The sequence below is a fragment of the Fodinibius sp. GM108 genome (genome assembly GCF_058386985.1).
The window spans coordinates 115,344-173,014 of sequence record NZ_JBYEIR010000001.1 but is presented as its reverse complement, the minus strand read 5'-3'; the positions used below and the strand labels follow the sequence as shown (position 1 = coordinate 173,014).

52 protein-coding genes and 1 riboswitch (2 of these 53 cut by a window edge) are annotated in these 57,671 nt (G+C 42.2%); of the genes, 25 read left to right on the top strand and 27 right to left on the bottom strand.

Features of this window, described 5'->3' with window-relative positions; translation table 11 throughout:
- The 7 genes from ACT3ID_RS00815 to ACT3ID_RS00785 all read right to left on the bottom strand — a co-directional run.
- Window positions 1-988, bottom strand: the 5' portion of a protein-coding gene (locus ACT3ID_RS00815) for a response regulator (RefSeq protein WP_491540080.1). The gene continues 932 nt to the left of window position 1, outside the view; the window shows 988 of its 1,920 coding nt (coding positions 1-988); its start codon is at window positions 986-988; its stop codon lies beyond the left edge, outside the window.
- A 310-nt stretch (window positions 989-1,298) separates the two neighbouring features.
- Window positions 1,299-4,421, bottom strand: coding sequence for a PAS domain S-box protein (locus ACT3ID_RS00810; RefSeq protein WP_491540079.1), 3,123 nt, complete (start codon window positions 4,419-4,421; stop codon window positions 1,299-1,301).
- Window positions 4,422-4,639: 218 nt separating this feature from the next.
- A complete protein-coding gene (locus tag ACT3ID_RS00805) occupies window positions 4,640-4,957 on the bottom strand; it encodes a sensor histidine kinase (protein ID WP_491540078.1) in 318 nt (105 codons plus the stop codon).
- Between the two features lie 59 nt (window positions 4,958-5,016).
- Window positions 5,017-5,274, bottom strand: a complete 258-nt coding sequence (locus ACT3ID_RS00800) for a sensor histidine kinase (protein WP_491540077.1) — start codon at window positions 5,272-5,274, stop codon at window positions 5,017-5,019.
- A gap of 728 nt (window positions 5,275-6,002) precedes the next feature.
- Window positions 6,003-6,305, bottom strand: a complete 303-nt coding sequence (locus ACT3ID_RS00795) for a P-II family nitrogen regulator (protein WP_491540076.1) — start codon at window positions 6,303-6,305, stop codon at window positions 6,003-6,005.
- A 49-nt stretch (window positions 6,306-6,354) separates the two neighbouring features.
- A complete protein-coding gene (locus ACT3ID_RS00790; protein ID WP_491540075.1) occupies window positions 6,355-7,317 on the bottom strand; it encodes a sodium-dependent bicarbonate transport family permease in 963 nt (320 codons plus the stop codon).
- A gap of 62 nt (window positions 7,318-7,379) precedes the next feature.
- Complete coding sequence (locus ACT3ID_RS00785) at window positions 7,380-7,760, bottom strand: hypothetical protein (RefSeq protein ID WP_491540074.1); 381 nt, start codon at window positions 7,758-7,760, stop codon at window positions 7,380-7,382.
- Window positions 7,761-7,825: 65 nt separating this feature from the next.
- Here ACT3ID_RS00785 and ACT3ID_RS00780 point away from each other — a divergent pair, with 65 nt between their 5' ends.
- The 4 genes from ACT3ID_RS00780 (at window position 7,826) to ACT3ID_RS00765 (ending at window position 13,169) form a co-directional block, all read left to right on the top strand.
- Complete coding sequence (locus ACT3ID_RS00780) at window positions 7,826-8,728, top strand: LysR family transcriptional regulator (protein WP_491540073.1); 903 nt, start codon at window positions 7,826-7,828, stop codon at window positions 8,726-8,728.
- Window positions 8,729-8,939: 211 nt separating this feature from the next.
- Entirely contained in the window at window positions 8,940-10,208 is a 1,269-nt protein-coding gene (locus ACT3ID_RS00775) for a chemotaxis protein CheB (protein ID WP_491540072.1), read from the top strand.
- On the top strand, window positions 10,187-13,018 hold the full coding sequence (locus tag ACT3ID_RS00770; RefSeq protein WP_491540071.1) for a PAS domain-containing protein: 2,832 nt from the start codon (window positions 10,187-10,189) through the stop codon (window positions 13,016-13,018). Before ACT3ID_RS00775 ends, ACT3ID_RS00770 begins: the two co-directional genes overlap by 22 nt.
- Window positions 13,019-13,025: 7 nt before the next feature.
- Window positions 13,026-13,169: a hypothetical protein gene (locus ACT3ID_RS00765; protein WP_491540070.1), complete on the top strand. Its 144-nt coding sequence runs from the start codon at window positions 13,026-13,028 to the stop codon at window positions 13,167-13,169.
- Here ACT3ID_RS00765 and ACT3ID_RS00760 read toward each other — a convergent pair.
- Complete coding sequence (locus ACT3ID_RS00760) at window positions 13,155-13,289, bottom strand: hypothetical protein (RefSeq protein WP_491540069.1); 135 nt, start codon at window positions 13,287-13,289, stop codon at window positions 13,155-13,157. The genes ACT3ID_RS00765 and ACT3ID_RS00760 overlap by 15 nt on opposite strands.
- Window positions 13,290-13,447: 158 nt before the next feature.
- Between ACT3ID_RS00760 and ACT3ID_RS00755 the strand changes: the two genes are divergently transcribed.
- From ACT3ID_RS00755 to ACT3ID_RS00740, 4 genes are all read left to right on the top strand, one after another.
- Window positions 13,448-13,594: a hypothetical protein gene (locus ACT3ID_RS00755; protein ID WP_491540068.1), complete on the top strand. Its 147-nt coding sequence runs from the start codon at window positions 13,448-13,450 to the stop codon at window positions 13,592-13,594.
- 56 nt (window positions 13,595-13,650) lie between these two features.
- Window positions 13,651-14,112: a MerR family transcriptional regulator gene (locus tag ACT3ID_RS00750; RefSeq protein WP_491540067.1), complete on the top strand. Its 462-nt coding sequence runs from the start codon at window positions 13,651-13,653 to the stop codon at window positions 14,110-14,112.
- Window positions 14,109-14,333: a GDCCVxC domain-containing (seleno)protein gene (locus ACT3ID_RS00745; RefSeq protein WP_491540066.1), complete on the top strand. Its 225-nt coding sequence runs from the start codon at window positions 14,109-14,111 to the stop codon at window positions 14,331-14,333. Before ACT3ID_RS00750 ends, ACT3ID_RS00745 begins: the two co-directional genes overlap by 4 nt.
- A 67-nt stretch (window positions 14,334-14,400) precedes the next feature.
- The gene (locus tag ACT3ID_RS00740; RefSeq protein WP_491540065.1) at window positions 14,401-15,780 is read left to right on the top strand and encodes an FAD-containing oxidoreductase; all 1,380 of its coding nucleotides are present in this window, start codon (window positions 14,401-14,403) and stop codon (window positions 15,778-15,780) included.
- Window positions 15,781-16,028: 248 nt separating this feature from the next.
- Here ACT3ID_RS00740 and ACT3ID_RS00735 read toward each other — a convergent pair whose 3' ends face one another.
- The gene (locus ACT3ID_RS00735) at window positions 16,029-17,144 is read right to left on the bottom strand and encodes a DUF3179 domain-containing protein (protein WP_491540064.1); all 1,116 of its coding nucleotides are present in this window, start codon (window positions 17,142-17,144) and stop codon (window positions 16,029-16,031) included.
- Window positions 17,145-17,193: 49 nt separating this feature from the next.
- Here ACT3ID_RS00735 and ACT3ID_RS00730 point away from each other — a divergent pair, with 49 nt between their 5' ends.
- Both ACT3ID_RS00730 and ACT3ID_RS00725 read left to right on the top strand, forming a co-directional pair.
- The gene (locus ACT3ID_RS00730; protein ID WP_491540063.1) at window positions 17,194-17,847 is read left to right on the top strand and encodes an RNA polymerase sigma factor; all 654 of its coding nucleotides are present in this window, start codon (window positions 17,194-17,196) and stop codon (window positions 17,845-17,847) included.
- A gap of 105 nt (window positions 17,848-17,952) precedes the next feature.
- Entirely contained in the window at window positions 17,953-18,144 is a 192-nt protein-coding gene (locus ACT3ID_RS00725) for a hypothetical protein (protein WP_491540062.1), read from the top strand.
- 231 nt (window positions 18,145-18,375) lie between these two features.
- On the opposite strand, the gene ACT3ID_RS00720 is transcribed toward ACT3ID_RS00725, so the two are convergent.
- Window positions 18,376-18,663: a hypothetical protein gene (locus tag ACT3ID_RS00720; RefSeq protein ID WP_491540061.1), complete on the bottom strand. Its 288-nt coding sequence runs from the start codon at window positions 18,661-18,663 to the stop codon at window positions 18,376-18,378.
- Window positions 18,664-18,845: 182 nt separating this feature from the next.
- Between ACT3ID_RS00720 and ACT3ID_RS00715 the strand changes: the two genes are divergently transcribed.
- The gene (locus ACT3ID_RS00715; RefSeq protein ID WP_491540060.1) at window positions 18,846-19,985 is read left to right on the top strand and encodes a DUF3179 domain-containing protein; all 1,140 of its coding nucleotides are present in this window, start codon (window positions 18,846-18,848) and stop codon (window positions 19,983-19,985) included.
- A 54-nt stretch (window positions 19,986-20,039) separates the two neighbouring features.
- Here the strand turns inward: ACT3ID_RS00715 and ACT3ID_RS00710 are convergent, their stop codons facing one another.
- On the bottom strand, window positions 20,040-20,708 hold the full coding sequence (locus tag ACT3ID_RS00710; RefSeq protein ID WP_491540059.1) for a cytochrome c biogenesis CcdA family protein: 669 nt from the start codon (window positions 20,706-20,708) through the stop codon (window positions 20,040-20,042).
- 1 nt (window position 20,709) lies between these two features.
- Complete coding sequence (locus tag ACT3ID_RS00705; RefSeq protein WP_491540058.1) at window positions 20,710-21,243, bottom strand: peroxiredoxin family protein; 534 nt, start codon at window positions 21,241-21,243, stop codon at window positions 20,710-20,712.
- Between the two features lie 175 nt (window positions 21,244-21,418).
- Between ACT3ID_RS00705 and ACT3ID_RS00700 the strand changes: the two genes are divergently transcribed.
- The 6 genes from ACT3ID_RS00700 (at window position 21,419) to ACT3ID_RS00675 (ending at window position 26,098) form a co-directional block, all read left to right on the top strand.
- Window positions 21,419-21,775 (top strand): DsrE family protein, encoded by a 357-nt coding sequence (locus ACT3ID_RS00700; protein WP_491540057.1) that lies wholly within the window; start codon window positions 21,419-21,421, stop codon window positions 21,773-21,775.
- Between the two features lie 388 nt (window positions 21,776-22,163).
- Entirely contained in the window at window positions 22,164-23,120 is a 957-nt protein-coding gene (locus tag ACT3ID_RS00695) for a hypothetical protein (RefSeq protein ID WP_491540056.1), read from the top strand.
- A gap of 17 nt (window positions 23,121-23,137) precedes the next feature.
- The gene (locus tag ACT3ID_RS00690; RefSeq protein WP_491540055.1) at window positions 23,138-24,232 is read left to right on the top strand and encodes a DUF3179 domain-containing protein; all 1,095 of its coding nucleotides are present in this window, start codon (window positions 23,138-23,140) and stop codon (window positions 24,230-24,232) included.
- A 35-nt stretch (window positions 24,233-24,267) separates the two neighbouring features.
- On the top strand, window positions 24,268-24,834 hold the full coding sequence (locus tag ACT3ID_RS00685; RefSeq protein ID WP_491540054.1) for a peroxidase-related enzyme: 567 nt from the start codon (window positions 24,268-24,270) through the stop codon (window positions 24,832-24,834).
- A 19-nt stretch (window positions 24,835-24,853) separates the two neighbouring features.
- A complete protein-coding gene (locus tag ACT3ID_RS00680; protein ID WP_491540053.1) occupies window positions 24,854-25,315 on the top strand; it encodes a DUF302 domain-containing protein in 462 nt (153 codons plus the stop codon).
- 27 nt (window positions 25,316-25,342) lie between these two features.
- The gene (locus ACT3ID_RS00675; RefSeq protein ID WP_491540052.1) at window positions 25,343-26,098 is read left to right on the top strand and encodes a flavodoxin family protein; all 756 of its coding nucleotides are present in this window, start codon (window positions 25,343-25,345) and stop codon (window positions 26,096-26,098) included.
- Window positions 26,099-26,131: 33 nt separating this feature from the next.
- Here ACT3ID_RS00675 and ACT3ID_RS00670 read toward each other — a convergent pair whose 3' ends face one another.
- From ACT3ID_RS00670 to ACT3ID_RS00650, 5 genes are all read right to left on the bottom strand, one after another.
- On the bottom strand, window positions 26,132-26,368 hold the full coding sequence (locus ACT3ID_RS00670) for an SEC-C metal-binding domain-containing protein (RefSeq protein ID WP_491540051.1): 237 nt from the start codon (window positions 26,366-26,368) through the stop codon (window positions 26,132-26,134).
- Window positions 26,369-26,563: 195 nt separating this feature from the next.
- On the bottom strand, window positions 26,564-26,986 hold the full coding sequence (locus tag ACT3ID_RS00665) for a DoxX family protein (RefSeq protein WP_491540050.1): 423 nt from the start codon (window positions 26,984-26,986) through the stop codon (window positions 26,564-26,566).
- A 412-nt stretch (window positions 26,987-27,398) separates the two neighbouring features.
- Window positions 27,399-27,890, bottom strand: a complete 492-nt coding sequence (locus ACT3ID_RS00660; protein WP_491540049.1) for an MgtC/SapB family protein — start codon at window positions 27,888-27,890, stop codon at window positions 27,399-27,401.
- A 156-nt stretch (window positions 27,891-28,046) separates the two neighbouring features.
- Window positions 28,047-28,241 (bottom strand): hypothetical protein, encoded by a 195-nt coding sequence (locus tag ACT3ID_RS00655; protein WP_491540048.1) that lies wholly within the window; start codon window positions 28,239-28,241, stop codon window positions 28,047-28,049.
- Between the two features lie 207 nt (window positions 28,242-28,448).
- Window positions 28,449-29,240, bottom strand: coding sequence for an SDR family NAD(P)-dependent oxidoreductase (locus ACT3ID_RS00650; RefSeq protein WP_491540047.1), 792 nt, complete (start codon window positions 29,238-29,240; stop codon window positions 28,449-28,451).
- 634 nt (window positions 29,241-29,874) lie between these two features.
- Between ACT3ID_RS00650 and ACT3ID_RS00645 the strand changes: the two genes are divergently transcribed.
- From ACT3ID_RS00645 to ACT3ID_RS00635, 3 genes are all read left to right on the top strand, one after another.
- Window positions 29,875-31,740, top strand: a complete 1,866-nt coding sequence (locus ACT3ID_RS00645) for a PAS domain S-box protein (RefSeq protein ID WP_491540046.1) — start codon at window positions 29,875-29,877, stop codon at window positions 31,738-31,740.
- 284 nt (window positions 31,741-32,024) lie between these two features.
- On the top strand, window positions 32,025-33,116 hold the full coding sequence (locus tag ACT3ID_RS00640; RefSeq protein WP_491540045.1) for an ATP-binding protein: 1,092 nt from the start codon (window positions 32,025-32,027) through the stop codon (window positions 33,114-33,116).
- A gap of 422 nt (window positions 33,117-33,538) precedes the next feature.
- A complete protein-coding gene (locus tag ACT3ID_RS00635; protein ID WP_491540044.1) occupies window positions 33,539-34,357 on the top strand; it encodes a DUF4382 domain-containing protein in 819 nt (272 codons plus the stop codon).
- Between the two features lie 217 nt (window positions 34,358-34,574).
- Here ACT3ID_RS00635 and ACT3ID_RS00630 read toward each other — a convergent pair whose 3' ends face one another.
- The 10 genes from ACT3ID_RS00630 to ACT3ID_RS00585 all read right to left on the bottom strand — a co-directional run bounded on the left by ACT3ID_RS00630 (window position 34,575) and on the right by ACT3ID_RS00585 (window position 53,096).
- Window positions 34,575-35,774 (bottom strand): PepSY-associated TM helix domain-containing protein, encoded by a 1,200-nt coding sequence (locus tag ACT3ID_RS00630; protein ID WP_491540043.1) that lies wholly within the window; start codon window positions 35,772-35,774, stop codon window positions 34,575-34,577.
- Between the two features lie 6 nt (window positions 35,775-35,780).
- Entirely contained in the window at window positions 35,781-36,998 is a 1,218-nt protein-coding gene (locus tag ACT3ID_RS00625) for a DUF4374 domain-containing protein (protein ID WP_491540042.1), read from the bottom strand.
- A gap of 29 nt (window positions 36,999-37,027) precedes the next feature.
- Window positions 37,028-39,388: a TonB-dependent receptor gene (locus ACT3ID_RS00620; RefSeq protein ID WP_491540041.1), complete on the bottom strand. Its 2,361-nt coding sequence runs from the start codon at window positions 39,386-39,388 to the stop codon at window positions 37,028-37,030.
- Window positions 39,389-39,772: 384 nt separating this feature from the next.
- A complete protein-coding gene (locus ACT3ID_RS00615) occupies window positions 39,773-42,187 on the bottom strand; it encodes a ribonucleoside-diphosphate reductase subunit alpha (RefSeq protein WP_491540040.1) in 2,415 nt (804 codons plus the stop codon).
- A gap of 111 nt (window positions 42,188-42,298) precedes the next feature.
- The gene (locus ACT3ID_RS00610; RefSeq protein ID WP_491540039.1) at window positions 42,299-43,285 is read right to left on the bottom strand and encodes a ribonucleotide-diphosphate reductase subunit beta; all 987 of its coding nucleotides are present in this window, start codon (window positions 43,283-43,285) and stop codon (window positions 42,299-42,301) included.
- 308 nt (window positions 43,286-43,593) lie between these two features.
- Complete coding sequence (gene metE / locus ACT3ID_RS00605) at window positions 43,594-45,945, bottom strand: 5-methyltetrahydropteroyltriglutamate--homocysteine S-methyltransferase (RefSeq protein WP_491540038.1); 2,352 nt, start codon at window positions 45,943-45,945, stop codon at window positions 43,594-43,596.
- A gap of 132 nt (window positions 45,946-46,077) precedes the next feature.
- Window positions 46,078-46,292: riboswitch (cobalamin riboswitch) on the bottom strand.
- 119 nt (window positions 46,293-46,411) lie between these two features.
- A complete protein-coding gene (locus ACT3ID_RS00600) occupies window positions 46,412-47,008 on the bottom strand; it encodes a MarC family protein (RefSeq protein ID WP_491540037.1) in 597 nt (198 codons plus the stop codon).
- 246 nt (window positions 47,009-47,254) lie between these two features.
- A complete protein-coding gene (locus ACT3ID_RS00595) occupies window positions 47,255-48,583 on the bottom strand; it encodes a Gfo/Idh/MocA family protein (RefSeq protein WP_491540036.1) in 1,329 nt (442 codons plus the stop codon).
- Window positions 48,584-48,632: 49 nt separating this feature from the next.
- A complete protein-coding gene (locus ACT3ID_RS00590) occupies window positions 48,633-50,165 on the bottom strand; it encodes a RagB/SusD family nutrient uptake outer membrane protein (RefSeq protein ID WP_491540035.1) in 1,533 nt (510 codons plus the stop codon).
- A gap of 15 nt (window positions 50,166-50,180) precedes the next feature.
- Window positions 50,181-53,096, bottom strand: a complete 2,916-nt coding sequence (locus ACT3ID_RS00585; protein WP_491540034.1) for a SusC/RagA family TonB-linked outer membrane protein — start codon at window positions 53,094-53,096, stop codon at window positions 50,181-50,183.
- Between the two features lie 210 nt (window positions 53,097-53,306).
- On the opposite strand from ACT3ID_RS00585, the gene ACT3ID_RS00580 reads away from it, so the two are divergent.
- The 5 genes in view from ACT3ID_RS00580 to ACT3ID_RS00560 are tightly spaced (at most 3 nt apart) and all read left to right on the top strand, a layout consistent with a single transcriptional unit that may run on beyond the window.
- Window positions 53,307-54,491 carry an SIS domain-containing protein gene (locus ACT3ID_RS00580; protein WP_491540033.1) on the top strand — a complete coding sequence of 395 codons (1,185 nt, stop codon included), beginning with the start codon at window positions 53,307-53,309 and terminating at the stop codon, window positions 54,489-54,491.
- Window positions 54,491-55,417 (top strand): 1-phosphofructokinase family hexose kinase, encoded by a 927-nt coding sequence (locus ACT3ID_RS00575; RefSeq protein WP_491540032.1) that lies wholly within the window; start codon window positions 54,491-54,493, stop codon window positions 55,415-55,417. Before ACT3ID_RS00580 ends, ACT3ID_RS00575 begins: the two co-directional genes overlap by 1 nt.
- Window positions 55,418-55,419: 2 nt before the next feature.
- Complete coding sequence (locus ACT3ID_RS00570; protein WP_491540031.1) at window positions 55,420-56,400, top strand: carbohydrate kinase family protein; 981 nt, start codon at window positions 55,420-55,422, stop codon at window positions 56,398-56,400.
- Window positions 56,384-57,205: a class II fructose-bisphosphate aldolase gene (locus tag ACT3ID_RS00565; protein WP_491540030.1), complete on the top strand. Its 822-nt coding sequence runs from the start codon at window positions 56,384-56,386 to the stop codon at window positions 57,203-57,205. Before ACT3ID_RS00570 ends, ACT3ID_RS00565 begins: the two co-directional genes overlap by 17 nt.
- Before the next feature lie 3 nt (window positions 57,206-57,208).
- A protein-coding gene (locus ACT3ID_RS00560) for an amidohydrolase family protein (protein ID WP_491540029.1) crosses the window boundary here: on the top strand, window positions 57,209-57,671 show its 5' end (the start). It continues 530 nt past the right edge of the window; the window shows 463 of its 993 coding nt (coding positions 1-463); it begins with the start codon at window positions 57,209-57,211; the stop codon falls past the right edge of the window.

Below are 57,671 nucleotides of genomic sequence, written 5' to 3'. Positions count from 1 at the left end.
TATCGGGCAAAGATTCCTGCTGTACCTGAGCAACTTTCATCTTTCCCATCGCAAGAATCTGACCCAGATTATCATGTAGATCAGAAGCCAGGCGCTGTCGTTCCTGTTCTTCGGCTCTACTCAGTTCGGCCACCAGCGAGCGCAGCTGATTTTGATAAGACACCAGTGACTTTGTCCGTTCCTTTACCTGCTTTTCCAGGATTTCATTCACTTTTTTCAGTTTCTCTTGCGCCCGCTTGCGTTCAGTAACATTATTGAATAGAACAGCAACTTTTTGTTCTTTCGGATCACCAACAGCAAATGCAGAGGTCTCAAACCACTTTTCTAAATATTCAGAATACGTTTCAAAATGTTGAGATTCACCTGTTAACAGAACCTGGGCACAAACTTTAATCCAATTTCTCTTAGGATCTTCAAATATTTCACTTCCTTTCTTCCCCTCTGCATCCTTTAATCCCGTATGCTTTTCAAAGGAAGGGTTTATTTCCTCATATTGAAAATCTACTACTTCATTACTAGCGTCTAATTCCAGTTTAACGATACAAAACCCTTCATCCATCGTCTCAAAAAGAGTCCGGTACTTCTGTTCACTCCTGCGAAGTGCCTGCTGGGCTTTCCATCGCTCCGTAATATCCTGGACAACGAGCAATCCGGAGTCAACCACTCCCTTGTCATTCTTGATAGGAAGCGTTTGTGCAAATAGTTTTCGATCGTGGAATTCAGCTTCAAATGATGTTTTTTTTCCCTCAAGTGTTGCCTGGAAATGAGGTATAACTTCTTCAACTATATCTTGAGGATATATATCGGTAATCTTTTTCCCTATTCGTTCTTTCGGATCAAGCCCAACAGCACTAACCAGCTCTCCTCCAACAGCAGTGTATCGTAAATCTTCATTGAATAATCCTACGGCTCCATTGGGGAAATTCTCGACAAGCGTACGATACTTTTCCTCGCTTTCGCGCAGGGCTTGCTCAGTTACTTTTTCCATAATTCAGAGAATTGATTTTTACTTCTTTGATCGAAAATGCCTTACCTAAATTCCAAATATCATAAAGTGATAAGAAGTTATACTTGCTACAACTATTTACAAGAGGCCAATTATTAACTAGTGTTACAAACTTCCGAAGGAAATTTACAATTCAATAATTCTAAAACGCTAATTCCTCACAATGTTTCAAAAAACTTTACCTTTAATCAGATAAGCCGAGGCTCCAGCATTTCCAGATTTTTATAATCTTATGCACATTCGGAATTTCAACTGGTCATTCATACCAAGCATCTTTATATCCATCAAACTCTTAAGTCCCATTTACACTCGATGACTCTGCACGAATCGTTGTAATTAAAGATTCAAAAGCTTCATTCTTAGTGAGATAAGCTGAAGCACCAGCCCCTTGCATGCTGTTTATGACTTCCTCGCTTTCATGAAGGGAAAGTCCAATGATCCGGACATGTGGTAATTCATCCTTTATTTTTTTAGTGGCTTCAATCCCATCCATCACCGGCATATTCACATCCATTACAATAATATCAGGTTCCGTTTCCCGGGCTAATTCCACAGCCTCTTGTCCTTGAGAAGCTTCACCTACAATCAGTATGTCTTCTTGTTTTTCTATCATTTGACGCAATCCCCGACGTACCATATCGTGATCATCAACAAGTAAAACTTTAACTTCTTTCTGTACTTGCTCCTCTTGCGACTCAAAAGCGAGCAGAGGATCCTGATGATATCTTGTTTCATCCGGTATCGCTTCCTCTTTAAGTGGCACATAAAGTACAGCCCTTGTACCTTCACCTGGAACAGAATGAAGTTCAAAGACACCTCCATGCCAGTCCATTCGTTCTTTAATGTTAAAAAGCCCAAACTTCCCTTCTTCTGTAGGAATCAGCCAGTCTTCCTTTACTTCAAAACCTTTACCCATGTCTTCAACGGTAACCTTGACTCGATTTTTCTGGCGCAAGATTTCTATTCGTGCTTCATTGACCCCTGCATGCTTTATTACATTTTGAAATAGTTCTCGTACAGACTGATAGAGAATTATTCGTAGCTCCTCATCAACCGGCTTAGACTCCCCATCGTCATCAATAGTAATATCCAGCCCCTGTTTCTCCAACTTTTTAGCTGTCCAATGCAAAACTTCCGTAACATCTTCTTTATTTAACACGGGCGGCGGCTTTAGTTCCACCATTAAGTTTTGATTGTAACTTAAGGCATCATCTACCACACCTTTCAATTCTTCTAACTCAGATGAAGATTGATCAGAAAAGTGTCCATCTCTTAACCCTTCAACTTTCATTTTAGCAAAGGCCAGCATTTGACCCAACTTATCATGCAGTTCGGCGGCCAACCGGCGTCGCTCACGTTCTTCTGCTTTGTTTAGCTGCGATGCAAGCCTGCGCAGTTGATCGCGATAGGAACGCAGTTTTTTTGTTCGCTCATCTACTCGCTGCTCCAGCGTAGCATTAATTTCTTCCAGTTCTTTTTGAGCTTCTTTTCGATCGGTAATATCTATTACAAATTCGACGGCCTCGTTTTCATCAATCCGACGCGGAGCAAAGAGTCCCCACCAGCGAGTCCCATCCTTGCGGATATACTGCTTTTCATAAGGCTTTGTATGCCCTTTTGTTTTCACATCTTCGACTGCATCGTCTGATACTGTATGAAACTCTGCTGGTGTTAACTCCCTCCATGATTTACCTACAATTTCCTCACGGGAAAAACCGCTCATTTCCAAGAAAGCATCATTCGCTTCCTTAACTGTCAAATCCTCTCCACTCCAAAAAATGACACCGACCGTTTCAATATCCAGTGCTGCTTTTAAGCGATTTCTACTCTTGCGCAGTTGCTGCTCGGCATGTTTGCGTTTGGTAATATCCTCGGCGATCCCGATGATACGGGTTATTTGACTGTCTTCATCATAAACCTTGGATCCGTGTGAATGGAGCCACCGGACCTCTCCATCCGGTCGAACAATGCGATATATATCATCAAACTCATCTTGCGGTCCGGTATAACGTCTTTCAATACGTTTCCGGTCTTCAGGATGTACTGAATCAAGAAAAGACAGAGTATTATCATATAATTTTTGCCGCTCTATACCCCATACCTCTTCAAAAGCGGGATTAATATAGATAAACTCCTCTCCATCTTCCGACATCATCCAGATAATGTCATTAATATTTTCAGCCATCATTCGGAACCGTGCCTCACTCTCTCGCAACTCTTTCTGTACCTGCCAGCGCTCTGTTATATCCTGAACGACCAGCATCCCGGATAGAATTTTCCCCTGGTCATCTCTGATAGGGAGCGTATGACCTAACAGATGGCGGTTATGAAAATCGATATCAAACGTATTGCTCTCACCTTGGAATACTGCTTTAAAACGAGGTCTTAATTCTTCTATAATCTCTTCAGGATAGAGGTCAGTAATTTTATTACCTATCCGATCCTCCTGCTGGACTCCTACTTCGCTCAAAAGTTGTCCACCCACTGCCGTATATCGAAGATCTTTATTAAATAGTGCAACGGCGCCTTTAGGAAAATTATCTATAAGCGTTCGATAGCGATTTTCCATTTCTTGCAGCTTGCGCTGCCAGCGCTTTTGGTCGGTTACATCCCGGGTAAAACAGCGGGTGTGAACAAAATCACCGTTTTTCCGGTAAACATTCGAGCTAAGAGATATCTCTAGCGCAGACCCATCTTTGTGGATCATTTGGGCTTCATAATTATGTATCTCTTCTCCCTCTTTTAATCTTTGGAGGACCTCTGTTATCCGTTCTTCATTTACAAAAAACTCGGTAATATTGTGGCCGACAAATCCTTGCCGGGAATAACCCAGCATGTCCAGCTCCGTTTGGTTGACATTCAGGATTGTTCCATCAGCTGCCAGCCAGTGAATCCCGATCGGAGCATTAGCAAAAAAGTTGTGTAACTCCTGCTCGCTGTAAATAAGTGGGTTCTGCTTTTTACTATCCCTTTTACTAATCTTGGCAATAATAAAAACACCTTCTACCGATCCGCTATCATTATAGACAGGACTAAACGATAAATTTATTTTTTGTTCATCCTTATCAGATAAAATAAAATTTTGCTCTGACTCTTTTATTTCTCCCTCTGTTAAAACCTCTATAAAATAAGGTTCAAGATCTTCCCAACGATCTCTAAAAGCCTCACGAGCAGGAAGTCCCAAAGAAGCTGTATTCTCTTCGAAAATATTTTTCCAGCTCTCATTAAAGAAAAGTGTGAAGTCACTTCCCCAGCATATGCAAGAAGGAGACTCAGAAGCTAAACAGAAATGCAAAGCGGCGTGCAAGCTCTGCGGCCACTCTTCTATTGCACCCAATGGGGATTTCGACCAATCCTTTCCATATATTAATCTTCCCATTTCACTTTGGGTCCACTGCGCCTGTTGATATACCATATGCATTTTCTTTGCTATGCCCTAATGCGTACAAAGCACCTAAAGCACAGGTATTGGAGTTTTTTTAGTCTAACCAGTTCTCTTTCTACTAAACTAAGGTTAGATATCTATTATTATACAGTTAGGTATTCAAATAAGTTTCTTTCATTAAAAAACTGTTATTTGCATATTCATAACAGGGAGATATTTAGAGAAAAAAGGGCTCTTCTGAATTCCCTTTATATAAGATTACTAGAATTTAGAGCACTACTCGATCCTTTTATATCAGCCTTTTCAAAAGCAATAGTTACTTCTGTTCCATTATTGCTTTTGATCTCAAGTTCTGCCCCAAGTTGTTGAACTAAAGTGTTAATAATGGTATAACCGAAGGTAGAAGTATTATCAGGTTTAAAGTCAGGTGGTAACCCGAAACCATCATCTTTTAGCACCAATTTGATACTACTATTCTCCTTTGTTACAGCCAATTTAATTTTTCCTTTTTTTGATTCCTCGAACCCATGTTCAAAAGAATTGCTGACAAGCTCATTGATAATCATTGCGCATGGGACCGCCTGATTTACGTTTAAGGCAATATTATCACAGCTAAGGCTGAATGTTATCCGGTTTTCAGGGTCATGCAGACTTTAATTGTATCAACTAATTCCCGCATATAATTTTCCACATTAATTTCTGAGAGGGATTGAGATTGATACAGCTGCTCGTGAATGAGGGCCATCGTTTGAATCCGCATCTCACTATCTGATAGTATGTGCTGAAGCTTTTCATCCTCGGTATTAAACTTTTGTAACTGCAATAAACTTGAAATAACCGCTAAATTATTTTTAACACGGTGATGAACTTCTTGCAGCGGCAAAACAATTCCCTAACATCAGGAAACTGGTTTCTAATACATCATTAAAATTGTATTCATATTTATTTAATGTAAGATGCAATGATTTATCTTGATTAGACCACTTCCTAATTAGGAAATCATCTTCTAATTTTAGACTTTTTGTATTATTTAATTCCAAACTAGGAAGAAGACAATATGCTTTACAATATCTTGTATTATTCTTTCTCTCTTTAAGATAAAAATCTTGTTCTCAATAAAGCTATCTAGATTGCTACTCTTTACTTCCCATTCCTTATTTATGCTTCCTTCGTATACATAATTCTTTATTTTTTCTTTTTTTAAAGAATCTAATAAAGGCCTTTGAACTAGATCGCTAAAATATGTCTCTCCCAAGCCTTTCTGTTTGGATCAGGACCAGAAAATGTTTTTTTCATCGCATTCTTATTCCAAATATAATCAGTGCCCTATGGGTAGTCCCATTTATCCTCAGTCAGCCAAGCTGTCTTGCGGGGAAACTATTTTATTTTAGAAAAAGATTGTCAAAATAAAAAAGGAGCGCCATCAGACGTCACCTTTCTTTTTCTAAAATCCCGACCTATGGTTCCAATCCGCCAATCGGGTAAAAGTGATTTTGATTCTGCCATCATCTCTTTGCCATATTTTACCCACAAATAGGCATTAGTCATAAATTCCTGGGCTGTGAATCTTTTTTGCTAAAGAACCATCTTGAGCCTAAACCTAACTTTCAATTAAATGTATTTCTCTCCTCGTACTACTTCCGCATCTTGTACGTAGACAATAACCGCGTAATGCTCAAAGAAGTTTTCGGCAATGTATTCTACAATGGCATCGGCTACTTTTTTGCTGACCAGGCTTTGAATCCGCGTATCAGGTCCTTCCCATTCGCTGGCCCGAACCCCTCGTGATCCTTTGCCTGTTGCCTGTGTCAGCGTGTATCCTTTGGCTCCCAGCTCTTGGACTTTGCGTAGCAGTCGATCTTCCAGGATTCGTTCTGTAACGATCGTTACAAGCTTAAGAGTTGTCGTTTGCATAACGATGGTGATTTAGAAAATGATTGTTAATAATTCATAAAATATGCTTTTAAAAAAGCCATTCTGCAAAAGCATAATAGAGTGGTATGCCAAGGGTAATATTAAAGGGGAAGGTTATACCCAAAGAAGCCGTCAGATAGAATGTTGGATTTGCCTCAGGTAGTGCGATACGAACGGCAGCGGGCGCAGCAATATAGGATGCGCTTGATACCATCGCACCAAGAACAGCACTACCTGCCAGTGAAAGTCCCACTATTCCCCCAAGCCAGACTGCAAGGAGACCATGGAAAATAGGGACTAAAATGCCAAAGCCGATCAAGAACCCTCCCACTTCTCGCAGATCCTCTAATCGCCGGGCCGTTATAACTCCCATCTCAAGCAGGAATAGTCCTAATGCTCCTTTAAAACCTGCCTCAAAGAATGGGGAAATAGGCTCAAATCCCGCTGTACCGGATACCCATCCTATTATTAAGCCTCCCGCCAGCAATAAAATACTTCGGCCAGCAAGTACTTCGTGAAGCGCTTCTTGCCAGGATCCTGCTCGTTTTTCACGCGTGAAAGCAATCATCAGACCTACCACTATCGCCGGTACCTCTAGTATAGCTACAAGTGCAGGCATAAATCCTTCCGAGACTCTTCCAGTCATAGTGCCAAATGCTATTGCCACAATAAATGTTACCGCTGACACTGAACCATAGTGAGCTGCAATAGCCGAAGCGTTAATCCGGTCAAAATGTCCTAGTCTACGTAATACATTATATGCTATTATAGGTGTGAGTATCCCCAAGAATAATGTAATCAGCGCCGGACCAACAAATTCGCTGAGAGGCGTCTGGTTCAATTCCACCCCTCCCTTCAAACCGATTGCCAACAGCAAATAAATTGCGAGCCCATTGTAAAGTGGCTCTGGCAGCTTCAGGTCACTGCGAACCAGTGAGGCGATCACTCCCAAAACAAACATGAGAATGATAGGAGAGAGCAGGTTAGAGGCCAGCGTTATAATGTGCTCCATAATGTCTTATTACTAATAGTTAAATTAATTGGATGGGTTAGGTGAAAAGCAGGTTAATAGAGCTACGCTTTTTTAGCAGTTACTTTGACTTCTGCTTTTATTTCAAAAGATAAATTCTCATCGTCAATGTCATTGAGCATATTTAGAATATCTTTCCGTATTTTATCCAGTTCTTTTTTCCTTTTTTCAGATTGCTCATTTTTAGACCCTTTAGTTTCCCATAAGTGCATACAGTTAATAGCATGGAATCGTACCGTCCCAGCCACTAAACACATTAATAATTCCTTTGCCTCTTCAAACGAATATGCCTCATTAACCAGTAAGAATTTATCCTTGGACTTAATAGATTGAGCTGTCATGTCTAAATATTTTTCAAGTTTACTACTTAGGTTCTGCCCTGGTAGAGGTTTGTCTCCACCAAGGGAATTTTTAAAACGGCCCATGATACAGATATTGATTTATAAGTGATAATTAATACTTTTAATACAAAGCATAAACAATAGTTTATATGAATTTTACCCTGCATCAGCTTCAAGTATTTGGGAAGGTCGCTACACTCCGAAGTATGACAAAAGCAGCGAAAGAATTGCATATGACCCAGCCGGCCGTATCTATTCAAATAAAACAGCTGCAAGAAACAATGGATATACCCTTGATTGAGGTAGTAGGCCGACAGGTATATCTAACAGAGGCGGGACGGCATCTTTACCAAATGCAGCAAACTATTCAGAATGAAATTGATTCGTTTTCTGCCCTTGTTTCTCAGCTCAAAGGTGGACTAGAGGGGAATCTTACTATATCAGCCGCCTCTACCGCCAAATACTTTTTACCGTATCTGCTGGGTGAATTCCAACAAAGATATCCCAAAATTCAGGTCTCGCTAAAGGTTACGAACAGAGATGAGGTGCTGGGACATCTTAAAGAGAATGAATATGATCTGGCAATACTGACACAATTACCTGATGATAAATCAGTAAATGCGATTCCGTTTTTGAAGAATCCCTTGGTTATGTGTGGTGCTCCCGACCATCCACTTAGAGACACAATCGACATAAATATACAACAGCTTAAAAATCAGCCTTTTGTATATCGTGAACCAGGTTCTGGGACGCGCATGGTTTTAGAACGTTACCTTGCCGAAAATAATATTTCCGTAAATCCTGTTATGGAACTAGGTACAAATGAAGCGGTGAAACAGGCTATCATGGGGGGTATAGGCATCTCTCTTATATCGAAGCTAAGTCTGAAAAACGAGCTCAAACTCAATAAAATTTCGATTCTTGAGGTTCAAAAACTTCCTATCCTAACTCACTGGCATGCACTTTATAAAAAGGAGAAAAGCCTGTCACCTGTTGTTAAGAACTTTTTACTATTTCTGCAGGAAAAAGGCCTCGACCAGCTGCTTCCATAAGCTAGTTATAACAAATCATATTCTTTAGAAGTTTTTATCGAAAAAAATCGATTGCATCCCGCCTTTCTTTTTCTACTGCGGTGTAGTCCGATGTTTTTTCCATAGTTCCTTTTTTCTATTATGATTAAACAATCAGGTTACAATATCACTAATAAGAAACGTTTACTCTATCTAAAAAGTTAAGCTCAAAGTTCAACGTAAGTAGTTAAAGATGACGAATGCATCTGGTGATCGTAACATTACTCTAACCGTAGGCATAGGAGCTTCAGCCGGCGGACTAGAAGCTCTTAAAACCTTTTTCAATTCTTTATCAGAAGATCCGGGTATGGCTTTTATCGTTATTGTCCATCTTTCCCCGGATCATGAAAGCAGTATGGCAGAACTGCTGCAAGCGAAGACTTCGTTGAAGGTCATGCAGGTAAATGAAAAGACAGAGATAGAAGAAAATTGCGTATATGTCATCCCTCCCAATAAAATCCTCACTGTTGGTGACAACCATCTTGAGTTGTCGGATCCTGATAACGGCCGCTCGCAGGTTATAGATCAATTCTATCGCTCACTAGGCAATGTAAAGGGTGATCGGGCTCTTTGTATCACGCTGTCGGGTTCGGGAAGTGACGGGGCCACGGGCATGAAGTCCATCAAAGAAAATGGCGGTCTTACCATTGTCCAGGACCCCGCGGAAGCAGAATACGGTGATATGCCCCAAAATGCTATCGATACGGGTATGGCCGATAAGATTCTGTCGATACAGGAAATGCCGCAGGCGTTGATGGATTATAAAAGAAGTCTGAACACAGTTCGGGTTGCGGACACGCCTGAAGAGCTAACCGAAAGTGAACAGGAAGTTCTCGCGGAACTATTTGAGAAGGTCCAAAAAGAAACCGAGCACGATTTCAGCCATTATAAACAAACCACCATGCTGCGGCGCATAAAGCGTCGGATGCATGTTCACAGTGTTACCTCGCTTGACGAATATCTTGCCGTATTGAATAAGGATGAAAACGAGACACAGGAGTTATTTAAAGATCTTCTTATCAGCGTTACCAACTTTTTTCGGGATCCGGAGGCGTTTGAAGCGTTGGGAGAGAAAGTGATACCCCAACTTTTCGAAGGTAAAAATCAGGATGATGATCTTCGGATTTGGGTACCGGGTTGTGCCACCGGCGAAGAAGCCTATTCTATTGCTATGCTGTTGCATAAATACGCCCGGAATATCAGCGCCTCTCCCTCCATCCAGGTATTTGCTACCGATATTGACCAGCAGGCGCTCGATGTTGCCCGAAAGGGACGATATCCTGAATCTATTGCCGGAGATCTTACGGAACAGCATCTTCAGCGTTATTTTATGAAGCATGGGTATGAATATGTGGTAAAGGAAGAACTTCGCAATTTAATTCTATTCTCAAAACATGACCTGCTAAGAAATCCTCCTTTTTTGAACCTGGATCTGATTTCGTGTCGCAACCTGTTAATCTAGACCGAAATCTGCAAAGCGAGGTATTTAATCTTTTTCACTATGCGCTGAAGCCAACGGGCATCTTATTTCTGGGAAATTCCGACTCTAATCTGCAGGCTGCCGAGCAATTTTCGCCTATTGATAAAGAACATCGGATTTACCAGAAGAACTCCGGAAGTAAATCAACGGTTCATCTTCCCAGTTTTCCTTTAAAATTCAGCCCCAGTAAACCTTCCGGCTCTCGTTCATGGAAATTGCCTTCGAAAGCAAAATCCAGCTTTGAACAGTTGCACCAGCGGCTTATGACCCGCCGGTATGCACCGCCCAGCGTGATTATCAATGATAATGAAGAAGTATTGCATGCCACAAAAGGGATTGGCAGGTATACGGGTTATTCAGAGGGAGAGCCGAGCCGCAAGGTTTTGGATATCGTAATTTCGGATTTGCGCCAGCCGTTGCGCAGTATCCTGTATCGGATCAAAAGGGATGAAATTGATCTTCCGGTTCAAAAGCATGTATGGGTCAAAATAAACAAGCGGTCTCAACTTATTGCGTTACATGTGGATAGGATCAGGGAAAAAGATTTTCCCGACGACTTGATCCACATTGTATTCCAAAAAAAGAGAGATGGCGACGGCTCCGGTGATGATATAGCAGAAAAAACAGATTTTTCTGAGGAAAAAACAGAAATTATCGAGGAACTGGAAACCGAACTCAAACAAACGAAGGAGCAGCTGGAATTAACAATCGAGGATTATGAGACTTCTAACGAAGAGCTTAGATCGTCAAATGAAGAGCTGCAGTCGATGAATGAAGAGTTGCAATCCACGACCGAAGAACTGGAGACCAGCAAAGAAGAGTTGCAGTCCGTCAATGAAGAGCTAAAAACCGTTAATCAGGAGCTGGAATCAAAGATTGATGATCTTAGCCAGGCTAACAGCGATCTGAAAAATCTGATGGAAGCCACAGAAATGGCCATCATCTTTGTGGATCGTAGCTTCTGCCTCAAACGGTTTACATCAAAAGCTACTGATATTTTTAATCTGACGCCTTCGGATTTAGGGAGACCGCTCGAACACTTTACCCATCAGTTGAAGTATGATTCGATCATAGCTGATATTGAGAATGTGCTCAATGATCTGGAAAAGACGCGGAAAGAGGTCACTGATAAAAAAGGTAATGCTTATATCATGCGTCTTCGTCCCTATCAAACCGTAGACGGAAAAGTCAACGGTGTGGTTATAACTTTCGTAGATGTTACAGAGCTCAAAGAGACCGAAGAAGCTCTTCGGAGAAATAAAGAAAAATATCAAACGCTCGTAAAGAACTATCCCAATGGAGCCGTTGCTCTTTTTGACAGCGATCTGCGATATACAGCTATTGGTGGGCAACTGTTCGATACGGACGAAACTGATCCGGAGGATCATATCGGAAGTAAGATCACAGATATCTATCCTGATGAGCTTATCAATGAAATTAAGTCGCATTTTCTTGCTGCCCTCAATGGAGAAGCGAGGAAATTCGAAATCGAACACCAGAACCGTCACCTGTTAGCCCAAACGCTCCCCATTGAGAATGGAACCGGGGAAGTTACCTCCGGCATGCTTGTATTATTAGATATTACAGAACGTAAACAGGTCCAGAAAGAGCTGGAACAAATGAACAAAACACTTGAAAAGAGGGTGGAGGAAAAAACTCAGTCGTTGTTAAGCTATCAGGACAAATTGAGGTCGCTTGCGTTTCAGCTGAGCCAAACAGAGGCAAAACAGCGCGAAGAGCTGGCTACCGAGCTTCACGACAATCTGGGTCAGCTGCTTGCATTGGGTAAAATGAAGGTTACCGAGTTACAGCAGGGGAAATCCGATGAAGAGAATGCTACGGCTGCAGATGAGTTGAAGCAAATAATGAATGATGCCATCCGGTATACCCGGGAACTTACTTCAGATTTAAAACCGCCGTCCTCGATTAAAAATGATATTCGAGCAAATTTGGACTGGCTTGTTGAAAAATTCGAAAAACATAATCTCACCGTAACCATTGATGACGACAAGCAACCAAAGCCGCTGAAGGACGAGGTGAGGTTAACGGTTATTCAAAGTGTAAGAGAACTGCTCTTTAACATCCTCAAACATACCTCGGAGAAAAAAGCTGCGATTCGTCTTGGGCGAAGCAAGAATCAGTTGCAGCTAACCGTGGAAGACGAGGGAGAGGGGTTTGACCCGGAGGAAAAGGAGTTGGCATCTGCAAAAGAGGAAAAATTTGGACTATTTAATATTCAGGAGCGAATTGACCTGCTGGGGGGACAGGTGGATATTGCGTCGAAAAAAGGCCACGGCACAAAAGTAACATTATTTGTCCCCTTGTCGGAAGATCACCGCGACATTGAAAAGACGAAGCAAATAGAAGAAGATGGCCGATCAGAAGTAACAGACCCCGGCCGGGGAAAAAGCGGGGAAAAGACGAAAATTTTACTGGTGGATGATCACAAGATGTTTCGCAAGGGACTTTGTAAGATTATCGGTGAAGAAGACGATTTGGAAGTGATTGGGGAGGCTGGAGACGGAAAGGAAGCTGTACGTATGTGCCGTGACAGTTCACCGGATGTTATTTTGATGGATGTGAACATGCCGGAGATGGATGGCATTGAGGCTACACGCAGAATTTCTTCTGATATGCCGAATGTATGTATTATCGGAGTCTCTCTACACGACAGTAATGAAATAGAGCAGGATATGCGCGAGGCGGGGGCTTCGGCTTTCCTTACAAAGACCGAGGCCTATGAGTCGCTGGTTATGACCATCCGGGCGGAAGTTCCTGCTGCGTCTAAATAATTTTTACTTGGCAGTATCTGATATTGCCGATGATGGTACCGGTTTCTCTGATGGTGCAAAAAAGAGAGCAGGAATGGGCATTAATATTATGCACCACCGAATTGGCGGCACGTTGAAAGTAAAAAGCTCTGCAATTCTATCCCCGACCTGATGGTCCGCGATTCCATATCACCGTAAAAAAATCCTGACCGGCAAAACGATGCAGGTCTGCTTCTTGGTCGGCCAAGATAATGTGGCTTTCTAATTTGGTATCACGATAAGTTTTAATCATCTGCTATCTCGGAATTAGTTATCTATTTTTCCTATAGATAGCAATACGCGGAATAATCTTACCTATGTAAAACACTTTAAATTTAATATTTGACTCTCGACCATACTACAGGCCTTATATTGTAAATCATCATTCTTTTTAAATAAGGAGGAGTAATTATGCCATTACAAAAAGGAGAAGTTTATCGATGTCCCGACGAAACTTGTGGATGTGAAGTTACCGTGACCAAAGGAGCACCCAGCAACTGCTCGGGTACGCAAAATCCGACCTGTTGCTGTGGCAAAACAATGGTAAAGAAAAATTAATAAGAAGCCGATACCACCCGTCAAAAGGTGGTATCGGCATCTAAATTACTCGTATTATGAGAGAAGACATGAATAAAAAGTATGAGGATATCACTACTTTTCAGATTGGGGAAGTAGCAAAACGAGCAGGAGTTAATAAAGAAACTGTCCGCTATTATGAAAAGCGAGATCTGATTCCGAAACCCGACCGGAGGCGATCCGGCTATCGTATTTTTACGCAGCGGCATATCGATCAAATCCGGTTTATAAAACGAGCCCAGGAACTGGGATTTACACTTAGTGAAATCAAGGAGCTGCTGGAACTTCGTATGGATGAGGATACCACCTGCTCGGAAATAAAAGAAGAGGCGGAGGCTAAGTACCGGGATGTGATGGAAAAAATCCAAGACCTGGAGCAAATCAGAGAAACTCTTACTGAACTGATTAATGCATGTGCCGAAGATGGACCAAAGGGCGAATGTCCTATTCTTGAAGCCCTGGAAGGAAACAATGAAGCAGGAAAACAATTAAGAAGATGAGTAAAGCTGATCGACAAATAAATCTTCAATCGACGATAACCTGCCCGGAGTGTGGAGAAAAAACTACGGAGCCAATGCCCCAGAACTCTTGCCAATATTTTTGGGGGTGTCCCCATTGTAGCGAAGTATTAAAACCTCAAGAAGGCGACTGCTGCGTATTTTGTTCCTTCGGCGACAATCCGTGTCCGCCGGTTCAGGAAGAAGGTCCGTCCTGTTGCTGACGGATCTTGGTAAGAATAGATAAACCGATCCCGTCCAACACTTCAATCCCAGTCACAACTACAATGTATGTCAAATAGAGAACATTTTGATGCCATCATTATCGGAACCGGACAAGCGGGCCCTTCACTTGCTGCCCGATGTGCTAATGAAGGGTTAAAAACCGCCGTGATTGAACGTCACCAATTTGGCGGAACCTGTGTAAACACCGGTTGTACCCCCACCAAAACAATGGTAGCCAGTGCTCGCGCAGCCCATATGGCAAACAGAATGGATGATTTTGGAATATCAATAAACGGCTCGGTTAACGTTGACATGAAAAAAGTAATGGCAAGAAAAGATGCTATTGTAAAGGAGTCGACCGAAGGAGTTGAAAGCTGGCTGAAAGACACCGAAAACCTGATGGTGTATGAAGGGCACGCACGTTTTGAAGATGAAAATGTTCTTGCAGTTGAAGATAAACAACTTAAAGGCGACAAAATATTTATCAATGTGGGAGGCCGCGCTTTTATTCCTTCCGGTTTCGGGAGTGTCGACTATCTTACCAATTCGACTATAATGGAGCTTGAAGTGGTACCTGAGCATCTCATTATCGTAGGCGGTGGATATATTGGCCTGGAGTTTGGCCAGATGTTCAGAAGGTTTGGCAGTAAAGTAACCATTATCGAAAAAGGCGATCGTTTGCTGTCTAAAGAGGATGAGGATGTTTCTGAAGCCATTCGTAATATTTTGGAAGCAGAAGGTGTTAATTTTCGTCTGAACGCCGAATGTATCGGGGGGGCAAACGACAACGGACAAGTAGTCGTCGATGTAAATTGTAAAGAAGGACCACCCCAGGTGAAGGGTTCTCATCTTCTTATAGCAGCAGGACGCCGACCCAACACTGATGATTTGGGAATCCCAAATACCTCAATCAAAACAGATGATCGAGACTTTATTCAAGTTGATGATCAGTTAAGAACCACCTCGAATGGTGTTTGGGCACTCGGCGACTGCAACGGAGAAGGAGCTTTTACCCATACGGCTTATAATGATTTCGAAATTGCAGCAGCCAACCTGTTTGAAACTAATTCGCGCCGGATATCAGATCGCTTCACCTGCTACGGATTGTTTATCGATCCCCCTTTGGGTCGCGTTGGCTTGACAGAATCACAAGCGCATGCTTCTAATCGCAATGTTTTGATTGGGAAAAGATCGATGGATCGTATAGCCAGAGCCAAAGAAAAAGGTGAAACAAAAGGTTTTATGAAAGTACTTGTTGATGCTGATACCAACAAAATACTTGGCGCGGCTATTTTAGGTGTCGGAGGAGATGAGATAATACACTCTGTTATCGACATTATGTATGCCGATGAACCATATACCACTATCAGAGACGCGGTTCATATACACCCAACAGTTTCAGAACTTATTCCTACGATGCTGGAAAACCTGGAACCGATGGAGTAAAAATCTAGCAATATGTAAAGGCGAGGAGATTGCGACGAGGCATCTCAAGTGTGATTCTAAACCCTATTTCGGGAGCAGAACTCCCTCGTAACTATGTTTAATGTCTCTTTCACACTTCAGCGTTCAAATCTTTGTGCAACTCTGCGTTTTCTCTGTGAATCTCGGTGGTATGACAATAACACCGTCAACCTGAGGAGGATATAACTTGCTCTACAAGATTTTGGCGTAGGGGAAGATTAAAGCTTCATTCAATTGTTATAAATTTCTGTATCCGGCCAAAATACCAGCCATGTAAAAGAGAAGTAATTACCCGCAATAGCTGATTCTAGTTGCTCCCCTTCTAAGGGACCTTCCAATGCCCTGCCGGTAATATCCCATTTTGTTCCGGTCTCTGCATCATAAATTTGACCAGATCGCAGTTCAAAAGTTAGTGTCTTGTCATTCAAGGTACGTTTGAATACTCCGGTTGACCCATCTTCGCGTGATTCTGATATCTCCGATTCATCAAGCGCCGAACGTGCTCCTTCCAAATGAAAAACGACCACCGGTGTATCAGATATATTATCATTAATGAGCTTCTCTTTTTGAGTAACAGAGTATGGATATGCTTTTTTCACATCATCCATTTTTACTCCTATTACCTTTTCCATGGGCGGCAACCGGCTGTCTTCTTTTTCCGATCCAAACAGTGGCGTATTATCTACATCATCATACCCCGAATATGGATTTCTGCCGTAGTCTCGATTGTGGCCTGTCTCTCTTGATAAAACTTTACCTTCAGGATAAGCTTCACTGAACTGCTCAAATGAAATGATCTGACTGGGGATTTGCTCCAGCGTTTTTCCCACATAATCACCAACAATAGCTTTACCCGTAAACTGTTGCCACAGCGTCTCTGTCTTGCGGTCGAACATGACCAGATCGGAGTGACGCAAAAAACCGGAAACGCCAAACTCATGCGTTACCCCATCAATAGTACGGTCAAAAACGAGTGCCGAATAACAGAGCGGGCAAAAGGTAACCAATAGCGGATCACCATTTATTTCTTCATTTACTATTTCGTGCCAGATCAGTATTTGGAGCGGATAGGCTCGTGCTTCTCCGCTGTATTCCAGTGCAATTACCGGTTCTTGCGCAGAGATCCATGAATCCGCTTCGCCAAGAGATATAAATTTTGGATTATCGATCGAAGGAATACCATCTTTGGGAGGACCTCCTTGTTTTAATTCATTTAAATCGATGATGGATTTCTCAGTATTAGTTTTCCAGCCTTCTAACGATTGCGCCTGACTATTACTCATCAACCCAATTCCAATCAACAGAATTATTACATAACTTAACCGAAGCGGATTGAATGGTAGCATGACAATGCTTATTTATTTTACGCTGTTTTAATCACCAAAGAAATTTCACATGCTTAACTGGTTTAAGAGACGTCGTAACCGGCAGAGATCTTACGACACCAATGAAGAATGGATAGAAGCGTTATCACCACCGGTAGATGAGCAAGCTGTTGATCAGCTGCGAAAACAATTGATTCGTGGACTTAAACCAGCCCTGCACAAGTATGTAGATCGTGAGCTTGATCAGTTTGTCGAGGATATAGCGCAAGACACATTGCTCAAAGTACTTGATAACATCGATTCTTTCCGCGGTGATAGCAAGCTCATTACCTGGGCGATGAAAATTGCCGTTCGTGAAGGTCTTACTGAACTGCGTCTAAAGCGATACGATGACATCTCGATTGAAGATTTAAAACCGGATGATGACAGCCGGGAAGTATTTTCGCTGTCTGTTGCCACTGACGATACCAGCCCCGATCGTTCAGTGCATGAATCGCAATTAGTTGAGAAAGTTATGCAGATTATCAATGAAGAACTTACAAATAAACAAAAACAGGCTATCAATGCTCTGATGATTCAGGGGCTTCCTTTTCCGGTAGTAGCCAGGCAGATGGATACAAACAGAAATGCTTTATACAAATTGGTACATGATGCGCGCCTTAAGATTAAAAATAAGCTGGAAATTGAAGGGATAGATCCCGATGAAATGCTAAATAAACTGTAAGATTTGTGCAGCTGATATCATCAATAACCACAAGAACAATTTTTAGTTTTATTTAACATGGAACTGACACCTGATATTTTAAAAAACCTGATCAAATCGGTGAAAATGACCACTGATCAGGAACTAGGCTGTGATGAATGCTTTGAAGAGCTCCATGAGTTTGCCGAAATGGAGCTGGCAGGAAAATCTCCCGAGGAGGCTAAACCTCTGGTTAAAGAACACCTTGATAAATGCGGAAGCTGTCGCCAGGAATATCAGGCTCTCCTTGATGCACTTCGTGCCGTACATAAGAATTGAAGCATATCTGGGTAAGGTTCTGTTATAGAGATTAATTCCCGCTACTTTTGTTCCTTCCCAGCCATCGGCTACATAAATAGCCCAAAACTCAGCCATATTTCCTGCATTATCGTTGTGGAATCAAAATATTGTGCCGCAGTAATAAGCCCCGCTACCTCATTGGGATAAACCGTCTGATTACCAAAGGCCTCAAAAATTTTCTTTACATCTGGTTCGTCCCTAAATAACTGTTTAAGAGACTTTTTCAGGTCTTTTTTCTCCGCAATTATTTTTTTGATATGCTTCCAAATCGTCCTCATTACCGCTGCGGGCAAAACGCTCCACTTGTACTGTGGCTTGATAGTGATGTTGGTTCCAACTGGCAAGCAGCCTGGAATAATCACCCGTCGCCGCTGTCATATTTAAGGAGAAGTTAGTAAGCACTACCAGTATGCTGGCTGCAATGATAAATGCCCCTATCACCCATATTAATTTTCGGCTTAGATAAAAGCGGCTCTCCTTTAATTGTTTTTTATCCATTGCTACTAACCCCGAAAATTTTATCCAGCTTATTTTAACCAACAAGTAAAGATGAGACGACAACCGCTAATCTTACAATACTCATAAGTGATTTAAAAATGATTCATAGAATAGGGTAAGAAAGCATGCTATCGTTACATCAATAGAATGGTGCAGGAGATATTCATTTACTACAACACTACATGCGAAAATCAAACTCTAAAAAATCCCGCCTTTTTTTTCCGCTCATGATGGGGGATTGTTTGTTATTAGCCATGCTGCTGATAGCCTGTACTTCCTCAGTTGACAGCAGTGGCGAAATAACGAATGGGAATGGTGCAAGTTTGCAAATTTGCGAAGAAGATCCCTGGTCTATTCCCTGCAACCAGATTGTTGATGCTGGAGCCAGTAAAGATGGCATACCATCCATAGACTCACCTCAGTTTTCCCCGATTTCTGAAATAGACTTTTTAGATGACTGGGAGCTGGTATTAGGAATTAAAATAGGAAATGAAGTCAGAGCTTATCCAAACGTCATTTTATACTACCATGAAATCGTAAACGATAGAGTTGAAGATCTACCAATTGCTATTACCTACTGTCCATTGACAGGCTCAGGGATTGCATGGGAAAGAACCTTTGATGATGCAATAACCACCTTTGGTGTTTCAGGTTTAATCCATAAAAACAATCTGATTGCCTATGATAGAAATACAAACAGCAATTGGTCACAGATGTTGAATAAAAGCGTCAGCGGTTCATTAAAAGGGACAGAAACACAAACAGTTCAATTAGTAGAAATGACCTGGGGAACTTTTAAAAAGGCTTTTTCTGATGCCAAGGTGTTAAATAAAAATACTGGTTATCACCGAAATTATGACCTGTATCTATATGGAGCCGATTACCCTGAAAATAATGAACGAATCTTATTTCCAGTTTATAATGAAGATCCCCGACTTGAAAAGAAAACTCTGGTACACGGTATAAAATATGATTCAGAATCTAAAGTGTATCCAATTGATAGTTTTAGTACCAACATACAAGTAATACATGATATCGTTGCGGGAGAACAGGTAGTTGTAGTTGGAAGTTCAGACATGGGTATGGTTATTTCTTTTGAGAGGACGCTTGCCGATGGAACAGAATTAGAGTTTAAACCTGTCGAGGGAAGTCTTCCTGTTGTAATGGAAGATCAAGAAGGAACGAGATGGAATATATTTGGAGAAGCCGTAAGTGGTCCACGCCAGGGACAAAAATTAGTGGCTACCCCAAGCTTTAACGCCTATTGGTTTGCCTGGGCTGATTTTTTCCGCAATGTGAAAGTTGGATCAGGTGGGACATGATCCGAGGATCGTTAGGCCGTTTATTTGATGAATTAAGCCGTTATTCTAATCCCTTTAAATCAACACCATCTGATAATAGATCACATATCCACCAGCCAATACTAGTAATATTCCGGTTATACGTTCCATGTGCGGCAAAATTGTTCTCAGATACTTCGTCAGAAAATCTTTGGCAAATGTCGAAAGCAGAATAGTGGCTATCATCATGCCGCTGATACCTACAAAATAAGCACCGATATAAGATGCACCCAACCAGGCGGATGGGGCTGCCATCGCCTGGGTAGCCACCACCAGGAACAATGGGAACAGACAACCTAATGCCCCGATCGCATAGGCGATTCCAAAAACAAAAGCTTCAGCTGCTTCTGTTTTATAAGTAGGATTGTTCATATTCAGGGAAAAAGAAATATTTTTGCCCACCATCATAAAAATACCCAGCACGATTAATATCCCACCCATTCCCACTGTGATCCATTTCATATAGTCTTTGAGAACCTGAGCTGCCACAATAATAAGTCCGCCAGCAATAGCATAAACCAACAGGATACCTAAAATACTGAGCATGGCAAGCTTTACACCGCGATAAAACCGTCTGCCTGTTGTGGGATCTTTCTGTGAGTTGCGGGAGACAAAGGCCACTATATAGCCTGGCAAGAGAGCAACGGCACAGGGTGCCAAAAAAGCCAGCACGCCCTGAATAAAAGAAAAGTATATGAACTCCATGTTATGATTTCACCAACTGATCAAAAAGCTCGCGATACTCTTCTTCACTGAGCGCCGTTTTATTTTTTTGAAAAACGATGTTTCCATCCCGATTTATACCTACTGTCGTAGCCTGACTTTCAACACCAAAGTCTAACATAATCTCCGGCTGTCCTTTCGTAATCGGAAAGGTAAAATTCTCTTCCTCAGCAAGTTTACGCATTGTTTCCACATCGTCTGTGGGATCGATGCCAATAGCCACTAAATTCAGTTTATCTTTATACTCTGGGTACAATTCAGAAAGCACCGGCCAGTTTTTTGCACAAATGGGGCACCAAGAAGCCGTAAAATAGATCACCATCGGCTTATTTTCTTCCATAGATGATTCCAGGCTTATTGTTTCGCCGTCAATAGTCGTTACCTCAAAATTCGGGGCCTTAGTTTGTCCCTGAGAGGATTGAACATCAGAAGATTTTTCTGATTGACCTGAAGAACAGGCATTTACAAAAAGGAGAAAAAGTATTAACAGCGTTACCTTGTCCAGTAATTTGATCATGAGTTTTTTGCTTAGCGATTTTATTGGAAGAGTTGGGTCATCAATCTATTGTATACTTTACTGATTACCCAACCCTATATAATCTTACCAAAATCCTGGTGCAATTTTTTTAGTAAGAAGAAAGCCGCGCGCATAGTCAACCAAATGTTATAATTAACACAAAAAGATAGAGTTAATGGATAAAGTTGCAGTAGTAGTCTTAGCGGATACGGAATCCCACGAATCACTTGGACGTGTAGTTAATGCCCTGGAACTTGCCAAGGAATTACAGGAAAATAACGACGAGGTTAAGATTGTATTTGACGGAGCAGGAACCGAGTGGATACCCGAGTTGGAAGATGAAAATCATGATGCGCATCCACTTTACAATGCCGTGAAGGACAGTATTCATGGAGCATGCCGATTTTGCGCAAAAGCATTCGGAGTGATCAATGAGGTTAAGAAAACCGATATAGAATTATTAGATGAATACGACCAACACCCAAGCCTGCGAAACTTCATTGTGGATGGATACCAGATAGTTACTTTCTAATCAAGGGCTTGGCATTTCATAAAAATAGACAGAGGTGGTAAAGTTATCCAGGCGGCTATTACGAGCGATTTTCCTATTATTATGGAGAACAGTCATAGAAACCGCTGAAATATATTCGGAGAGGCAGTAAGCGGATATGACCAAGACACAAGTTGCACCCCGCTCCCTCCTATAATGCCTATTGGTTTGCCTGGGCAGATTTTTTCGGGTTTCGGACATAAAGAACCGAAAATCGTCATACCTTAGCCTGTGTTATTTCGTCAGCGAATGGGTCTATAGTTATTCCTGCTCTAATAATTCCTGTAAGGCTTACAACCCAGCTAAAAAAAGCAGGTTTTTTAGGTAATATCTTATCACTTCAACCCATCCTAAGAAAAAAGGAAGCTTTATGGTTAGCTTTTTTCTGCGATATCTTCTTTGCTGCACACTGATCGTAGCCGTCACAATTGCTGCGAAAGGCCAGACCTGCAGCTGTGCCGGAGCTCCGCTGATTAGCTCCCAAAGCATCAGTACAACTTCTAAGGGAAATCTTTTTGCAGGTATCACTTATGAATTTAAAGAGATTTCTGATCTCTATTCCGGCAGTCAGCAACTCGAAAACAATACTGTTGAACGCAATACCCAATCCACCCTTTTTGAACTTAATTACGGCATAACCGATCGTCTCACTATCTCCGGCACTTTTACTCACGTGCAAAAGCAAAGGCTCTCCGTAGCAAATGACAATGAGCTGATAACACGCGGTATTGGCGATGGTCTGGTAATGATAAAATATGTACTTCATCAAAATACGATGAGTGAACAGTATCAATTGGCTGTTGGTGGCGGTACTAAAATTCCTTTTGGGAAAACATCTCTGGAAGAAAACGGTATTGCTCTTAATTTAGATATGCAGCCCGGCACAGGTGCCTGGGACGGAGTATTATGGTCTTATTTTTCAAAAACTTTTGCTCCTGCATCAACTGTAAATTTCTTTGTTTATAATACTTTTAGAGCTACGGGAAGTGCCGAACATTTCAATCAAAATGATGAATATAAATTTGGAAACGAGTGGGTTATTAATACCGGAATAACCGATAACCTTTTTTCGGATCTCTCTTATGTAGGTATTGTAAGTTATCGCTCCGCAAGTTCTGATCAACTTAACGGAAATAACCAGTCTAATACCGGGGGAAAGTGGGTTTCGATTGAGCCCGCATTACAGTATCAGTTTTCGAATAGTTTATCCGCTAAAGTGGGGGGTAAAATACCTGTTTACCAACACTTAAACGGCTTGCAGCCAACTACAAGTTATGCCGTTTCCTTTTCGGTGTTTTATAACTTTGGAGAAAAAGTGATCTTTTAATCATGTAGGTAATCGCTATGGAAAAGTTTCAAGCAGTGATGTTGGCAGTTTTATTTTTTACAATAACTGGTTGTAACGAAGTAACAACCAGCTCAGAAAATGGTACACCTGCTCCTGCGGAAGAAGGTGATTGGCTTATCCCCCAAGATCAAGTAGTAAATGGCGGGGTGCCCAGAGATGGGATTCCTTCTATCGATAATCCAACGTTTAAGCCTACAAGAGAAATTGAATACGTCGATGATCATCGTTTGATTGTGGGGGTTCGCATAGGTGATATTATAAAGGGATATCCTCACCAGATAATGGATCATCACGAAATCGTAAACGACCAAGTTGGTCAACAGCCGTTCTGCCTCACTTATTGTCCGCTCACAGGCACAGGTATTGCCTGGAATCGTATGATAGACGGTGAAACTGTTGAATTTGGTGTGTCGGGATTACTCTTCAGGAACAATTTAATTCCCTTTGATCGCAAAACAGAGACCCATTACTCCCAGATGCAGATGCGTGGCGTTCAGGGGCCACTTAAAGATAAACAACTTGAAACGTTTCAGGTTTTTCAAACAACATGGGCTACCTGGAAAAAGATGTTTCCCAATGCCCAGGTTCTTTCTGCGGAAACCGGCTATGACAGAAACTATAGCGGCTATCTATATGGGGAAGATTACCTCAAGGAAGATTCTCCTCCTCTTTTCCCCCTGACCATCGAGCTCAGTGATAAAGTAGTTAAATCGTTTAAAAAACGGCAATATGTAGTTATCCAGAAAAATGAGAATATAGATCTTGCCAGTTCAAAAATTTATACCATTGAAGAATTTGGTCCGGATATTAATATTAAAGAAGCTCAGATAGCAGATACCGATATAGTAGTAGCCGGAAGCTCGAATCTTGATTTTGCTGTTGGATTTGAAAAACAGCTGACAGATGGTACCATACTGGAGTTTGAAGCTGTTCAGAATGCTCTTCCCGTAATCCTGAAAGATCAGGAGGGCAATCGGTGGGACGTTTTTGGGTATGCAGTGGAGGGACCGCGGCAGGGTGAACGGCTAATTCCCACGCTGTCGTATTATGGCTATGAATTTGCGTTCGGAGAATTCTTCATCTGGAATTAAATCTTAAATCTAACTTTCAAGTATTTCGTTATTGCATGGCATTTATTGATATCATTGAACCTGAAGAAGCTACGGGTGATCTCAAAAAAATTTATGATGAACTGAAGGAGAAACGGGGAAAGCTGGCACGGATCCACAAAATTCAGAGTTTGAATCCTGACACTATTATGACGCATATAGACTTGTACATGTCTATTATGTTCAGCAAGTCTCCTTTGAGCAGGGCTCAGCGCGAGATGATGGCGGTTGTTGTTTCGGCCGTCAATGAATGCGAATACTGCCAGCTACATCACGGCGAAGCACTCAATCACTACTGGAAAGATCGCGACAAAGTTAACCAACTGCGATCAAATTATAATCAACTTGATCTTAACAATGTAGACAAGCGATTATGTCAGCTTGCCCGTGAACTGACCCTTAATCCCGGTACCTTTAATAAAAAGGAAAGCAAATATATCACTCCCTTAAAAAATACGGGACTTTCTGACCGAGCTATCTTGGATGCAGTGCTCGTTGTTAGCTATTTCAATTTTGTAAATCGCATAGTACAGGGATTAGGTATCGAGGCTGACGAAGAGGAAGTGCAGGGATATAAATACTAATCACAATCATTTTTCTATCATGAAGCAACTAATCGTATTTGTTGTATTTACCTTTTTAGGGATTGCTACAACCCAAGGTTTTGCTCAGGATGGGATGGAAATTATAGAAAGTGAGTACTCTGTAGAAGAGACAACAGATCGGCTTGAAAAGGTCTTGAACGACAACGGACTCAATATCTTTGAGGAAGTAAATCACCGGGAAGGTGCTGCATCAGTAAATCTCGATCTGTCCCCAATAACCGTTCTCATCTTTGGTAATCCCAAACTGGGTACTCCGCTCATGCAGTGTGCCCCAACTGTTGCTATCGACCTGCCTCAGAAGATGCTTATCTGGAAGGATCAGGATGGACAGGTGAAAATAGGATATAATTCACCGGATTACCTTAAGAAGCGACATAATATTGAAGGCTGTGATCAGGAGCTCCAAAAAATATCCGGAGCCCTCAATAAATTTGCACAATCTGCAGCGGGCAATAATTGATATTCATATAAAACAACCTATTTCTATATGACTCTTAACCAAAAACAAGAAGAGCTGTGCAGGCAAGATAAATGGGATTTTTCAAATTTAAGTGCATTGTTTCTGAACTGTACGCTTAAACCGCACTCCAAAGAATCACACACGCAAAAACTTATTGATGTTTCAAAGACGATCTTGGAGAAAAATGGGATCTCGACAAAAGTACTGCGACCGGTAGACTATAATATTGCTCCCGGTGTTTATCCGGATATGACTGAGCACGGATTCGAAGAAGATGACTGGCCGGAGATCCAGCAAAAAGTTATGGATGCTAATATCCTGGTTATTGGTTCTCCCATTTGGCTTGGTGAAAAATCATCCATTTGTACAAAAGTGATTGAGCGGTTATATGCTAATTCTAGCAATGTTAATGAGGCGGGGCAATATGCTTATTATGGACGGGTCGGCGGCTGCCTTATCACCGGTAACGAAGACGGAATTAAGCACTGCTCGATGAATATTCTTTATAGCCTGCAACACTTGGGCTATGTGATTCCGCCGCAGGCCGATGCCGGCTGGATTGGAGAAGCCGGTCCGGGCCCCAGCTATGGCGACGAAGGCGAAAACGGACCAGTGGGATTTGATAACGAGTTTACTCAGCGAAATACAACATTTATGACCTGGAATCTCATGCACATGGCTCATATGATCGATCAAGCCGGAGGAATACCCGCCCATGGAAACCAGCGATCTGAATGGGAGGCGGGTTGTCGTTTCGATCATCCCAATCCCGAGCACAGGTAGGCATACGTCACCAGTTTTAATATTTCTGTCCGATCAGTGGCAATGCTGATGAGACTGGGACCAGTTTTGGCCGGGCGGACACTCCGGCGTTTCATCACTACCTGACAGTGCAGATCCCAAAAACCAGAGTCCAAGAATAACCGCAATCACAAGGGCACCTATCCCAAACTTTGAACTTATTGTTGAATTCTCTTTCTCAAGGCAGCAGTTCTTATATTTCCGCCCACTACCACAATGGCAGGGATCATTTCTTCCGGGTGTATCAGACATAAATTTTCAAAGGATTTTTTAACAGGAACCGGTAATGTATAAAGTATTTACCAACCTCAAAACTCAACAAATATATTGCTCCTTGCTAAAGATATTTTCTCTGATGCAACTGCAATAGCTACAGGTAACCCATTAAAAAAGAGGAAAACATATTCCAGCTTTCCTCTTTGCCAGGGTTAGGTTATAGTTAATTATTTATACTGCTTCGGCAGCTCTGATTTTTTTATTGATGGTATTGCCTTTGAAAACATATAGCAGAGAAACAGCAATAATCAGTACCTGAAACTCCATTCCGCGGCCACCGTTATTACCCATATTAATGGAATTCCAGCCGTATTGAGCATGAACCATTACAATGGCACCAATCATCACCGCCGTGAATAAAAGGCCCGCTACACGCGTAGCCCACTCCGGACCGAATCCACCCCAGAGCATTAAAAGTGAAGCGCCAATTTCTACTATGCCTAATAATAAAACCATGATAAAGGGCATTCCCATCATAGCCGCTACATCACCGGTCATAGCTACTTTGGGAAATCCGTGATAAATAAAAATTGATGCCAACGATAGACGTGGTAACCAATGTGCTATTCCTGATAGTTTATTTAACTGATCCATATTTTCTCATTTCATTTAACATTAGATGCTTACACTCAAATAGATTACGTACGCGCAATAATTCTTACTGATTTTATTACTCCAAAATTCGTTTCCCTGCAATTTTCTTTAGTCAAAAAACAGGGTGCAGGTGTGCTGACCATCCCGGGAGTTTGTATCCCCTGATATGTCGGGACTACCAGTGCCAACATTCCATCGTAAAGCCACAACTCCCTTCTAATCTAAAACCGCCCTTCTTGCAAAAGAGAAAACCTCCCTTGATAAGCCGTGGATTATTACCAGCCTGAGTATTTTGCATTCATTATAGCTTAACAAGCCTGCCAGTCGAGAAATGGTATCAGAAAAATCAAATAGAAAATAATTACTGCGGCTTAGATAGAAAGTCTATCTTTCCTATTTTCTGTGAAATCTTTTAGTCGTTCGTGTTTTCTCTATAGAAGTAGGGTCGCAACCATTCTATAAACTGCTCTACATATCCGAGACCAAATAGTATTACGATAGCAATAACGGTGAGGATACCTCCCAACAAATATTGCTGTATAGCCACTGCAATACCGATAGCAGCAGCAAACAGAATCGAGGCAGCTGTGGTTAAACCCTCTACAGTTTTTTCTTTACTTCTGAAAATTATAGTACCCGCCCCAAGAAAGCTGATACCTGTAATTATAGCTTCCATAATGCGAATAGGGTCAGCCCGGATAACATCCACAAAGGCCCCTCCACTATAATTTTTTATCAGGATATCACCCAATACTACTAGCAATGAAGCCGATCCGGCAACCAGCATATGCGTGCGAAGACCAGCTGGCTTTTGGGCCAACTCTCGTTCAAAACCCATTAAACCGCCCAATGCCATAGCGTATACTACTTTGATTATAGGAGTCCATAAAATTTCTGATTCCATTACAAGTCCCTCTTGTTATTTAAAATTTTCTTTTAAGGTTATTGAATGCTTTACCTGCTGTGGGGCTGTATTTGCCAGGCAGATGTTTCGACAAGCTATTGTAAATAAGATTTTGGATTGATGAGCTAGTGAATGCTATTGCCAACTCCCGGTTATTCAGGACTTCCTGAAAATGGGATCGACCTTGCTCTTGCTTATGTCATTAGCTCTGATATCCTCAATAAGCCACTTCATTTCCTTTATTTGACGGCGCTGAGACTCTATAATTTCTTCTGCAAGTTTTTGTACCCGCGGACCCTGGATAGCAGAGCGCTCACTGGTTAAAGTTGCAATAATTTCTGTGCTTGTCATTCTTTGTCATAGGCAACCTCTCTCTCTTTAATAAATTGTATTAGCTTCTGTAAAGAATAATTTTAAACATTAATTGCAGTAATCAAAACTACCTGTTAATACCCGACGGCGCTTATTTGATTTTAATTTTTCAGATAGATAAAGCGCCGGAAGTTTTAACAGGTAGAGATCTCTTAGCACATACCTATATGAATCCCTCTTGAGCTTCTACATAGAACGATGTTTTTCAGCCCGCACTCGCAATGCATCGTATTTTTCTTCCACTTTTTTATCCACTGCTAATGGATTCTGAAAGTTTGCCTCTATTTGATCTTTCCGCTGCTGGCCACCAAGTATTACCTCAATTTCTTTGTTCAGTAGTCCTTCAATTGAAGCCTTGGCTACCTCTTTTGGACTATCCATTTCACTATTAACGTTGGCCGTTTCCATCATTTCAGTATCAGTAGAAGTCGGATAGATCGTCATAACGTGGATCGGGTAATCAGAAAGCTCTCTGCGCATTGACTCAGAGAAATGCTTTACTGCTGCTTTTGTAGCTGCATACACGCTGTAAAATGGCATTCCCAGATATCCCAAGCCGGAAGAAACATTGATCAGAGCTCCTTCAGAACTTTCCTTAAGCAGGGGCAAAAGATGCTTTGTCAAAAGAAGCAAGCCAGTTACATTAATATTCACCTGATTGATAATATCTTCATCACTGATCTCCTCCAGTAAACCAGCACTGACTACACCGGCATTATTAACGAGGATATCCAGTGTTGTCCATTCTTCCTGCACCAATTGCACTGCTTTTTTTATATCATCCGGCTGCGAAACGTCACCCTGTATTTTCAGAAATGTGATTGACGGAAACTCATCTTCCAAAGCAGCTAATTTTTCAGCCGTTCGTCCCATAACAGCTATTTCAGTAACTCCGTTTTCGACTAATTCTTCGATCATTGCTTTACCAATACCGGCACTTCCCCCGGTAATGAACACTTTTTTCTTTGATAGTTTCATAATAATAATCCTGTGCTTTTAAACTTATTGCAATTAATAACAGCCACCTCAAACTTCATTTCCATTTCGGCTACACCCTTGCTCATATCGCTGCCAAAATCTTTATCGGCAGTATAACAGGCGCTGGTTCCAGAGCTTTACTCCCGTTCGACACCATACCATAGCCTCCTTTTTCCTGATCAAGTTTTGGCGATATAGCCTTAAGAAAATTCCGCTTCTTAATTTTAGCTAACGAGCAGTATTTGTTCCTGCTTTATAGAGTAAAGGATATTGAACTTAAATAAAACCAGTCAGGTGGTGACTTTTAATTGAATGGCTTTTATCAAAAAAAATAGAGTTGGTAGATATGTTCAATAGTAAGCAATTTCAAACTTGAAATAGTCGGTTTTTGAAATTTCCGAGCTGGCTCCCTCCTGTAAGCTCAGGATAAAGCTGAAAGAGGGAGATGCTGCAAGCAACAGGCCTTAAAAGGGTATCACTCATATGAACAGAGAGCAAAATCAGGAATGTGGTGCCGGCAGATTGAGGGAACATGGCATCAGTCTGGGGGTTAAACTACATCAATGACGGCCATCTCTTTTAACAGATGATAGATATTAGGTGGAATTAGACTTTGCACTAAGGCCAATCTCTCATGGGAAATAATTCAGAAAGTAAAAAACTGAATAACCTATCCAACTTTTTCAAAATCCCGGTGGGCATCCATTGGATAGGACCGGACGGCACTATCCTGAAAGCCACTCAATATGAAGAGGAAATGCTCGGATATTCCACTGATGAGTTAACCGGAAAAAACATTACCGAGATTCATGTACACAAAGAAGAAGCCGAGGAAGTCCTACAGAAAATTAAACGCGGAACAGAATTAGAAGCTTACAAAACACAGCTGCACTGTAAAGACGACTCTGTACGGCATGTGCTTATAAATTCTGAAGTAGAAAATGAAAATGGAGAATATGCCCATACCCGGTTTTTTGTCCGCGATATTACTGAACACGGCCAAAATCATCTTTCAAATGCTCTGCTGGTATCTATAATTGATAACTCAAATGATGCTATTATCAGTAAAGATCTTAACGGCATTATATCGAGCTGGAATGACAGTGCAGAACGCATTTTCGGATATACTGCCAGTGAGGCCATTGGCCAATCGATTACGATCATTATTCCCGATGAACAGTTAGATGAGGAAAGGGAGATTCTTCACCAGCTCAGACAGGGAGATCGCATCGATCATTTTGAAACAATAAGAGAACACAAAGACGGAACCCGATTAAATATTTCTCTGAATATTTCACCGATTAAAGATGTCCGTGGCAGAATAGTGGGCGCATCAAAGATTGCTCGTGATATCACCAAGCGAAAGGAGGTAGAAGCCGATCTCATTTCCTATCAAAAACAGCTAAGATCTCTGACTTCAAAACTAAATAGAGCTGAAGAACAGGTGCGTTTTCGTCTTGCCGGTGAACTCCACGATAACCTGGGCCAGCTCTTGGTTATGGGTAAAATGAAGCTGGACCAGCTGAATGATAAGCCAAATTCCGGAGATCTTAATCCTGCATTTAATAATTTAGAGGATCTGATTAATGAGGCAATCAGCTATACCCGTAAACTAATGACAGAGCTGAAACCACCTCCTGCAATTGATCACGAGCATTTGGTAACAGCTCTGAACTGGGTGGCGGAAAAGATGAATAAATATGATCTGCATGTAAGAGTTGAAGATGATGGACAGCCTAAGCCAATCCGTAATGAAGTACAAAGAGTTCTTGTTCAATCAATAAAAGAAGTACTATTCAATGTAATCAAGCATTCTGGTGTTAAAGAGGCTAAAATCACCTCGTCTCGACAGGATAATCAAGTGCAGGTTAAAGTAACAGACAAGGGCAGGGGATTTAATCCCGATCAAAACATTTTTTCATTTGATGACAACGGCGGGTTTGGATTGTTTAACATCCGGGAACAGATATTTCTGGCAGAAGGTAAGGTTGTGTTTGACTCCGAGCCTGGGAAAGGAACGACGGTCACACTTGCTGTTCCGCTGGAAGAGAGAGAGGACAAAAAAACTGTACTCCCGGGTAACGAAGAACCACTATCCGAAATCTCCCAAAGCCGAAGAGAAAATAGTAAAATAAAAGTTTTGCTCGCAGATGATCATAAGATGATACGTGAGGGGATTCGAAAGTTAATCGAGTCGGAAGACGATTTCACGGTTGTAGGTGAAGCATCAGACGGCAATAAAGCTGTGGAGCTTGCGCGACAAACTTCACCGACTGTAATTATCATGGATGTGGATATGCCAGAAATGAACGGCATTGAAGCCACAAAGAAAATTTTATCTGAAACCAAAAAAACTACTATTATCGGTTTATCTGTTCACAATCGGAAAGAAGTAGAAAACGCCATGAAAGAAGCAGGTGCCTCAGTATATCTTTCAAAAAATGAGGTGTTTGAAACGCTCTGCGCTACTATTCGAAGTGAAGCAGGTAAGGCGGTATAGTTCTCGGGCGAAATCATACGTAATCTTATCTCCTCACCAGCAGATGCATCTATTACATCTTCAGTTTATTAAAAAAAATTAATATACTTATTATATATTTCCTTTGATTTTTTTAGTTGGAAAAAAGGTCGGCTGGAATGTTCGGGGTTCCATTAGTTTTTTAATAAAACAGATATCAGTGGAATTTAACTAATGTAATACTGAGCGCATTAAGCTGATATTTATTAATAGTTCGGTCCCATCATACTAATTTATTTTAAAGAGCAACTAAAAGCTATTCCTAAATGAGTACGAGTAAAGATGATGAAACACGCACAACTTCCTCAGGAGATGACCCCCTGTCTTTGAGTGTAAAAGATAAGGGGCCGGAAGAAGATGTCGGCACAGTTTTCGTAAACCGTGATTACCGAATAAAGCACTTTGTTTCGACGATCGCTGAGCTGATGAACAGGGACTCCTTTAAGATCGACTACAAATTCGAAGAGTTTTCCCGCCAGTTCAGGTACAGCGGACTTAAAGATGACATCGACCATGTCATTAAAAACCAGGAGAAAGTAAAAAAAGAGGTAATAGTTGATGATAGCAGCAACGTTTACATGATGGAAATGCGACCTTATCTGCCTGAGGAAGGTGTTGAAGGCGTTATAATTAATTTTACCGATATTACCGCTCTTAAAAAGAAAAAAGAGAAACTTGCTGAAAAAATTGAAAAAGTAAAAAGCTTACAGCGCCAGATTATAAAAAATGATGTTAGTGAACGCTGGAGGATAGGACAATTTCTGCACGACGACCTAGGCCAGTCGCTGGTATCGGCTAAAATATTGCTTGAAGGTTTGAAAAAGAGGGTGACGAATAAAGAAAAAGGGCTTACCGAAGATTTTGACCAATTGATTGATATCATCGACCATAGTATGGGAAAAGTGCGTAATTTGTCTCATGAGATCGTACCGGTTGACATAGAAGAAAAAGGAGTGTCGTATGCCTTTAAAAATCTTGCCAACCAACTGCAAAAGAACCACGATATTCACTGCCAGCTGGAATATGATAATACTGTGGATAATTTAGAAGATACTGAAATAGCAGTCCACTTCTACCGCATCGTACATGAGTCAGTAATAAATGCAGCTGTCCACGGGGGAGCAGAAAACGTGGAAATTACACTGCAGTCGGATGACCAACACATACATTTACATATTGCAGATGACGGGGCGGGCTTCTCTGATGATGAGAAAGAGGAATCCGGGATGGGCATTAATTTGATGCGTCATCGAATGGAACTTATTGGCGGAACTCTTGAAATAAAAAACGCCTCCGAACTAGGAGATAGTGGTGTAACTATTTCATGCAGAATTCCGCTGGAAAAGGTTAAAAAATAAGTCGCAGACTATATAACAGTCGTTCTTATCAAATTCTGAACACTGATCCTGCTTTTCTCTAGAAAAGATACCTCCGCCACAAGTTGATCGGCAAGAAATAGCTTGACCCACCCTACTTTTCTGGCCTGCTAATTCCTGCCATATCAATTTATCTAAAAGGAATTCAAAACAGATTTGACGCTGCTGGAATCTGCTTTGCATGTAGTAGTTCTCCACCATTAATGACAACTACCAGACCCTCCCAGTATTAAAATTTTAACAACATTAATTTTTTTTAATATTATAGCATCAGCATTTGGGGCTTCTCACGTGTTCAGGATTTATTTAAAAAAATCTTGTAACGATCCGCCATTCCAGTCGTCAAATGATCAGGAAGCCAAAAAAGAGCTTATTTAACTTCATTCAATAAAATATCATCTACTATGTTACAAAAAAGATTACTTAGCATACCCCTTGCATTCATTTTATCACTCTCAATTATTTTTGTCAGCTGCGATAATGCAGGTACAGGAGCCTCTGGCGATACAGGTACCCTTGAGGTACAGCTCCATGACGCACCCGCAAACTATGAGGAAGTCAATGTTTTCATTGAAAGCGTTGAGATCAATAATAGCGAAGAGGATAGCGGATGGGAGGAGTTTAGTACTCCACAGCAAACTTACGACCTGCTTGAACTTACGAACGGGGCAACCGAAGTTCTCGGCTCAAAAGAATTGCCGGAAGGTACCTACGAACAGATACGACTTATCTTAAGCAGCGACGGTCACAATGTAGTTGTTGACGGCGAAGCACATGATATGTTTGTCCCCAGCGGCGAACAGACTGGTATCAAGCTTAACGTAAATGCCGAGATCCAGCCGGATATCACCTACACTCTGCTGCTCGACTTTGATGCCAGCCGCTCGGTAGTAGAGCGTGGAAATGAACAATCCGGAATAGAATACCTGCTCAAACCGGTTATCAGTGCATCGAATGAAGCCGAGACAGGAAATATTGCCGGACAGGTAGACCCAGCCGATTCTGAACCATTTGTCTATGCGATAGCGAATTCTGATACGCTCTCTTCAACAAAAGCCGATACCAGCGACGGCTCATTCAAACTTATCGGTCTTGAAGATGGCAGCTATACTGTTTCGGTAGATCCGACAAATGACAATTACCAATCTAAAGATACTACTGGAGTTGAGGTCACCGTCGGTGAAACGAATGAGATTGGTACCATAGAATTATCACAAGAATAATTATAACATCTATTCTTTAAGAATAGACGCTTTGTCTTCATGGTTAAAGGCCTGCAATCTTTGATTGCAGGCCTTTTTTATTTTTGCAGATAATTTTACTTGGAAATCATTCACACCGGAGATCTAACCGGATATATCAATAAGAAATATTACTCAGCAAGGTAAAGTTAAAAATTTGTGGGCAATGAACACAGCGTTTCCCACCAAAAAACACAGTCTAAGCCGCTGTATTTACCTTGGCAGGCTCAGCCGTTTTTTTACGTTTTACTCGCTGAGGTGTCTTTTTCCGTCGTCCCCACCATATCAACGTTCCCGTTACCGGCAGACTTCCAACTATCAGGCTGCTAAAAAAGGCGATTATTTTCCCGACTATACCGCCTATCGCTCCAACATGAATATCGTAATTCATGCGTTGAACCAAATCAGCGGTGCTGGCTTCTTCCATGGTTAAGTAGGGGCCGTCCACTTTGACCTCTTTTAATGTACGGGAATCAAAGTATCGGTAATCGGCATTCCAATGGGTGCCCTCCGAAAATGTAGCATGAACATAAATAGCATATCCCTCTTCAGGTGGCATATGTACTTCCACATGATACGCCTGGGGATACTCCTCCATCATACGTTCCCACACCAGATCAATCGGTTCCTTATCTCCATCTGCGTTGAGTTCAGGAGCATCAGAAGAGCTGATATTCTGGGGATGAACAAAACCAGCATGATCGCGGTCCCCGCCGGTAACAGTATATACCCCATCCTGAAACCAGTTAAATGCCATCACAAGTCCCGTAATTGCTATGATAATGGCAACAGCTGATGCATAAAACCCAAGTACATTATGTAAATCATAGATTTTTCGTTTCCAGCGAGTACGTTCAACCCATTTAAATTTAAGGCGTTTACCGGCAGCCTTCCGATTTCGAGGGTACCAAAGTATAAGTCCTGATATAAGACTTATCAGGAAGAGAATAGTGCTGTACCCAATGAGTTGGCGACCGAACTCTCCCATCCATAAATTTACATGGCCGTCCAAAATAAAGGCAAAAAATCCAGACCGGACATCAGAGTGGTTTAATAGCTCTCCGGAATAAGGATTCAGATGCAGAACATGGTAAAACTCCGGATCCGCCTCGTAAAAAACCACTTCAATAGCATCCGTCTTATCACCATATCCTATCCCGTGAATCGTACGATCCGGAATTATATCAAGAGCAATATCCCGAGCTTGGGATGGAGGAATAAAAGCTTCTTCTTGAGCTTCTACATATTTATAATCATCAGTTAAAGAAGTTATTTCCTCTTCAAAGCAATATATACATCCCGTGATTGCCACTATAAACACCACCAGCCCGGTCGCCAGACCGAGCCAGAGATGTATTTTCCTGATGTAGTTTTTAAATGGTTTTTGGAAAAAAGACATCTGTTATCAGTTTAAATTGTAGATACCCTTCAATTCCTTACCCTGGATTTCAGCACCTTTTGTCCCAGTGGCATTTGCTACATCAATTTCGTAGACGTTTGCCTCAGAAGATGTTACAATACTCATATAGACTTTACCGTCCTCTACATGCCAGGGATTTCCATAGAATCCGCCGTGGTGGGGTACGCCTGAGACATCGGTTGAGGTTTTTGCCTCCAGATCAAGGATGACCAGCTTATGAATTTCACTCTCGGTGTTATAAGATCCCCATAGCTGTGAGTCGTCCGTTACGATATTGGCAACAGCCTTTCCGTTCCCCACGTATTCAAAAAACTGGACCTTCCCTCCGGCCTCTTCTTCCACATTAAAGAAGTAATTCTCATCAAACTCTGTATCACCATTATTGATACGCAAAATGCCCGAGGGTTTTGATTGTGTGGTGAAACCGTTGGCATACGAGGCGGAAGAGTAACCGTATAGATTCCCGTTTTCATCTTCGATCATGCCGTTGAAGAGACCGTACACACCGATCGGACCCATACGGGTATCGGTAATATACTTTTCGAATTCAATATCAGGATAGGAGTAGACGGCTACATATGCGGTGTCGGTTTGGGGAGTAGTAAAATCACCGCGGGCATGCAGCTTGTAAAAAGGGATAAACAGCTTATCATTGCGTACTTTCAGAGCGGTCGGCCAGGCGACCAGGGAATCTTCCTTGCTTTCCCAAATCCGCGTATTGACTCTTTCCTGTATGGATACAGAATTGATATCAATTTTGTGTAGCACCCGATCCGCAAAATCCACACGGGGGACTTCCATGCCGAGTGCCGTATTGTCATCGGCCTTTCCAAAGATATCCAGTGTATTTTCGAATACAAACTGCCCTTTTTCTGTTAGATTACCCTCCTCATCCAGTTCATATGCAATAGCATTATTGTCATCAAAATATCCGACGCTGAAGAGTGTATTATTCTGTTCATACATATAGCGCCAACCGGTCTGCTCAATGCCGACACCTTCGGCGGAGAGCGATCCGCTCATCAGGTCTTCGGTATTAAAGATATAGTCGGTCGATTCATTTTCCGAGCCCTGTGCGGTAAATGCTACCGTATAATTCGTGGGGCCTTCTTCTTCGTTTTCGTCTGAGTTGGTTACGTCGCAGGCTGTACCTAGTATTACAACGAAACTCAGGGCTAAAATTAGATTTCTGTTCAACTTCATAATTTGAAATTTTATTACTTTATGTGTTATTAATTAAAGAGGTATCGAAATTTGACTTGAAAGGCTCTTCCGGGTTTTTGTAGCCGAAAGTGATCATAAGCCTCCGTATCGGTAACATTGGTGCATTCTAAATTGATATTGTATTGGCCGTTCTTTAGAGAATATCCCAGCTCGATGTTTTGTAAATATTGACGGGGGATAATATGTTTGTTATCTGAGGAGCCCTGGCTCGGCCATTTTAAATAAAACTCTTCCACAAAATTGCCCCGCCAGGTGAGTGACAGACGATCGGCAGTGAAAAACAGGTCATCGAATTTTAGTCCTGCCCCCTGATTGCTCATCAGGTATGGTATATTCGGAATACGATCACGATACACATGGCTGCGGCGCCCATTTTCATAGCGGGAATTATTTAAAATATTTTGATAGGTGAGATTGATATCAGCAAAAAACAACTGCCTGTATTCGTACCTGAACCCTACTTCAATCCCCGAGCTGATGACACTTCGCTGATTTACATATTGACTGGTAAGTCCCGTTGCTTCAATACGAATCAGATCCTCAACATCCCGCAGAAAATAATTGCTTTCCGCAATTAGATGATGGTTGCCGAAAAATCGGTCGAATTGTGCCCCGATATTAAAATTGTTGCTATTTTCCGGAGATAATTGAGGATTGGAAAGAAGCAACAGCCCATCGCCAAAGACTTCGTAGCCGTCGGGGAAACGATACGTTTTTTCATATGATGCTTTCAGCTGTAAACCCTCCAGCGGGTGATAGGTCGATGCAATTCCATACCCGGGTTTAAAGATATTGCTGGTAATCTCCGTAGTCTCTCCGTCCCAGTCTACATCAACCACTTCAGAATTGTAAAAATACAGCTTGGAAAAGACGGTTGTAGTCCAGCGATCATCAAAAGCGCTAAACTGATAGCTGCCCGACAGCACTTTTTTGTTAAGGATGTTGGGATCGGCAAAGGCAACCGGACTGGTGCTCACGGGATCACTTCCCTCCCGGTCAATATAGTTTTGGGTATAGTTGAGTGAAATTTCATGCTGTTCTGCGGGCTGATATTTCAGGTTTGCATTACTCTGAAAAGCCCTGTCGGTGTATTTGAATAGCGTTTTATCCCAGCTCGATTCGGCAATATTTTGGTTGTTTTTAGGCTCAAATTCGCCCAGCCAGTTATATGAGACGGCACTGGTATCAACCACCCCGGAATTTCCATGTAGATAGGAAGCAAAAATCTCAATACTCAGATCTTGAGTTTCCTTTTGATAGTTCAGTGAACCGATGTTGGTGCTGCTGGTTGTATGTACACGCCCGAAAACGCGGTCCATACTTACTCCATGCTGTACTTCATCATAATTATCGGCAAGAGAAATTCCGACCATCAGCTCGTCGGCAAAGCTCAGGTCGCGAAACCCCGTTTCAACCTCTACCATCCGGGACTCATATGCATCATGGAATCGCTCGACTTCCTGCTCCTCACCGTATGTTCCTGTTTCCGGATCCGGAATTCGCACATCGATGGTATAATTATTATCCGAATAGTTATAAAATCCATTTGCTTTTAAGACAAATCCCGAGGAGGGGTCAATATACTGCCCGTCGAGCGCCAACTTGTGGGTATTGAAAGATCCTGCGGTATAAGATGCATCCAGGTAATGTTGCATCGATTGTTCCGTGATCAGATTTACCGCTCCTCCCAATGCGTCACCGCCGAGATTTATTGGAACCACTCCTTTGTAAACTTCAATTCGTTCAATCAGATTTACCGGTATATTATTAATACCGTATGTGCTACCGTAATTTTCCAAAGGTACTCCATCGATAAAAAAACGGATCTGTCGACCAGATAGCCCATTGAGTGATAAGTTAAAGCCGGAACCGAGACCGCCCTCTTTGCGAAGATGAATGCCAGGATTAGTTTTAAGAACCTCATCAAGATTATAGCTGGCGTTTTGAATAGGCTCTGTACTTATAGAAGTGATACTAAAAGCTTCTTCCCGTTTTAATTTGGCCTCCGACTTACCCTGAACTATAACGCCTTCCATCTGAAGAGTATCTTCGTTCAGCGTTATTTGGATGTTCTTACTTTCACCGGGTTCAAGGGTGATTTTTTTCTCCTGAGTGATGAACCCAATGCCTGAAATAACCAGCACATGATCTCCCGCAGAAAGGTCATCCAGCTCAAAAAAACCTTCGGTGTCGGTAGCTGTACCCTTGTTCGTATTTTCCAGCTTAATAGTGATTCCAACCAACGGTTCCCCGGTTGAGCTTTGAACCTTTCCAGTAATACCAGCCGCAGGATTCTGAGCCTTAAGGGAGGCCACTCCCAAGCCGAACAGCAGAAATAAAAAGAGCAAACCGGCATTTCTTAATAGCACAATGATTTCTTATATTTCCTTAGATCAATTCTAAATTAAGAGGTGCAAAGATAGATGCTTATGATTTGAAACGCAATTACTATTTAGATTAATTATAAATTGCAGCGTCTATCTGATAAAACCCCCTCCTTAAAACCTCCCGATGCCTCCTCTAGGATGAGAAAAAAACTAGTCGGTTTACCCGGCTACGTTGATATTCATTCGGCAACTCTTATTCATAAGACAATACTATAGGGTTTGCATCCAGACGGCTAAAAGCAGTCTGGCAAAAATTCAGTTTATGCTGCGCAGCTACTCGATTTTGTTCTCCCAAAAGCTCTTGCTATCAGAATTTCTGAATTAAAAAAACGATGTCGCCATCTCGACGACATCGCTTGAACAACTTTATTCACAGCTGGGACATATTCGCCGCAGCATCGGATCGGTAGGACACGAATCTTCATCTGCATTCAATGCCTCATCGACAACCTCATCCCCGAATTTTTCGCGTGCTTTCGCTTCCAGTGCTGCTTTGTCTTCCTCTTCGGGTTGTAAATCTGGCTGATTATCTGATTTGTTATTGCCGGATGAAGCAGCCCCAAAGCCACGACGCGATCCGCGCTTATTAACATTCTCGGTATATTTCTCCCCTTTTACCACCTTGTCAACAAAACAGTAATACGTTGATTTCAGCTTTTTCTCCCATGCATACAGGTAGAACTCTTCCATATTGTCCCGGAGATCTTCATCAATATAAAGCGACTTTGATACCGACTGATCAATTGATTCCTGGAAGGCAGCAGCAATATCAATTTGTCGCTTCGGATGAATTTCGTAAGCCGTCTTGTAGAGATCTTTATCGATGACCCCGTCCAGCTCCCTGATCGGCTGTACAGATCCGTTATTAGCCTTGATAGTCTGGGCCATTTCATCGCTCCACAAGCCCTGTTCTTCAAGATCCTCAATCAGCTGCCGGTTGATAACAATATGCTTGCCGGACAGCGTATCTCGTGAATAAAGATTACTGAAATAGCTGTCGATCGAAGAAGTAGTGCCGGAAATAATAGATATGGAAGCTGTCGGTGCAATTGCCAGCAGTACAGCGTTGCGCCTGGGCTCGTAATCATAGGGATTTCCCTGTTCCTCCATCTCCTGATAATGGTCAAAAGCCCCGCGTTCTTTGGCCAGTTTTTGAGAGGTTCTGTAGGTAACTTCCCGCATAAACGAGCTGATTTTACGGGCCAACATCACTGCTTCTTCTGAATCGTAAGGAATGCCGAGATCCACAAGTGCTTCGGCAAAGCCCATCAGTCCTACACCCAGTGGACGAAGATCCATGGTGTTTTTTCGGGCCGGCTCGGAGGGATAGAAATTTTTATCGAGTACATTATCGAGTCCGCGCACTATCACCTCGAGCGTATCCTCAAACTTTTCCCAGTCGATGTCACTGTGATCCTCAGTCAGGTGTTTGGAAAGATTTACTGAAGCCAGCGTACACACAGCCGTAGAATCGGGACTGTTTGGAATAGAAATTTCGGTACAGAGATTGGAGCTGTTTATGACACTGTATTGCGGACAAGGATTGTGGCGATTGTGCTCATCCTTGAAAATCAGCCACGGGTGACCGGTTTTCGCCAATTTGAAGAGGTATTTTTTGAAGAAATTTTGACTATCCCGTTTATCGAACTGTTCTAATTCTCCCGCTTCAGCCTGCTCAATCCGCTGTTCATATTTCTTCTTAAAATCATCACCGGTAGCATCTACCAATTCGGGACATTCTCCGGGATCGAAGAAGTAAATTGGTTCTCCTTCTTTGATACGTCGCATCATCTCGTCCGGCATCCACAAACTGGTATTTAGCGATGGTGTGCGGAAATAAGCGTTCCCTGTAGTTTCGCGTAAATCCAGGAATCCATCAATGTCGAGGTGCCACGGTTGCATCGACATCACCTGGGAGCTGCGCCGGCGACCGCCCTGCTGTATCGAATTAACCAGCGTGTCGAATATTTTGATAAACGGAATTGCTCCCGAGGAGGGAGCATTCAGAGAAGAGATATTAGAGCCCGTTGCACGAATGCGCGTGACATCAGTCCCCACTCCCCCGGCATATTTTGCCAGAAATGCTGTCTCGCGAGCTTTATCCATAATAGAATCCAGCGAATCGTCAATAACGCTTACATAACAAGAGGAATATTGGGAAGTTGTTGTCCCTGAATTAAACAGCGTCGGCGTTGAGTGCAGGTATTCCAGCTTCGACAGCTTATTGTAAACTTTGATAACCTCCTCATTGGAATTGCCTATACCCATTGCCACCCGCATAAAAAACCACTGCGGTTTTTCTATGATTTGGTCGTCCCGATCTTTCATCAGATAGCGGTCCCGGAGAGTAGTCAGGCCAAAATAATTGAGCAGCTCATTCCGCTCGAAATTAAGAGCGTCAGAAAACAGCTTCAGGTCAAATTCTCTGAGCTTTTCATCAAGTAAATCCTGCTCAAAACCCTGCTTCAGATAATCCTGAAAGTTATCCAATCGTCGACCAATATCTTTGTCGATAATCTTTAACAGCTGACGTGTGGCCAGTGTATCGTAAACCGGATGTTTGGGGATAAGCTGTTCGATGGCTTTCAACACAAGCTGGTCCAGCTCTTCGGTCGTCACCCGCTCGGGTACTTTTAGTTCGAGCTCTTTCATGATCTTGAAGACAAGCTCGTAATCGTCTTCGACCTCCAGCCCGTCAATCAGTTCAAAAATAGCATTGATGATTTTCTGCGTGCGGAAAGACTCTTCGGTCCCGTCTCGTTTAATAACTGTTCGTTTCATGGTAGTGAGTAATTAATTTTAAATTAGGCGACGTGTCATCCCGAACTTGTTTCGGGATCTTCTGCAACAGATGCTGAAACAAGTTCAGCATGACACATGAAGTGCACTGTTTTAATAATTTGTGTATTCGGTTGATGATACTTCGAAAAAGTTGATCAGCTTCTTTACATCTTCTTTCTGCAGGAATCGGAGCGGATTTTCATTGATATGAAACTCCTGTTGAAAACCGAGCTCCTGCAGGCGCCGGTCAGTGATATATTTCAGGTAACGTTCCATCTCTCCCGATGAAATTCCGAGAATGGTTCGGTCCCCGAACTGGTGATTCACGTATTCGATCTCGAGAGCAGTACCTTCCAGAATTACATTCCTGATATCCTGCACATACTCGGTATCTTCGACAATCTCCGGATTTTCATCCAGCATGATCAGGATAGCTTCGATACCGTTTTGCAGGTGCAGCGATTCGTCAATAAGCACCAGCTCAACCCCGGAAACCACATTCTTCATCTTGGCCATATCCTTGAGGGCAAAGAAGTGGGCAAAAGAAGAGTAGAAAAAGATACCCTCCAGAATGATATTATTAAGCAGTATAGCCCGGAGCACCTGTTTCTGTCCCTCTAGTGTTTCCGGATTGATTTTACCGTGGCTGATCTTGTCGATCTCATCTACAATCAGTGATTGTTTCTTGCGAAGAATGGGATCCGAAAATGCCACATCGTACATCTTCTCGCGGTCCATGCCAAAGGACTGCAAGACGATCTCGAAGAAATCGCTGTGGATATTTTCCATAAAAAGCTGCGTGCTGAAGCTCATCTTCGCATGAGGATCGGTAAGCAGCGGAAAGAATGAATTAACCAACACGTTTTGTACCAGTAGCTCCGATGAGCAAAAATATCCAACCGCCGTGTCGAACAGCTCTTTTTCATCCTCACTGAGGGAGTGATAGTCAAGCGCATCCTGCTGGATATTCAGTTCTTCCGGAAACCAAACCACTTTTTTCTGTTTCTCATATAGCTCTTTAAAAATCGGATATGATGGATCTTCGCTAAGTTTAATATTGTCGCGCACAGACGTGCGTCCTATAAGTTTGTTAGGCATGATATAAGGTTATGTTTATGTTATTCTGAATTTGAATGGTTCAATCCCAATGAACCCTCCCTTATGGAATGTCTCGATGCATCGGTAGGCCACTTTTTGTGGTATTTAGCAGGACCTGTGATGCTATCTATAAGCTGATTTTTAATGTACAGCACCAAGTAAAGTTTGCTCTAAATCATCCCCCTGCTCACGAAAAAGAACCGTGAGTTTCCCTCCGAAAGCTTTCGGAGGGACATAGGTATGACGCTCGTAATTAATCATAAGCTTTACCTTTTTACCGAAAGTTTTCGGGAGGGATTTAGGGGGTGTTATTTGCCGTTCACTGGTTGTGACTTCAGACTTTCCCTCATCTTGCGGGCAGCTTCTACCATATTTTTCAGGGATGGAACCGTCTCCTCCCAGCCGCGCGTCTTAAGCCCACAGTCGGGATTTACCCAAAGCTGCTTTGGATCGAGGACATCCACCGCTTTTTCGAGCAGTGTTTCCATTTCTTCTACCGAGGGCACGCGGGGAGAGTGGATATCATACACACCCGGACCGATTTCGTTGGGATATTCAAATTCAACGAACGCATCTAGCAGCTCCATCTGCGAACGCGATGTTTCCATCGAAATCACATCTGCGTCCAGCCGAGCTATATGCTCAATGATATCGTTGAACTCTGAATAGCACATATGGGTATGGATTTGGGTTTTGTCGTCCACCACCGTAGATGCTATGCGAAAGGCATCAACGGCCCAGTCGAGATAGGAGTCCCAATTCTGCTGTTTTAGCGGAAGGCCTTCTCGAAAAGCGGGTTCATCGATTTGGATGGCCTGTATGCCTGCTTTCTCCAAATCCCGAACCTCATCGCGGATAGCCATCGCAACCTGTTTAGCGGTCTCCGAGCGCGGCTGATCATCCCGTACAAACGACCACTGTGTGATCGTCACGGGTCCTGTAAGCATTCCTTTGATGGGTTTACCAGTCTGCGATTGGGCGTACGACGACCATCGAACGGTGACAGGATCGGGACGATGGACATCCCCGTAGATGATGGGTGGCTTAACGCCGCGGGTGCCATAGCTTTGAACCCAACCATTTCGCGTAAAGGCAAACCCGGCAAAATGTTCTCCGAAATATTCGACCATATCGTTGCGCTCAAATTCGCCATGGACCAGCAGATCCAGTCCTATCTCTTCCTGCCTCTCAATAAGTTCAGCAATCGCCTTCTTGATATTGTTTTCATATTCCTCTTTTGAAAGATTTCCTTTTCGATAGTCGGCCCGCCACTTTCGTACTTTTTGCGTCTGCGGAAAAGAGCCTATCGTAGTAGTGGGAAACAGCTCGGGCAGATCGATATGTTGCTGCTGACTTTTTTTACGCTCGCTGTATGGGTTACCTCTCTGAAGCATACTTTCGTCGAGCTCTGCCATTCGTTCCTGAACGTTATCATTGTGAACAAGGGTCGATTTTCCTTTATCCCTGATATCAGCCTGATGTTGTTCGAACTGCTCTCTATCTTCTTCCGAAAGTTTGTCTTCAGCTATCTTCTTTAACAGGGAGAGCTCGACCAGCTTCTGGTTTGAAAATGCCATCCATCGCTTTACTTCGGCCGGTAGTGCGGTTTCATCGTTTTCCTGTTCCAGATCCACGGGACAGTGAAGCAGGGAACAGGACGGGGCAATCATAAGCCGGTCATTATCCAACTGGGACTTCGCTTTCTCAATAGTTTCAGCTGCTTTTTGGAGGTCGGTCTTCCAAATATTTCGTCCGTCAATGATTCCGAGAGAGAGTAATTTCTGATCATCAATTTCACGCAACATGCTGTCTAGTTGACCGGGGGCTTCCAGCAAATCAATGTGCAAAGCTTCAACCGGCAGGCTGCAGGCCAGGTCAGTATTTTCTCCCAGTCCTTCAAAATAGGTTGTCAGAAGAAGTTTTAAATCGTTCAGATCTTCATCTAAAACATCAAATGCTTTCCGAAAAGCATCTTTCGCTTTTTCCTCGGTATTGAGCGCTAAAAAAGGTTCTTCAATCTGTACCCATTCAACGCCCATACTCTGGAGTTTAGACAATATTTCTCGATAGACGGGAAGTATGTTCTCCAGCAAATCCAGACGATGGAAATTTTCCGGAGCGTCTTTTTCTTTTCCAAGCAACAGAAAACTTACGGGGCCGATAAGCACCGGTTTTGTAATGATGCCTACCGACTTGGCTTCCTCATATTCATCAAAAATTTTCGATGACAAGCACTGAAAATCCTGATTCGGCGAAAATTCGGGGACGATGTAATGATAATTGGTATTAAACCACTTGGTCATCTCCATCGCCGCTATATCATGGGTCTCATCCTGCAGCCCCCGTGCCATGGCAAAGTATGTATCGATCGGATAGCTGTATATCTTGTTATCTTCTTCCTGAAACAGTTCCGAATATCGATCTGGTATAGCCCCGACCATCATGGCTGTATCGAGCACTTGATCATATAAAGAAAAATCGTTTGAGGGAATCAGGTCGATGCCGGCGTTCTTTTGGGCGGTCCAATGCATTACCTTGAGGGCCGAAACCGAATCATCCAGTTCTGATTTGTCGATCTCTCCCTTCCAGTACTGCTCTACTACCTTTTTTAAATCTCTGTTGATACCTATCCGCGGATATCCAAGATTATGAGTAAACATATTTTTTCCGTTTTAGCTTAAGATTATGAGGAGGGAAGCTAAAACGTTGAGAAGACAGAACTATCAGAAGTATCAAGCTAAATCGGCTATAATTGCCTGCCTTTTCAACAACGCCTTAACTCCCGAAGGCCTCGTTTACTTGATTTAAAGGCAGGTCTCCTGACTTACCGACTAGCCCTTTGAACCTTCCCGTCCGCCAGCTGGCAGACAGTGGCAATACAAAGGATATTTCGGATTACAGTTGCGGGAACAGTTCCGGACTTTCTCTTTTACAGAGAGCACCGGATTCCCTTTTCACCCCGTCCCGAAAGCCTTCGGGACGGGACACCTCTAAATCTATTCTTCAAGAAAACAGCTCACGCCTTTATTGTCAATGAATACTTTTCCACAAATAGCAGAAGTTTTCAACAATGGAGCATTAAATGAGAGATCCAATTTGGGATGATTCAACCAGTAGAGCACATTTTTAGCTTCCAATCCTGATAATTCCGTCATAAACGAACTGAATAGCCAAAGCAGCAAGTATAACTCCCAAAAAACGTCTCAAAATTTCATCACCGGTTTTGCCTATTATTTTTTTGAGATATTTTGATAAAAGCATGAGGATAAGCGTTAAAAGAAGTATCGTTATTATTGCCACTACAACACTTATATCCGCACTCACTGTATTTGCTTTTGAAAACATAAGAATAGACAGTGTTAATCCACCGGGACCAGCAAGAAGAGGAATAGTCATAGGAAAAACAGAAATATCCTTCTTTTTGGTAGTTGTCGTATATTCTACTTTCTCTGTAATCATATTAAAAGCCGTATAAAACAGTAACAATCCACCTGCTATTCTTAGTGAATTTATATCGATCCCAAGCTGATCTAATAGCGGTTCTCCATAGTTCCCAAATATAATTAGTAGCAGAACTGATATAAGTACCGTTTTAAAAGCCATTTTCCGCCGATGCTTTACTTCATCCTCCGGAACAAGGGAATGAAATACCAAGGCAGCCCCAATTGGATCAGTGATTACAAAGAATCCTGTAAGGGCGTTTAAATATATAGAAAGATCCATGATAGCTTATTGATAAAATTTTAAAGAGTCCTTAAAAGTAACTTTTAACTGAAGATGAGGCTATTTTAAAAATTCAGAATAATAACAAGTCATCATCTTATCAAAGACAGGTTTTTAGCTGGCAATCAGTTTTATGCTTTAGCTGGTTAGCTAAATAAAATAATCCCCTGTCAATCTTGACAGGGGATTACTATTCTGATGGTTATATGAGGCTAACCAAAATATAAATTCATGTACGTAGACTATCTAATAAAGACCATTCGGATCAAATATGCGTTTGTTATCAATCCACTGTCCGCTCGTAAAATCCGGAAATTCGACAGGTTCTCCACCCAGCGAAATAGATCGTTCTGATAACGGAAATATCGCACTCCAGGCGGCCGCATCATAGACATCCTGCGGGGTTTGTGTGTTGTTTTTAACCGACTCTACAAAAGCGTTGCGTACAAAATAGTCCATGCCTCCATGTCCGGATCCTTCCGCCTCTCTTTCGTAGCGTTTCCATAGATCGGCATCAAATTCATCCTGATATTTATCAAACTCTTCCCAGCTGTGAGGATCACTGCGACCTCGGATATGCACAGCGTCCCGCTCCATTTGCCAAATACCATTTGTGCCCTGTGCCCGGAATCCAAGCGAGTAGGGACGTGGAAGCGTAGTGTCCAGTGTCACAATTATTGTTTCTTCATTGGCAGTGGTTATTGTAGTAGTAATTATGTCGCCGGTTTGCCAATCTACATCTGCATTGGGATGATCTTCGCCGCCATAATGTTTAATATGGCTTTCAAGTCCTTTTGCTTTCGTGGCATTTGAACTTAGCTTCACAAATCGGTTTCCGCGGTTGATATCCAGCCAGTGGGCAACGGGACCGATTCCATGGGTGGGATAATGATCTCCATTTCTTTTCGTGTAGTGCTTTGTCCGCCAGCTCGATACACTTCCCGTACCGGGACCAAATTCCAAATCTTCATTGAAAATAAAAGGAGTAAGATCATGCTGATAACCACAACGGGCATGGATCATTTCTCCGAATAAGCCCTCGCGTACCATATTTAAAACGGCCATCACATCCCGACGGTAGCAGACGTTTTCGAGCATCATACAGGGCATTCCGGTACGTTCAGAAGTTTCAATCAGCTCCCAGCAGTCTTCTATCGTCAAGGCAGCCGGAACCTCAACACCGGCATATTTTCCATTTTCCATAGCTGCTACGGCCTGGCGGGTGTGATACACCCAGGGAGAGGATATAATCACGCCGTCAAGATCATCTCGCTCACATAAATCCTTATATTCCTCTTCTTTGGAATAGCCATCCGGACGATCCTGTCCGGCTTCTTCAACTGTATCAAGAGCTCTTTTAAGATTTTCTTCATCGGGATCTAAAATAGCGGCCACCTTTACATCGTCTCTGTTCAAGATTCCTCTCAGGTGGCTGCTTCCCCGCGCTCCAACTCCTAAAAAGCCTAACGTAACTGTTCTGTCATCCCTGCCTTTCGTTATTGAAAAAGGACTCAACGATAAGCCAAGACCTGCAAGAGCAGAGGTTTTTATAAAATCCTTTCTGTTGTAATTCATATATCAGTTTTCACATTTGATTAATATGAGCTCTACCGACTGCCTAAGATTACGGATTTTGCTTTAAATTCTCATTCAACTCTATTTCATTTTCCGGAATATAGAAGACAACCCGAGGATCATCAGGCTGAATGGTCTGTGTTGCTTCACCAGTTTGCAGATGAGTGCCGGGATAATTTCTGTCTAATGATCTGTTATTCCTGAATACATCAAATTTTCTATGTCCCTCAAATGCAAACTCCAATCTCCTTTCTTCCAGCACTACATCCAAGACACTATCATGATTCTTTAAATCGCCAACTGAATAAAGCTCATTTCCTTCCAGACCAGCTCGTTCACGGATTCTATTCACATCCTCAATTGCAAGCTGATCATTACCCAGTTTAGCATTGGCTTCAGCTCTGTTAAGATACATTTCAGCAAGACGTAAAATAACGGGAGAGCTTAACGATACAATACCCTGCTGGAAACTAAATTTATTCACATAGTAAATGGGATAATCATTTCTTTCCTGTAAAATTGGATCTCCGTTCTCATCAGTTTCAATATTTCCTTCATCATCACGCACATACTGAGGATCTATAAATGAATGCCTTGCATCATCTTCATAACGACCCAAAGCATCCCTATAAGACTCAGAGGCATACATTTCGCCCCACCCGACACCGTTTTCTCCTTTCAAGTACATAGAACCAATATTCCCATAACCTTTATCATCCTCTTCGGTAAACTTGATAGCAAAAATTGTTTCCGGATTATTTTCATTGGTAATCGTAAAATATTCCCGGAAGGTTTCTGTATCTATCAGGCTATATCTCTGTGAATCAATAACTCGCTCTGCATAGTCAATAGCCTGCTCATTGTTTTCCATATATAAATGTACTCTGGAAAGTAAGGCATATGCCACTTCCTTAGATGCATAGCTACTACTTTTTGGAGTATTCATCAAATCAGCCGCCTGTTCTAAATCTGAAACGATAAAATCATAGACTTCGGCCACTGTTGCTCTTTCGGGCTCTTTATCAACATCAGTATAATCTACAATAGGGATACCCAGGTTCTGATCGGGATTCTGAGAATATGGTCTGCCAAAATTATTCACTAGTTGAAAATGCACTAAGGCTCTCAAAAACAGGTTTTCCCCTTTAAGTTGTTTTAGTTCTGCCGAAGCATCATCTTCAATTGCATCAATCACTCGATTGGCACCCTGTATCATGGAATAGCCTTCACGCCATAGATTTTCGGCATTAAACATATTTGGCGTATGCCCATAATTATATGCATAAAACAAGGGATCTGTGGTTGTACCACTCAATGAGACATTATCGCTGGGAAACTCATTCATGTAAAACAGATGTTTCACATAATAGTAGTAGCCGTCTCCTATAAAACCCTGATAATTGCCTCTTGTCGCAGCCTCCAAGCCTTGTACAGTATTTAATGCCTCTTCGTTAGATTCTCCATCATATGGAGTGGTATTAATATCGCATCCACTGATAAGGATTAACACCATCCCGATTACAGCCGTAAACTTCCATCGTAATGCATTCATAGATCGAGTATATTTTTTAGTCGTAAACATAGGTTACACCTGTTTTTATAATCCTAATTCAAGCCCGATTAAATATTTTTTGCTGATTGGATACTTCGTACCAGCAGTACCCCCAACTCCAACCTGGGGATCCATGCCGGAGAATGAGGTGAAAGTCACGAGATTATCTCCCTTTACATAAAATCTTGCAGACCGTATTCCCAAATTAGATGTCCATTCAGCAGGCAGATTATAAGACAACGAAACGTTACGAAGCCTTAAATAAGAACCATCTTCCAGATATCGCGACGATGGCCGGTTAGAATTTTTGTTGCCACCAAATTCCGGCTTTGGATGTGTTGCCTCATCACCAGGTTCTTGCCACCTGCTCCACTCATCTTTTAGCACCATCGCATTATAGGTTACATAAGCACCATCTGAATCAAACAGTTGACGAGCGCTATGATATATATCATTGCCATAAACAAAGTTGAAAAAAGCGTTTAACCGAAATCCTTTATACTCAAGTGTATTTCCAAAACCACCCGTGAATTCTGGTGTTGCCGATCCAACGGGCATCAGAGTGGCTTCGCTGTAGTTATTGGTTACATCTTCTGAAACCACGTTTCCATCTTCATCTTTCTCCTGGACAACCCACAGCGGATCGCCGGTTTCCGGATCTACACCGGCCCAATTTCTCATGTACCAAGTACGAAGATCATAACCTTCCATAATCCTCTGATTGCCATTGGGGATATCTTCGCCATCATTGAGTGATATTACCTCGTTGTTATTAAAGGATATGTTCAAATCAGTTGTCCAGTTGATTTCTCCCTCTATATTAGCCGAGTTTATGCCAATCTCTATTCCGTTATTTCGTACAGAACCTATATTTCGGGTGATGCTTTCAATACCACTTGTCCCCGGAAGCCTTACATTCTGCAGTAAGTCTTCATTTGTTTTCCGATAGAACTCAAAGGTAAGATCAACTCGTTCAAAGAACCCCACTTCGACACCCAGATTGGCCATCTTGGCTACCTCCCAGGTAAGTTCGGGATTTTCCAGGCGCTCAGGACGACTGGCTGGCTCACCTGCATATTGCAGTGAATAGGTATAAAGTCCGCTGGAAAGGTAATTGCCTATCTCGGCATTACCTGTAGTGCCGTAACTTGCCCTTACTTTAAGATTTGTTATCGGCTCTATTGAATCCATAAAAGATTCATTACTGACAATCCAGGATCCGCCCAGGGAATAGAAGTTTCCATACCGATTGTCTCGGCCAAAGCGAGAGGATCCATCAATACGATACGATCCTTTTAAGAAATATGTATTGTCATAATCGTAGGTCAGCTGTGATAGACCGGACACAAACTTACTGTCAGACTTATAACCTCCGATAGAAAATGCCTCTGCAGATACGTCCAGTATCTCCAAGCCGGAAAAAATGCCTATTCCGGTACCTCCCATTCCATCGGCATAGTTAAACTCATATTCAAAACCTAATACTCCACTTAAATTGTGGGGGCCATATTCTCTGTCAAAATTCAACAAGTTTGAGCTCAGAAATGAACTGTTTTGAGAATAGAAGTTATAGAGTTCTCCATCATTGGTACTTCCAGCAGAAGTTTGTGGATCAGAAAAATTCTCGGATCGGGAGGTTGAATATGTAATCCGATTTGTTGAAGAAGCATAAATCCAATCCGCAAACATATATTCCGCACGGACATTCGCAGTCAGCTGCTTGCTATTGCTGTTATTATAATTGTATTGTAACGGATACAGGAAATTATTTTGATCTCTGCCGATCCAATCACTTTCCTTGCCTGTTCGCAAGTTACCTTCTTCATCATACGGCTCATCCCAGGGCATATTGGTATAAGATTCATATAGTGCACCCGTGGGATTATTGACGTCTGTTGTATAACGTCCCGATAGTTGCGCATTTACGCTAAAATCATCTCTGAAATCATGATCAATATTTGCCCTGCCACTAAACCGTTCATAGCCAGTTGATACAAGCGTTCCTTCCTCATTGTAATAATTGCCGGAAATATAGAAAGTAGTCTGCTCATCTCCACCGGAAGCAGAAGCCTCATACTTACTTGTCATTCCAGTGCGAAAAGCCAGGTCCTGCCAATTCGTATCTATATTCTGGTATTCACTCTCTAAGTTCGGATTGCCGATCTGCTGATGATAATCGTAGAGCTCCTCAGAATTCATTATCTCGAAATTACCATTAGATCGTTCATTCCAACCGACAGTGCTGCTGATATTTATTTGTGTATCACCTCTGCTGCCAGATTTAGTTTGAACCACTATAACACCATTAGCCGCCCTTGAGCCATATAAAGATGTTGCTGATGCATCTTTTAGCACGTTTATTGATTCTACATCGTTTGGATCAAAAGTGCCTCCGATAACACCATCTACTACATAAAGTGGCTCAGCTCCAGCTGAAATTGACCCGGTGCCGCGAACTCTGACCTCGGTATTTGATCCGGGTTCACCGGATGAACTCGTAACAAAAACACCTGAGGCTTTACCCTGTAAGGCTTCAGTAGCAGATGTTGTCGTAACGTCATTTAGCTCATCACCAGATACTTGCACCACAGAACTTGAGCTCTCTTCCTTGGATTGCTGGGTATATCCCATAACCAAAACCTCACCAAGCGCTTCCGTAGCTTCGACAAGCTGTACATCTATTTGCTCCCTGCCATCTATTTCAATCTCTTTCGTTTCGAAACCAACAAAAGAAAACACAAGGGTAGCATCGGAACTTGTTACAATTTCATATTCTCCTTCAGAGTCAGTCGATGTACCCGCATTTGTTGATTTTACAGATACATTAACACCAGGAAGGGCCATACCATCAGAAGCTGCGGTAACTTTACCTTGAACTGTTACATTTTGTGCTTTTAATACCTCCACCCACAAAAGCAACATAACAAAAGACAATATCCCAACACTCACTTTTCTAAACATAATAATAAGCTTTTTATCCTTTTATTGAACGAAAACGTAACATATTTGCTTTCATTTTATGATCTGTCCAATAAATTAAAATAAAAATAATGAAATGCAAGAATTAAATTTTCATTTTGTTTCTTAATGCTTTTTATGGTTTATTTCGTAATAGAGTTTATAATGTGAGTTTTTGTATTTTTCGCTTAATCATAATTACAACCAGATTTTATGGCTACATTATATAAGCATTCTGATGCTGGCGATAGCACGATTGGACAGCACACTGCAAATGAAATCTCTCAACAACCAAAGACGTGGAAGACTACGTATAAAAAAATTCGAGAAAACAGTGAGAAGCTGAATCTATTTTTTGAGGAAGTAAATGATAGTAGCGCCTTTAACGTCGTATTAACAGGTGCCGGCTCATCAGCCTATATTGGAGATGTAGCGAAATCAACCTGGAAAAAATTCTTTAAAAATAATGGATCAGCTATTCCCACTACCGACCTGGTTACTCACTTTGAAGAAAATGTGAATACTGATGAGCCTTTGTTATTGATTTCTTTTGCCCGGTCAGGGAATAGTCCCGAAAGCAAAGCTACCATCCAAATTGCTGATGAGCTTTGTGATGAAGTTTATCATCTCATCATAACATGTAATCCGAAAGGCAAGCTAGCCCAATTAAGTGGAAACCAAAATACTTTCGTTTTCTTGCTTCCTTCTGAAGCTGAGGATCAAAGTCTTGTTATGACAAACAGCTTTACCAGTATGACCCTGGCAGCTATGCTTATCCCCAGGCTTATCACAGGTACAGACAAAGAAGCCTTAGAGCAACAAGTTCATATCCTTTCGGAATATGGCAAGTCTTTTATAAATCAGTTCAGTGAGCTTCTTTATAATATTGCCCAAGAAAATTTCAACAAAATTGTGTTTTTGGGAAGTGGTAATAAATTAGGGATAGCCCGCGAATCGCATCTCAAGGTGCAGGAATTAACGAATGGAAAGGTGATAGGTAAATATGATTCTTTCCTTGGTTTCAGGCATGGTCCAAAGGCTATTATAGATAGTCAAACACTATTGGTTTATCTCATGTCTAATCAAAGTAGGATACACCGATACGAGCGTGATTTAATTACTCAAATTCAAAGTCACGATATCGGACTTACCACGCTTTCCGTCTCGGAGCAGCCGTATGATTTCATCAATACTGACTATACAATAACCATTCATGAAGAGTCACAAATTGATGATGATCTGTGGTCTTTGCCCTGCATCATACCGGCGCAAATTATTGGATTTTATAAATCTCTTGCTCTCGATTACGATCCGGATAACCCATCACCCAATGGAACTATCTCTCGTGTTGTGAAGGGCGTAAAAATTTATAAGGATGCACCTCAAAAACAAGCATAATGATTCTCTCCGTTTGTGCCAATCCCTCTGTTGATTCTTTCTGGTCGATCGACTCTATCCATAAAGGTACAACGAACAGATCTACAGGTGAATCTTTTTTTCCGGGCGGAAAAGGCATTCATGTAGCCTTTGCGCTTCATGAACTGGATCAATCTGTGCAATTACTCGGCGTGTGGGGCGGCCCAACAGGCCAATGGCTTAAAGAGCAATGCCAGAAAAGAAATATCGAAACCATAGGTCCTGATGTAAAAAGTTGGACAAGAGTCTGTATCACTAACCAGACCTCCTCTGACTGGAATGATACAGAGCTGCTTGGCAGCGGTCCCACTATCGGACAACAACATATCAATACTTTCAATACTGCCTTTCAACAGGCTGTATCAAATCAAAAAATTGAGGCGATAACTGTTAGTGGATCAGTGACTGACGGAATGGATGAAAATATTTATCACGACTTGGTAGTACAATGTCAGGCTAAAGAAATACCTGTTTTTTTAGATGCTTCCGGAGCTTTGCTTGAAAATGCACTTCCGGCTCATCCCTATGCCATTCATATCAACCGGCATGAGGGTAAAGAGCTTTGCAGAAAAGATGATCCAATAGAAATCGTCCGCTGGCTCAGCAACTACTGTTCAGTGGCCGCCGTAACAGACGGGGCAAAAGGGCTTTATCTGCTTACAAATGGAGAGCTTCTGCACGCTTCGTGTCATCTGGATCCCTCAGATATTTATAGCACCGTCGGCTCAGGAGACTGCCTGCTTGCCGGACTTTGCCTGGCTACCCTGACTTCCGAAGAACCCGGTGAATGGGCAAGCCTTGCCACAGCCTGCGGAAGTGCTAACTGTATTCACCCCGATTTGGGCATGATATCAAAAGAAGATATATCAAAGTTGAAAGACAAGGTAAAAATAGAGAAGGTGACGTAACAATGGCAGACAACGCTACTTCTGGTCCGCTTTTGGTTATTGGTGAACTCAATATGGATCTAATCCTGAACGGTGTCGAATCTTTCCCCGAACTGGAAAAAGAAAAGCTGGCCGATGACTTTACTTTCACACTGGGAAGCTCTTCAGCTATTTTTGCTGCCAATATTGCACGACTTGGCACTCCAACCATCTTCTGCGGCATGATTGGTCGAGACAACTTTGGCGACACGGTGCTGCAACTGTTGCGCGATTTCAAGGTGGATACATCATTCATTGCTATCTCAGACCAATACAAAACAGGACTTACAGTCATCATTAGCCAGCAAAATGGGCGGGCGATGGTTACTTATCCCGGTGCAATGAAAAGATTTGGATTACCCGATATTCCCGATCAGGCTTTTAACAAAGCCCATCACCTGCATATATCTTCCATTTTCATGCAGCCGGAAATCAAAAAGAATCTGCCCCAAATTGTTAAAAAGGCAAAGAAAAACGGAATGAGCGTTTCTCTGGATACGCAATGGGATCCCGATGAACAATGGGATCTGAATATTAAAAAACTAGTGTCGGAACTGGACTTCTTCCTCCCCAATGAGGATGAATTCTTAGCTATTACTCAAAGTGAAAATCTTGAAGAAGGGATAAGCAAGTTGCAACCTCATCTGGCTGAGGCAGCCGTAATTGTTAAGCAGGGTAAAGAAGGGGCAACCTATTTCACCAAAGATCATACCCAGCATATATCCGGATATATAAATGATAAACCGGTAGATGCAATAGGAGCGGGAGACAGTTTTAATGCAGGACTCATCCACAGATTTCTTAAAGGCGATAGTATAGAACGGTGTATTCGCTTTGGAAATATTACCGGAGCAGTTTCTACTACCAGATCTGGTGGTACGGCCGCTATTCGAAATCTAAAAACCGTGAAAAAAACTGCACGTGACGAACTTTCAATAAATGATATCAATGACTTTACAGAATAAATTTTCCGAACTGCAGCAAAAAAATAAGGCTCTGTTAGCCATCAATTTTTACAACTTTGAAACTCTGTCAGCCACGCTCAAAGCTGCAGCTGCACAGAATACGCCGGTCATTTTACAATCTACCAGGCGGACTTTAGAGTATTTGGGACTTGAAGTAACAAGCAAGCTTGCAAGGGCGGCTATCCGTCAATACGACGTAGAAGCCTGGCTGCATCTGGACCACGCCCAAGACCTTAACCTTATACAGCGCGCTCTTGATGCCGGCTATGACTCTGTAATGATTGACGCAAGCGAAGAACCTATTGATGTAAATATTGAGAAGAGCCAAAAAGTGGTAAAAATGGCCGAGCCCTATGGAGCCAATGTGGAAGCTGAGTTAGGCTATATTGCCAAACTTGGTCAATCTAAAGAAGACGTTTCTTTTACCCAGCCCGATGAGGCCCAGTCTTTTGTAGATGCAACTGGCGTTAATGCTTTGGCTGTGGCTATCGGTTCGGCACATGGCTTTTATGATAAAGAACCAGAACTCGATATTGATCTCCTCAGAAAAATTCATGAAGCTACTCCGGCAGCACTAGTGCTCCATGGCGGATCAGGCATCCCGGATACACAAATACAGGCAGCCATTCAAAACGGTATTCGAAAAATTAACCTGGCTACTGAAGTTAAAAATGGTTTTATGAATACACTTAGAAAAGAGTTGCCAAAATCTGATGAAATCGATCTCAGAAAAGTTTTCCCAACGGCTATTGCACATGTTCAGGAACTATTGGAAGCTAAAATGATGATGATCAATAAGGGATAAGTAATGGAAGCTATTGAGTCTTTACCTAAAATTGATGCTCATATTCATTACAATGCCGACCGCTCTAATCTGCTGGAAATAGCACGGCAATTCAACTTTGAGCTGTTAACTATCAATACAGAGGTGCCGGATTTCCCCCCTATCGAAACCCAGCGACAGTTGGCTTTAATCCATAATGCCAAATCCGACGTGGATATCCATCATGCTACTACTTTTTCTTCAGAGAATATTTTTTCGGATGGATGGACTGAATCAACAATCTCGAAAATCGAACGAGACATAGAAGCTGGTGCTGTCGGCGTGAAGTTCTGGAAGAATATCGGCATGTCTGTACGTCGCGCCGATGGCTCATTTTTAATGCCCGATGCTCCTGAGCTTCAACCTGTTTTTGACTATCTCGAAAAGCAGCAAATTACGGTTCTCGGTCACCAGGGCGAACCCAAAAACTGCTGGCTGCCAATCGAAA

Coding starts and splice junctions, on each gene's coding strand:
- ACT3ID_RS00810 (WP_491540079.1), bottom strand. CDS start 4,421: ATGGTATATCAACAGGCGCAGTGGACCCAAAGTGAAATGGGAAGATTA.
- ACT3ID_RS00805 (WP_491540078.1), bottom strand. CDS start 4,957: ATGATTATCAATGAGCTTGTCAGCAATTCTTTTGAACATGGGTTCGAG.
- ACT3ID_RS00795 (WP_491540076.1), bottom strand. CDS start 6,305: ATGCAAACGACAACTCTTAAGCTTGTAACGATCGTTACAGAACGAATC.
- ACT3ID_RS00790 (WP_491540075.1), bottom strand. CDS start 7,317: ATGGAGCACATTATAACGCTGGCCTCTAACCTGCTCTCTCCTATCATT.
- ACT3ID_RS00785 (WP_491540074.1), bottom strand. CDS start 7,760: ATGGGCCGTTTTAAAAATTCCCTTGGTGGAGACAAACCTCTACCAGGG.
- ACT3ID_RS00780 (WP_491540073.1), top strand. CDS start 7,826: ATGAATTTTACCCTGCATCAGCTTCAAGTATTTGGGAAGGTCGCTACA.
- ACT3ID_RS00775 (WP_491540072.1), top strand. CDS start 8,940: ATGACGAATGCATCTGGTGATCGTAACATTACTCTAACCGTAGGCATA.
- ACT3ID_RS00760 (WP_491540069.1), bottom strand. CDS start 13,289: ATGATTAAAACTTATCGTGATACCAAATTAGAAAGCCACATTATCTTG.
- ACT3ID_RS00755 (WP_491540068.1), top strand. CDS start 13,448: ATGCCATTACAAAAAGGAGAAGTTTATCGATGTCCCGACGAAACTTGT.
- ACT3ID_RS00750 (WP_491540067.1), top strand. CDS start 13,651: ATGAGAGAAGACATGAATAAAAAGTATGAGGATATCACTACTTTTCAG.
- ACT3ID_RS00745 (WP_491540066.1), top strand. CDS start 14,109: ATGAGTAAAGCTGATCGACAAATAAATCTTCAATCGACGATAACCTGC.
- ACT3ID_RS00740 (WP_491540065.1), top strand. CDS start 14,401: ATGTCAAATAGAGAACATTTTGATGCCATCATTATCGGAACCGGACAA.
- ACT3ID_RS00735 (WP_491540064.1), bottom strand. CDS start 17,144: ATGCTACCATTCAATCCGCTTCGGTTAAGTTATGTAATAATTCTGTTG.
- ACT3ID_RS00730 (WP_491540063.1), top strand. CDS start 17,194: ATGCTTAACTGGTTTAAGAGACGTCGTAACCGGCAGAGATCTTACGAC.
- ACT3ID_RS00725 (WP_491540062.1), top strand. CDS start 17,953: ATGACCACTGATCAGGAACTAGGCTGTGATGAATGCTTTGAAGAGCTC.
- ACT3ID_RS00720 (WP_491540061.1), bottom strand. CDS start 18,663: ATGGATAAAAAACAATTAAAGGAGAGCCGCTTTTATCTAAGCCGAAAA.
- ACT3ID_RS00715 (WP_491540060.1), top strand. CDS start 18,846: ATGCGAAAATCAAACTCTAAAAAATCCCGCCTTTTTTTTCCGCTCATG.
- ACT3ID_RS00710 (WP_491540059.1), bottom strand. CDS start 20,708: ATGGAGTTCATATACTTTTCTTTTATTCAGGGCGTGCTGGCTTTTTTG.
- ACT3ID_RS00705 (WP_491540058.1), bottom strand. CDS start 21,243: ATGATCAAATTACTGGACAAGGTAACGCTGTTAATACTTTTTCTCCTT.
- ACT3ID_RS00700 (WP_491540057.1), top strand. CDS start 21,419: ATGGATAAAGTTGCAGTAGTAGTCTTAGCGGATACGGAATCCCACGAA.
- ACT3ID_RS00695 (WP_491540056.1), top strand. CDS start 22,164: ATGGTTAGCTTTTTTCTGCGATATCTTCTTTGCTGCACACTGATCGTA.
- ACT3ID_RS00690 (WP_491540055.1), top strand. CDS start 23,138: ATGGAAAAGTTTCAAGCAGTGATGTTGGCAGTTTTATTTTTTACAATA.
- ACT3ID_RS00685 (WP_491540054.1), top strand. CDS start 24,268: ATGGCATTTATTGATATCATTGAACCTGAAGAAGCTACGGGTGATCTC.
- ACT3ID_RS00680 (WP_491540053.1), top strand. CDS start 24,854: ATGAAGCAACTAATCGTATTTGTTGTATTTACCTTTTTAGGGATTGCT.
- ACT3ID_RS00675 (WP_491540052.1), top strand. CDS start 25,343: ATGACTCTTAACCAAAAACAAGAAGAGCTGTGCAGGCAAGATAAATGG.
- ACT3ID_RS00670 (WP_491540051.1), bottom strand. CDS start 26,368: ATGTCTGATACACCCGGAAGAAATGATCCCTGCCATTGTGGTAGTGGG.
- ACT3ID_RS00665 (WP_491540050.1), bottom strand. CDS start 26,986: ATGGATCAGTTAAATAAACTATCAGGAATAGCACATTGGTTACCACGT.
- ACT3ID_RS00660 (WP_491540049.1), bottom strand. CDS start 27,890: ATGGAATCAGAAATTTTATGGACTCCTATAATCAAAGTAGTATACGCT.
- ACT3ID_RS00655 (WP_491540048.1), bottom strand. CDS start 28,241: ATGACAAGCACAGAAATTATTGCAACTTTAACCAGTGAGCGCTCTGCT.
- ACT3ID_RS00650 (WP_491540047.1), bottom strand. CDS start 29,240: ATGAAACTATCAAAGAAAAAAGTGTTCATTACCGGGGGAAGTGCCGGT.
- ACT3ID_RS00645 (WP_491540046.1), top strand. CDS start 29,875: ATGGGAAATAATTCAGAAAGTAAAAAACTGAATAACCTATCCAACTTT.
- ACT3ID_RS00640 (WP_491540045.1), top strand. CDS start 32,025: ATGAGTACGAGTAAAGATGATGAAACACGCACAACTTCCTCAGGAGAT.
- ACT3ID_RS00635 (WP_491540044.1), top strand. CDS start 33,539: ATGTTACAAAAAAGATTACTTAGCATACCCCTTGCATTCATTTTATCA.
- ACT3ID_RS00630 (WP_491540043.1), bottom strand. CDS start 35,774: ATGTCTTTTTTCCAAAAACCATTTAAAAACTACATCAGGAAAATACAT.
- ACT3ID_RS00625 (WP_491540042.1), bottom strand. CDS start 36,998: ATGAAGTTGAACAGAAATCTAATTTTAGCCCTGAGTTTCGTTGTAATA.
- ACT3ID_RS00615 (WP_491540040.1), bottom strand. CDS start 42,187: ATGAAACGAACAGTTATTAAACGAGACGGGACCGAAGAGTCTTTCCGC.
- ACT3ID_RS00610 (WP_491540039.1), bottom strand. CDS start 43,285: ATGCCTAACAAACTTATAGGACGCACGTCTGTGCGCGACAATATTAAA.
- metE (WP_491540038.1), bottom strand. CDS start 45,945: ATGTTTACTCATAATCTTGGATATCCGCGGATAGGTATCAACAGAGAT.
- ACT3ID_RS00600 (WP_491540037.1), bottom strand. CDS start 47,008: ATGGATCTTTCTATATATTTAAACGCCCTTACAGGATTCTTTGTAATC.
- ACT3ID_RS00595 (WP_491540036.1), bottom strand. CDS start 48,583: ATGAATTACAACAGAAAGGATTTTATAAAAACCTCTGCTCTTGCAGGT.
- ACT3ID_RS00590 (WP_491540035.1), bottom strand. CDS start 50,165: ATGTTTACGACTAAAAAATATACTCGATCTATGAATGCATTACGATGG.
- ACT3ID_RS00585 (WP_491540034.1), bottom strand. CDS start 53,096: ATGTTTAGAAAAGTGAGTGTTGGGATATTGTCTTTTGTTATGTTGCTT.
- ACT3ID_RS00580 (WP_491540033.1), top strand. CDS start 53,307: ATGGCTACATTATATAAGCATTCTGATGCTGGCGATAGCACGATTGGA.
- ACT3ID_RS00575 (WP_491540032.1), top strand. CDS start 54,491: ATGATTCTCTCCGTTTGTGCCAATCCCTCTGTTGATTCTTTCTGGTCG.
- ACT3ID_RS00570 (WP_491540031.1), top strand. CDS start 55,420: ATGGCAGACAACGCTACTTCTGGTCCGCTTTTGGTTATTGGTGAACTC.
- ACT3ID_RS00565 (WP_491540030.1), top strand. CDS start 56,384: ATGACTTTACAGAATAAATTTTCCGAACTGCAGCAAAAAAATAAGGCT.